At 66.5% G+C, this 56,284-nt stretch carries 52 protein-coding genes (2 of these 52 only partly in view); 11 read left to right on the plus strand and 41 right to left on the minus strand.

Going from position 1 to position 56,284, the window contains the following annotated elements; genetic code table 11:
• The 11 genes from BM031_RS07345 to BM031_RS07395 all read right to left on the minus strand — a co-directional run.
• On the minus strand, window positions 1-433 hold the 5' portion of the coding sequence (locus BM031_RS07345) for a cytochrome P450 (protein WP_091873125.1). It extends 842 nt beyond the left edge of the window; the window shows 433 of its 1,275 coding nt (coding positions 1-433); it begins with the start codon at window positions 431-433; its stop codon lies off the left edge, out of view.
• 111 nt (window positions 434-544) lie between these two features.
• Window positions 545-1,315 (minus strand): SDR family NAD(P)-dependent oxidoreductase, encoded by a 771-nt coding sequence (locus tag BM031_RS07350; protein WP_091873128.1) that lies wholly within the window; start codon window positions 1,313-1,315, stop codon window positions 545-547.
• A gap of 32 nt (window positions 1,316-1,347) precedes the next feature.
• Entirely contained in the window at window positions 1,348-2,526 is a 1,179-nt protein-coding gene (locus BM031_RS07355) for an MFS transporter (RefSeq protein WP_091873130.1), read from the minus strand.
• Entirely contained in the window at window positions 2,519-3,580 is a 1,062-nt protein-coding gene (locus BM031_RS07360) for a phosphotransferase family protein (protein WP_091873132.1), read from the minus strand. The genes BM031_RS07355 and BM031_RS07360 overlap by 8 nt, the downstream gene beginning before the upstream one ends.
• Window positions 3,577-4,851, minus strand: coding sequence for an acyl-CoA dehydrogenase family protein (locus BM031_RS07365; RefSeq protein WP_091873135.1), 1,275 nt, complete (start codon window positions 4,849-4,851; stop codon window positions 3,577-3,579). Before BM031_RS07365 ends, BM031_RS07360 begins: the two co-directional genes overlap by 4 nt.
• 21 nt (window positions 4,852-4,872) lie before the next feature.
• Window positions 4,873-5,610 carry an SDR family NAD(P)-dependent oxidoreductase gene (locus tag BM031_RS07370; protein WP_091873138.1) on the minus strand — a complete coding sequence of 246 codons (738 nt, stop codon included), beginning with the start codon at window positions 5,608-5,610 and terminating at the stop codon, window positions 4,873-4,875.
• Window positions 5,607-7,877, minus strand: coding sequence for a CoA transferase (locus tag BM031_RS07375; RefSeq protein WP_229408691.1), 2,271 nt, complete (start codon window positions 7,875-7,877; stop codon window positions 5,607-5,609). Before BM031_RS07375 ends, BM031_RS07370 begins: the two co-directional genes overlap by 4 nt.
• Window positions 7,874-8,389, minus strand: coding sequence for a carboxymuconolactone decarboxylase family protein (locus BM031_RS07380; protein ID WP_091873140.1), 516 nt, complete (start codon window positions 8,387-8,389; stop codon window positions 7,874-7,876). Before BM031_RS07380 ends, BM031_RS07375 begins: the two co-directional genes overlap by 4 nt.
• A gap of 122 nt (window positions 8,390-8,511) precedes the next feature.
• A complete protein-coding gene (locus BM031_RS07385; protein ID WP_091873143.1) occupies window positions 8,512-8,868 on the minus strand; it encodes a nuclear transport factor 2 family protein in 357 nt (118 codons plus the stop codon).
• Entirely contained in the window at window positions 8,865-9,905 is a 1,041-nt protein-coding gene (locus BM031_RS07390; protein ID WP_091873146.1) for a hypothetical protein, read from the minus strand. The genes BM031_RS07385 and BM031_RS07390 overlap by 4 nt, the downstream gene beginning before the upstream one ends.
• Window positions 9,906-9,909: 4 nt before the next feature.
• A complete protein-coding gene (locus tag BM031_RS07395) occupies window positions 9,910-11,184 on the minus strand; it encodes a cytochrome P450 (protein ID WP_091873149.1) in 1,275 nt (424 codons plus the stop codon).
• A 184-nt stretch (window positions 11,185-11,368) separates the two neighbouring features.
• On the opposite strand from BM031_RS07395, the gene BM031_RS07400 reads away from it, so the two are divergent.
• Entirely contained in the window at window positions 11,369-12,079 is a 711-nt protein-coding gene (locus BM031_RS07400) for a TetR/AcrR family transcriptional regulator (RefSeq protein ID WP_091873152.1), read from the plus strand.
• Here the strand turns inward: BM031_RS07400 and BM031_RS07405 are convergent.
• Window positions 12,057-13,637, minus strand: coding sequence for a phytoene desaturase family protein (locus tag BM031_RS07405; protein ID WP_091873155.1), 1,581 nt, complete (start codon window positions 13,635-13,637; stop codon window positions 12,057-12,059). The two genes, BM031_RS07400 and BM031_RS07405, sit on opposite strands and share 23 nt — an antisense overlap.
• A 107-nt stretch (window positions 13,638-13,744) precedes the next feature.
• Entirely contained in the window at window positions 13,745-14,536 is a 792-nt protein-coding gene (locus tag BM031_RS07410; RefSeq protein ID WP_091873157.1) for a TetR/AcrR family transcriptional regulator, read from the minus strand.
• Window positions 14,537-14,734: 198 nt separating this feature from the next.
• Between BM031_RS07410 and BM031_RS07415 the strand changes: the two genes are divergently transcribed.
• Both BM031_RS07415 and BM031_RS07420 read left to right on the plus strand, forming a co-directional pair.
• Complete coding sequence (locus tag BM031_RS07415; RefSeq protein WP_229408693.1) at window positions 14,735-16,357, plus strand: ATP-dependent acyl-CoA ligase; 1,623 nt, start codon at window positions 14,735-14,737, stop codon at window positions 16,355-16,357.
• A 40-nt stretch (window positions 16,358-16,397) separates the two neighbouring features.
• The gene (locus BM031_RS07420; protein ID WP_091873163.1) at window positions 16,398-16,781 is read left to right on the plus strand and encodes a VOC family protein; all 384 of its coding nucleotides are present in this window, start codon (window positions 16,398-16,400) and stop codon (window positions 16,779-16,781) included.
• A 79-nt stretch (window positions 16,782-16,860) separates the two neighbouring features.
• On the opposite strand, the gene guaA is transcribed toward BM031_RS07420, so the two are convergent.
• Window positions 16,861-18,471: a glutamine-hydrolyzing GMP synthase gene (guaA, locus tag BM031_RS07425; RefSeq protein ID WP_091873166.1), complete on the minus strand. Its 1,611-nt coding sequence runs from the start codon at window positions 18,469-18,471 to the stop codon at window positions 16,861-16,863.
• A 149-nt stretch (window positions 18,472-18,620) separates the two neighbouring features.
• Window positions 18,621-20,081, minus strand: coding sequence for an IMP dehydrogenase (guaB, locus tag BM031_RS07430; RefSeq protein ID WP_091873168.1), 1,461 nt, complete (start codon window positions 20,079-20,081; stop codon window positions 18,621-18,623).
• A 147-nt stretch (window positions 20,082-20,228) separates the two neighbouring features.
• Between guaB and BM031_RS07435 the strand changes: the two genes are divergently transcribed.
• Window positions 20,229-20,792 (plus strand): DUF4124 domain-containing protein, encoded by a 564-nt coding sequence (locus BM031_RS07435; RefSeq protein WP_229408695.1) that lies wholly within the window; start codon window positions 20,229-20,231, stop codon window positions 20,790-20,792.
• A 131-nt stretch (window positions 20,793-20,923) separates the two neighbouring features.
• Here the strand turns inward: BM031_RS07435 and BM031_RS07440 are convergent, their stop codons facing one another.
• From BM031_RS07440 to BM031_RS07450, 3 genes are all read right to left on the minus strand, one after another.
• The gene (locus BM031_RS07440; RefSeq protein ID WP_177207679.1) at window positions 20,924-22,060 is read right to left on the minus strand and encodes a GGDEF domain-containing protein; all 1,137 of its coding nucleotides are present in this window, start codon (window positions 22,058-22,060) and stop codon (window positions 20,924-20,926) included.
• A gap of 141 nt (window positions 22,061-22,201) precedes the next feature.
• Window positions 22,202-22,501, minus strand: a complete 300-nt coding sequence (locus tag BM031_RS07445; protein ID WP_091873175.1) for an RnfH family protein — start codon at window positions 22,499-22,501, stop codon at window positions 22,202-22,204.
• Window positions 22,494-22,925, minus strand: coding sequence for a type II toxin-antitoxin system RatA family toxin (locus tag BM031_RS07450; RefSeq protein ID WP_091873177.1), 432 nt, complete (start codon window positions 22,923-22,925; stop codon window positions 22,494-22,496). The genes BM031_RS07445 and BM031_RS07450 overlap by 8 nt, the downstream gene beginning before the upstream one ends.
• Before the next feature lie 120 nt (window positions 22,926-23,045).
• Between BM031_RS07450 and smpB the strand changes: the two genes are divergently transcribed.
• Window positions 23,046-23,495, plus strand: coding sequence for an SsrA-binding protein SmpB (smpB, locus tag BM031_RS07455; RefSeq protein WP_091873180.1), 450 nt, complete (start codon window positions 23,046-23,048; stop codon window positions 23,493-23,495).
• Here the strand turns inward: smpB and BM031_RS07460 are convergent, their stop codons facing one another.
• From BM031_RS07460 to lepB, 4 genes are all read right to left on the minus strand, one after another.
• Entirely contained in the window at window positions 23,496-24,137 is a 642-nt protein-coding gene (locus BM031_RS07460; RefSeq protein ID WP_091873183.1) for an ATP-binding cassette domain-containing protein, read from the minus strand.
• A gap of 10 nt (window positions 24,138-24,147) precedes the next feature.
• On the minus strand, window positions 24,148-25,350 hold the full coding sequence (locus BM031_RS07465; RefSeq protein ID WP_091873185.1) for a hypothetical protein: 1,203 nt from the start codon (window positions 25,348-25,350) through the stop codon (window positions 24,148-24,150).
• A gap of 4 nt (window positions 25,351-25,354) precedes the next feature.
• Entirely contained in the window at window positions 25,355-26,533 is a 1,179-nt protein-coding gene (locus BM031_RS07470; RefSeq protein WP_091873188.1) for a multidrug effflux MFS transporter, read from the minus strand.
• Window positions 26,534-26,723: 190 nt separating this feature from the next.
• Window positions 26,724-27,389: a signal peptidase I gene (lepB, locus tag BM031_RS07475; RefSeq protein ID WP_091873191.1), complete on the minus strand. Its 666-nt coding sequence runs from the start codon at window positions 27,387-27,389 to the stop codon at window positions 26,724-26,726.
• A gap of 148 nt (window positions 27,390-27,537) precedes the next feature.
• On the opposite strand from lepB, the gene ppk1 reads away from it, so the two are divergent.
• The gene (gene ppk1, locus BM031_RS07480; RefSeq protein WP_091873193.1) at window positions 27,538-29,694 is read left to right on the plus strand and encodes a polyphosphate kinase 1; all 2,157 of its coding nucleotides are present in this window, start codon (window positions 27,538-27,540) and stop codon (window positions 29,692-29,694) included.
• Window positions 29,660-30,127, plus strand: coding sequence for a SixA phosphatase family protein (locus tag BM031_RS07485; RefSeq protein ID WP_091873455.1), 468 nt, complete (start codon window positions 29,660-29,662; stop codon window positions 30,125-30,127). The genes ppk1 and BM031_RS07485 overlap by 35 nt, the downstream gene beginning before the upstream one ends.
• 134 nt (window positions 30,128-30,261) lie before the next feature.
• Here the strand turns inward: BM031_RS07485 and BM031_RS07490 are convergent, their stop codons facing one another.
• From BM031_RS07490 to BM031_RS07500, 3 genes are all read right to left on the minus strand, one after another.
• Window positions 30,262-31,731, minus strand: coding sequence for a Ppx/GppA phosphatase family protein (locus BM031_RS07490; RefSeq protein WP_091873196.1), 1,470 nt, complete (start codon window positions 31,729-31,731; stop codon window positions 30,262-30,264).
• 82 nt (window positions 31,732-31,813) lie between these two features.
• Window positions 31,814-31,996, minus strand: a complete 183-nt coding sequence (locus tag BM031_RS07495; RefSeq protein WP_091873198.1) for a hypothetical protein — start codon at window positions 31,994-31,996, stop codon at window positions 31,814-31,816.
• Window positions 31,993-33,168, minus strand: a complete 1,176-nt coding sequence (locus BM031_RS07500; protein ID WP_091873201.1) for a PepSY-associated TM helix domain-containing protein — start codon at window positions 33,166-33,168, stop codon at window positions 31,993-31,995. The genes BM031_RS07495 and BM031_RS07500 overlap by 4 nt, the downstream gene beginning before the upstream one ends.
• Window positions 33,169-33,277: 109 nt before the next feature.
• Here BM031_RS07500 and BM031_RS07505 point away from each other — a divergent pair, with 109 nt between their 5' ends.
• A complete protein-coding gene (locus tag BM031_RS07505) occupies window positions 33,278-35,443 on the plus strand; it encodes a TonB-dependent receptor (protein ID WP_091873204.1) in 2,166 nt (721 codons plus the stop codon).
• Between the two features lie 113 nt (window positions 35,444-35,556).
• On the opposite strand, the gene BM031_RS07510 is transcribed toward BM031_RS07505, so the two are convergent.
• From BM031_RS07510 to ppsA, 4 genes are all read right to left on the minus strand, one after another.
• Window positions 35,557-36,366, minus strand: coding sequence for an SDR family oxidoreductase (locus BM031_RS07510; RefSeq protein WP_091873206.1), 810 nt, complete (start codon window positions 36,364-36,366; stop codon window positions 35,557-35,559).
• Window positions 36,363-37,283, minus strand: a complete 921-nt coding sequence (locus BM031_RS07515) for an SPFH domain-containing protein (RefSeq protein ID WP_091873209.1) — start codon at window positions 37,281-37,283, stop codon at window positions 36,363-36,365. The genes BM031_RS07510 and BM031_RS07515 overlap by 4 nt, the downstream gene beginning before the upstream one ends.
• Before the next feature lie 39 nt (window positions 37,284-37,322).
• Entirely contained in the window at window positions 37,323-37,745 is a 423-nt protein-coding gene (locus BM031_RS07520) for an NfeD family protein (protein WP_091873211.1), read from the minus strand.
• Between the two features lie 192 nt (window positions 37,746-37,937).
• On the minus strand, window positions 37,938-40,370 hold the full coding sequence (gene ppsA / locus BM031_RS07525; RefSeq protein ID WP_091873214.1) for a phosphoenolpyruvate synthase: 2,433 nt from the start codon (window positions 40,368-40,370) through the stop codon (window positions 37,938-37,940).
• A 171-nt stretch (window positions 40,371-40,541) separates the two neighbouring features.
• Here ppsA and ppsR point away from each other — a divergent pair, with 171 nt between their 5' ends.
• The 3 genes from ppsR to BM031_RS07540 all read left to right on the plus strand — a co-directional run bounded on the left by ppsR (window position 40,542) and on the right by BM031_RS07540 (window position 44,065).
• Window positions 40,542-41,390 (plus strand): posphoenolpyruvate synthetase regulatory kinase/phosphorylase PpsR, encoded by an 849-nt coding sequence (gene ppsR / locus BM031_RS07530; RefSeq protein ID WP_177207680.1) that lies wholly within the window; start codon window positions 40,542-40,544, stop codon window positions 41,388-41,390.
• Window positions 41,391-41,513: 123 nt separating this feature from the next.
• Entirely contained in the window at window positions 41,514-42,053 is a 540-nt protein-coding gene (locus BM031_RS07535; protein WP_091873219.1) for a heme NO-binding domain-containing protein, read from the plus strand.
• The gene (locus BM031_RS07540) at window positions 42,023-44,065 is read left to right on the plus strand and encodes a putative bifunctional diguanylate cyclase/phosphodiesterase (RefSeq protein WP_143084526.1); all 2,043 of its coding nucleotides are present in this window, start codon (window positions 42,023-42,025) and stop codon (window positions 44,063-44,065) included. The genes BM031_RS07535 and BM031_RS07540 overlap by 31 nt, the downstream gene beginning before the upstream one ends.
• A gap of 111 nt (window positions 44,066-44,176) precedes the next feature.
• On the opposite strand, the gene BM031_RS07545 is transcribed toward BM031_RS07540, so the two are convergent.
• The 12 genes from BM031_RS07545 to BM031_RS07600 form a co-directional block, all read right to left on the minus strand.
• Window positions 44,177-45,373: an EAL domain-containing response regulator gene (locus BM031_RS07545; protein WP_091873224.1), complete on the minus strand. Its 1,197-nt coding sequence runs from the start codon at window positions 45,371-45,373 to the stop codon at window positions 44,177-44,179.
• Between the two features lie 63 nt (window positions 45,374-45,436).
• On the minus strand, window positions 45,437-46,222 hold the full coding sequence (locus BM031_RS07550) for a TrmH family RNA methyltransferase (RefSeq protein ID WP_091873226.1): 786 nt from the start codon (window positions 46,220-46,222) through the stop codon (window positions 45,437-45,439).
• The gene (gene rnhB / locus BM031_RS07555; RefSeq protein ID WP_091873228.1) at window positions 46,219-46,863 is read right to left on the minus strand and encodes a ribonuclease HII; all 645 of its coding nucleotides are present in this window, start codon (window positions 46,861-46,863) and stop codon (window positions 46,219-46,221) included. Before rnhB ends, BM031_RS07550 begins: the two co-directional genes overlap by 4 nt.
• On the minus strand, window positions 46,860-48,011 hold the full coding sequence (lpxB, locus tag BM031_RS07560; RefSeq protein ID WP_229408697.1) for a lipid-A-disaccharide synthase: 1,152 nt from the start codon (window positions 48,009-48,011) through the stop codon (window positions 46,860-46,862). The genes rnhB and lpxB overlap by 4 nt, the downstream gene beginning before the upstream one ends.
• 7 nt (window positions 48,012-48,018) lie before the next feature.
• On the minus strand, window positions 48,019-48,807 hold the full coding sequence (gene lpxA, locus BM031_RS07565) for an acyl-ACP--UDP-N-acetylglucosamine O-acyltransferase (protein WP_091873458.1): 789 nt from the start codon (window positions 48,805-48,807) through the stop codon (window positions 48,019-48,021).
• Window positions 48,808-48,817: 10 nt separating this feature from the next.
• The gene (gene fabZ / locus BM031_RS07570) at window positions 48,818-49,324 is read right to left on the minus strand and encodes a 3-hydroxyacyl-ACP dehydratase FabZ (RefSeq protein WP_091873233.1); all 507 of its coding nucleotides are present in this window, start codon (window positions 49,322-49,324) and stop codon (window positions 48,818-48,820) included.
• On the minus strand, window positions 49,321-50,394 hold the full coding sequence (gene lpxD, locus BM031_RS07575) for a UDP-3-O-(3-hydroxymyristoyl)glucosamine N-acyltransferase (RefSeq protein WP_267873308.1): 1,074 nt from the start codon (window positions 50,392-50,394) through the stop codon (window positions 49,321-49,323). The genes fabZ and lpxD overlap by 4 nt, the downstream gene beginning before the upstream one ends.
• Window positions 50,395-50,416: 22 nt before the next feature.
• Window positions 50,417-50,947: an OmpH/Skp family outer membrane protein gene (locus BM031_RS07580; RefSeq protein WP_370660042.1), complete on the minus strand. Its 531-nt coding sequence runs from the start codon at window positions 50,945-50,947 to the stop codon at window positions 50,417-50,419.
• 50 nt (window positions 50,948-50,997) lie between these two features.
• Window positions 50,998-53,334, minus strand: a complete 2,337-nt coding sequence (gene bamA / locus BM031_RS07585; protein WP_091873239.1) for an outer membrane protein assembly factor BamA — start codon at window positions 53,332-53,334, stop codon at window positions 50,998-51,000.
• Window positions 53,335-53,408: 74 nt separating this feature from the next.
• Window positions 53,409-54,749, minus strand: a complete 1,341-nt coding sequence (gene rseP / locus BM031_RS07590) for an RIP metalloprotease RseP (protein ID WP_091873242.1) — start codon at window positions 54,747-54,749, stop codon at window positions 53,409-53,411.
• A 3-nt stretch (window positions 54,750-54,752) separates the two neighbouring features.
• Window positions 54,753-55,928 (minus strand): 1-deoxy-D-xylulose-5-phosphate reductoisomerase, encoded by a 1,176-nt coding sequence (gene ispC, locus BM031_RS07595; protein ID WP_091873244.1) that lies wholly within the window; start codon window positions 55,926-55,928, stop codon window positions 54,753-54,755.
• 14 nt (window positions 55,929-55,942) lie between these two features.
• Window positions 55,943-56,284, minus strand: partial view of a phosphatidate cytidylyltransferase gene (locus BM031_RS07600; RefSeq protein ID WP_091873247.1) — the 3' portion only. Its footprint extends 489 nt past the window's final position; 342 of the gene's 831 nt are visible here — the last part of the coding sequence; the start codon falls outside the window, past its right edge; the stop codon is at window positions 55,943-55,945.

Genomic DNA, 56,284 nt, shown 5'->3' on the forward strand with positions numbered 1-56,284 from the left:
CCAGGCCAAGCAGGAACTCGTTGCGCACGATCGGATCCATTTTCGAATCGCGCCAGCTGTTGACGACTTCGGGCATGAAGATCGGCTGCAGCAGCGCCCTCGCCTTCTTGTGCGCCTCGCCGTCCATGCCGGTCAGGATCAGGCCGTCGAAGAACGCACCCAGGCCCTCGGCAATGAAGCCGCTGGTGTAATTGGTGGCGTCGCGCAGTACCGCCATCGTTTCCTTGTACTTGAACACCGTAAAAGTCGGCCGGTTTGCGTCGAGCCCGGCGATATTCGGCACGCCGAGCCTGCCCATGAAATTCTCGGCGATGATCGGCGAGTCCCTGCGCATGGCGCGGTAGATCGCATGCAGGTCGACATTCTCGCCCCGGTAATTGTCGGCTACGCCCGTGTAGGCGCTCTCGAGACTTACTTCCTTGCTGCTACTCATGCTGTCATCCTCCAGTTGTCGCCGGCGCAAAGCCGGGCGTTTATTGAACACTTTTGCAGATAGTGCTCTATTTATGGAGAATTGCCAAGCGATTCACGCCATGCGCCAGGCTTACGGAATCATCAGGCCGCCATCGACGGCGAGCGTCTGCCCGGTGATGAAGCGCGCGCCCTCGCTCATCATGTACACCACGAAGGGCGTCATGTCGCGGTCCGGGTCGCCCAGCCTGCCGCCGAGCGGAATCAGGCCGGCCATCATCCGGTCGTGCGCAGCCAATGCCTGCTCGTCCATGCGCGCCCGGTGCGCTTCGTACATCGGCGTCCACATGCCGGGGGCCGCCGCGTTCACGCTGATGCCATGCCTGCCCCACTCCTTGGCCACGGTGCGGGTCCAGCCCAGCACTGCCGCTTTGGCCGCGGAATAGTGGGCGCAGCCGGGCAGGCCCATCACGCCGGCGGCCGAGCCGAAGTTCAGGATCCGCCCACCCTGCTCCTTCAGGTAGGCAAACGCCGCCTGGTTGGTGTGGAAGGTGCCGCGCGTATTGACGTCGAACATCAGGTCCCAGTCTGCGTCGCCGATCGACTCGGCGGGGGCCGCGCGTTCGATCCCGGCGATATTGACGAGGCCATCGAGCCCGCCGAGCCAGGCAACGGCGTCCGCAAACGCGGCATCGACCTCGGCGCGCTTGCGCACGTCGCAGCGGAAATAGCGGGCCGCGCCCGGGCCGGTTCGGTCGGCGCGTGCCGCCTCCTCGCTGCCCAGGGGATCATTGACATCCATTGCGGCCACCCGTGCACCCGCGCCGACCAGGCCGCGCAGGACGCTGGCGCCGATGCCGCCGGCCGCGCCGGTAACGATCAGCCGTTTGCGATTCAGATCCATTTTCTGTCCTTCAGGTTGTTTGATCGAGAAGCTCAAGCCGCGCGCGGGCGCAGGCGCCGCGCCTGGATGCTGCCTGCGCCGAGCGCGGCCGACATCATCCAGAACAGAGCAGCGGCCCCGGCCGCCGCCCCGAGCGCGCCGAACAGCAGCGGCATTGCCGCCATCGAGCTGTGGATCGCCATCGAGCGCAAGGCCAGCGCTTCGCCGTGGCGTCCGGGCGGAGCGACATCGTGCAGCGAGGCCAGGATGGCGGGCTGCACCACGCCCAGCGCGACCCCGAGCATGGCGGCGCAGGCGGCCATGGCCCAGGCGTTGTGCAACAGCGGATATGCGCCGAACACCGCGCAGGCCAGCAGGAGCGCGCCTGCCAGCAAGGTATTGCCGGAGATGCGCCCGGCCACCAAGGGAATTGCCAGGCGCACCAGCATCGAGGCCACCGCATAGGCGGCCAGTACCGCTCCCAGCGCCGAGGCGCTCATTGCGCGCTCGACGCCCAGCAGCGGCAGCGCAAAGCCATGGACGTCCCAGCTGACCGAGACCAGCCAGCTAAGCAGCAGCAGGCGGCGAAATGGCGCCAGGCGCAGCAGGTCCCAGGACGACGCCCGGCCTTGGTTCGGGCTGGCGGCGGCGCGCGGCGTTTCGGCGGGGACGGCTTGCGCCGCCAGCAGGGTCGCTGCCGGCAGCAAGGCCAGCGCAAGGAAGGCGCTTGAAAAACCGGCGTGGTCGATCAGCACGCCGGCCAGCATGGGCCCGAACAGTCCTGCGACGGCAGGCGCCAGGGCAATCCAGCTGAATACGCGCAGCCGCCCGGCCTCGCTGGTGGCGAGCCGGCTGGCGCTGCGCTGGATCGCAATCATCCCGCAACCGGAGCCGGCCCCGCTGAGCGCCGCGGCCGCGCACAGTGCCCACAGGCTGTGCGACGCTGCCGCCAGCAGGGTGCCCGCTAGTGCGCAGCATGCCGCGATCCGGACCGGCAAGTGGTAGCCGCGCCGGTCGGCCAGGCGTCCCGCGGGCAAGGCCAGCAAGGCGGGAAAGACGGCGAACATCGTCATGACCAGCCCCACCGACCAGGCCGACCGGCCCAGCGCCAGCACGCCCAGCGGCGCGGCCAGCCGCACGCCCTGCGCGCAGGCGTGCAGGCCGATCTGGCATGCGACCATCGCCGCCAGCGCGCCGCGGCCGTCGAGGACAGGAATCGCTGCGCTACGCATGGCTAGCCTCGATCGATGACAAGGCCTGCGCGAGCAGGCGCACCGCGGACGCGTGGTGGCGCGCGCCGAGGCCACGGTCGGCCTGGGCCGCGCAGGAGCGGGCATGGCTGGCTTCGAGCAGGATGCCGAGCTTGAAGCGCGCCAGCGCCACGTACCAGTCGGTGGCCGACAGATCGCGACTGCTGCCCTGGCGGTAGCGCTCCACCAGCTCCGCAGTCGATGCCAGGCCCTGGGCCGGCGAGACGCGTATGGTTCCGGCGCCGCATCCATCGGCGTCGGGCCAGGTGGCTACCAGCCAGCCCAGGTCCAGCAAGGGATCCCCCACCGTCGCCAGCTCCCAGTCGATGATCGCCGCCAGCACCGGCCGGTCGTACTTGAACATTACATTGCCCAGATGAAAATCGCCATGCAGCAGACCGGCGGTAAATGCCTTGGGCACCCGCTCGCCCAGCCACTGCGCCACCTCCGCCACCCCCGGCAACGATTGCGGGCCCGGCCAGCCCGCATACTGCCGGCAGGCGTCCAGGTGGCGCAGCCAGCGTGGGACCTGGCGCTCCAGGAAGCCGTCCGGCTTGCCGAAATCGTCCAACCCGAGCTTGGCCACGTCGATCTCGCCGAGCCGCAGCAAGCCGTCCACCATCGACCATCCCATCTCGCGGCGCCAGGCGGGATTGGCCGCGTAGCGACCGCGCAGCGGCTTCGGCGTTGCGGTGAACCCGTCCACCGGCGCCATCAGGTAGAACGGCACGCCAAGGATGGTCGGATCGGTGCAGGAAGCCCGCAAGGCCGGATGGGGCACCGCGCTGCCCGCCAGCGCCTGCAGCAGGCGCGCCTCGCGCAGGAAGCCACGTTGGACGTCCGCATGCGCGCCCGCGCGCGGGCAGCGCAGCACATAGGCCTGGCCAGTGCCACGCTCGAAGCGCAGCAGGACGTTCTGGGTGCCGCCGGTCAGCGCCGTGACGCGGCGCAGCTCTCCCGCGCCGAGGCCTTGCGCGTCCATCCAGCGCGCCAGCGCGCCCAGGTCGGGCCCGGTGCCGGCACCCGGGGCGCTCATCCGAGCACCGGCCGGAATTTTTCGGCCGCGGCGGCCGCTGCCGTGGGGCGGTGATAGTCCGGAAACAGGTCTTCGCATGGCGCGTAATCGCGCAGCAGCTGGCGCGCCACGGTGATCTTGTGCACCTCCGTCGGGCCATCGGCAAGCCCCATCTGGTAGGCGCGCACGATCAGGCCGACGAAAGGCATCTCGGTCGAGACGCCGATCGAGCCATGGACCTGCAGCGCACTCGAGGCGATGTCGTGCAGGACCCTGGGCATGGTCGCCTTGACGGCGGCGATGTCCTTGCGCACCTTCTGGTAGTCGTGATATTTATCGATGCGCCAGGCGGTACGCATGACCAGCAGCCGGAACTGCTCGAGCTGGATCCAGGCGTCCGCGATCTTTTCCTGCACCATCTGCTTGTCCGACAGGAGCGAGCCCTGCGTCGTGCGCGACAGGGCGCGCTCGCACAGGGCGTCGAGCGCGCCCTGTGCCTGGCCAATCACGCGCATCGCGTGGTGCACCCGCCCGCCTCCCAGCCGCACCTGCGCAATGGCGAACGCCGCGCCGGGCTCGCCCAGCATGCACTCGGCGCCGACCCGCACCGCGTCGAAATCCAGGTAGGCATGGGTGGCCTCCGGATCGTCCGCCACCCCGACATTGCGGATGATCTCGATGCCGGGCGTATCGGCCGGCACCACGAACATGCTCATGCCCTGGTAGGCCGGGGCGTCCGGATCGGTGAGCGCCATGACGATGAAGAATGCCGCGTAGCGCGCATTCGACGCAAACCATTTCTGGCCGGTGATCACCCAGCCGTCCCCATCCCGAGTTGCACGCGAGGTGAACACCTTGGGGTCGGCGCCGCCTTGCGGCTCGGTCATGGCGAAGCAGGAAACCACCTCGTTGGCCAATAGCGGAGCGAGAAAACGCGCTTTCTGTTCAGGCGTGCCATAGGCTGCGAGGATCTCGCAATTGCCCGAGTCGGGCGCGTGGGCGCCGAACACGATGGGCGCGAACAGCGCGCGCCCCAGGATCTCGTTCATCAGGCCAAGCTTGACCTGGCCGTACCCGGCGCCGCCCAGTTCCGGTCCCAGGTGGCAGGCCCACAGCCGGCGCTCGCGCACCTGCCGCTGGAGCGGGCGAACCAGCAGCGCGAAGCGCGGGTCGTGGATGTTCCACGGGCTGCCCAGCACGTGCTCGAGTGGCGCGACCTCGTCGCGAACGAACTGCGCCATCCAGTCCAGCTCTGCCTGGAACGCCGGGTCGGTTTCAAAATCCCATGCCATGTCGGTCTCCTAGGTTCGGTCTCATGCAAGCAGCAGGCCGCCATCGACCAGCAGGGTCTGGCCCAGCACATAGGCGGCCAGGGGCGAGGCCAGGAACAGCGCCGCCCCGGCCATATCGGCGGGCGTGCCCAGGCGTCCCAGCGGTATCTTCCTCAGTGAGGCTTCCAGCCGCTCGGGGTGGTCGGTGGTGACCCTGGTCAGCTTGGTGGCGACCAGCCCGGGCGCGATGCCGTTGACGCGGATGCCGTCGCGGGCCCAGGCTTCGGCGAGCGTGCGGGTCAGGCCGAAGGCCCCGGTCTTGGATGCGTTGTAGGCCGGCGTGCCGACCGTCGAGTGGAAGGCCGCGGCGGAGCTGACGATGATCATCGATCCGCGGGCGTGTGCGAGCATGCCGTGGAAGCGCTCGCCGCAGGCCATCAGGCTGACCAGGTTGACGTTGACGACTTCCCGGAACGCGGTCAGCTTGAATTCCTCGCGCCGGTAGCGCACGATGCCCTGGGCGCAGACCAGTACGTCGAGGCGGTCGAACGGCAGCGCCGTGGTGGCGACGGCATCAAAGTCGGCGACGTCGACGCGGGCGTAGTGCAGGCCGTCCAGGTCCGAACCCTGCCCGGCATCGTAATCGCCGGCCTGTGCCCGGGTGCCCCATACGTGCACCTCGGCGCCGCGCGCGCGGAAGGCCTGGGCGATGCCGTTGCCGATGCCGCTTGAGCCGCCGACGACCAGCACGGTCTTTCCGGAGTAATCGAGTTCGTTCATGGGTTGCCCGTGCTTGCCTGCATCAGGACGGTCAAGCCCTCGCGCTCGAGTGCGGCGACCTGCGCCGGACCGAGCCCCAACTGCGCCCACACCTGCGCGCTGTGTTCGCCCAGCGCCGGCGGCGCACGGTCCAGCCTCAAGGGCAGGTCGCCGAAATCCCAGTAGCCGCCAACCTGTTCGAGTTCGCCGTAAACTGCATGGCGGTAGCTGGCATGCAGGCCTGCTGCGGCGCAGTCCGGATCGTCGAGGAAGGCTTCGCCCTGCGACTCCAGCACCGGCTCGGCCGGCACGCCGGCGCCACGCAGCGCGGCCAGAGCGCGTTCGCGCGGCTGCGCGCCGAACCAGGCCTCGCGCTCATCGGCCAGTTCCCCTGCCAGCCGCGACATGGCCGTCCGTTCCTGCGCGTCGAACGCTGCCACCGCAAGCCAGCCGTCCGCGCACAGGTACAGCCGGTGGTCCGGCGACAGCCCGGTCTGGGCCGCGTCGAGGCGCTCGACCGGCGTGATGCCCCCGTCGGGCAGCATCACTGCCTCGGCGACCGTCAGGAGGGTGGCGCCGAGCAGCGACGAGGCCACCATCTGCCCGGCCCCGGTGTCGAGCCGGCGGTAATGCGCCAGCAGCACCGCGAACACCGACGACAGCGCGGCCAGGTAGTCGCCCACGCCGAAACGCAGCCACATCGGTGGATTGCCCTGCCCGCCGCACTCGATCTCCCACCCGCAGGCGGCCTGCATCAGCTGGTCGAAGCCAGGCCAGTCCTTCTGCTCGCCCTTCGGTCCGTAGGAACTGATGTGACAGAACACCAGCGCCGGATTGATCCGGGACAGCGCCGCATGGTCGACGCCGAGCTTGCGCGCGGCGGGCAGGCGGATGTTGTGGTGTACCACGTCGGCCCAGCGCACCAGGGCCTCGAGCGCTTCCTGCGCCCCGGCTTCGCCGAGCTTGAGCGCCACCCCGAGCTTGCCGCGCTGGGTGCCGGCGAACACCCGCTCGAGCCGGCGCATGGCGTCGCCCGCCGGCGGCTCGACCTTGATGACCTCGGCGCCGAGGTCGGCCAGCAGCATCGTGGCGAAGGGGCCGGCCAGGTAGGCGCCGAGGTCGAGCACCTTCATGCCGGCCAGCGGCGGCAGCGCCTTGCGGGCGCCCGGCTGCGCCGAAACGGCCGGCGGCGCGCTCCGCGTGCCGGGCGGTGACGCGGGTTCGAGGCTACGCAACGGGCCGCGCACACAGGGTGGCGGTTGGGTAAGGTAGGCCGGCCCCGGCTGCCAGACACGGCCGCGCCCGGGGTCCTCGACCGCGACCACATAGTCGTTGGCGCGCGCCTGGGCGCTGGCGTAGACGGCGCCGAAGGGCGCGGCGACCTGGGCCGCGACATCATGCTCCCAGAAATGGCGGACCCAGTCGCCGGCAGGCCGGAAGGCCATGATGGCCTTGTTGGCGCCAAAGTTGGGGGCAACGTGACTCGGCGGATACTTGGCGTTTTCCGCCGCTACCGCGTCCGGCCCCATGCCGGCCAGCGCCTGCGCCATCCAGGGCGCCTGATCGGGCGAGTAATGCACGTGCACCCAGGCGCCGTCGGCACACCGGTGCAAGGGGATGGGCGTGCCCTTGGACAGCCCCTTGGCGAATGCCGGCGTCGGGTGCTGCGCCCGCGACCAGTGCATGCTCATTGGCGCCAGCGCCGCCTGCGCCAGGCTGGTGTGGGCCGCGCCCCCGCGGCCGTCGCGCCGGCGCGCGATCAGGCGGGCCAGCACGCCGGTTGCGCAGAACCAGGCGGCCAGCCAGCCAGCGAAGGGCATGCGCACGAACACCGGGCCCGGACGGTGGCCGGGCTGCTCGTCCAGCAGGCCGAGCCGTGCCAGCACCAGGGTCTCACGCGGCGGCGCCGCGGCCAGCGGATGCCTGCGTGGCCAGCTTCCGACCGCCGATACGACCAAGCGTGGATTCGCGGTGGCCAGCGCGGCGTCGTCCAGGCCGAGCGCCGCTGCCTGGCCAGGAGCGAGGTCGTGCAGTAATACGTCGGCGCCTTCGATCAGCCCCGCCAGTGCAGCCCGGCCAGCCGGGGTGTCCAGGTCGAGCGCCAGCCGCTGCTTGCCGCGGTTAAGCACCGAAAACAGGACCGACCCGGCGTCCCATGCCATGGCGGGCGTTTCGACGCGGATGACTTCGGCGCCGGCCTCGGACAGCTGCAGGCCCGCCGCTGGTCCGGCGATCCCGCTGGCCAGTTCGATCACGCGGATCCCGTGGAGAATGGGCTCGTCCATCATGCACCCGCTTCATAGGCCTGCTGCACGTAGGTCATGCGCCCGCCCGCCAGCATCAGCGCGCAAAACATGTGCAGCTCGACGATTTCGGGAGTGCTGAAGTGCAGCTTGAGCGTATCGAACAACGCGTCGCCGATCGCCATGTAGTCGGCGGCGAACAACTCCGCATAATGCAGTGCGGCCTGCTCGGCAGGGCTGAAGCGCGCATCGCTTGATGACAGGCAGGCGATGTCCTCGTCGCTCACCGAATCGTCCTTGCGGGCGAGCTGGCAGGCCTTGCAGGTCGTGATCGCGGCGATTTTCAGGCGCACCAGCTCCCTGAGCCGCCCCGGCAGCAGGCCGCGCGAGTGGATCGCCTCGAGGGTGGCGAGCCAGGCCTGGGCGGCTTCCGGACGATGTGCCCAGACCTGTACCGGCACCGTCGAGCTGAGCATCCGGGTCGCGCGTCCGCGCTCGAGCGCGGCGGCCAGCGGCGGAGCAAGGTCCTCCAGCGGCACGGTCGGAAGTCGGGTCATCCATGTCTCCTGTGCCGCTGTCGCTCGGGCGATTCTGGCGCGGCCTGGTTTATATGAACAGAATTTCTAGTTATGTTCAATATATACAGGATTTTGGAAATTGTCGACTACCAGTCCGGCCGTCAAGGCTTGCCGATGAAATAGCGCACGCTCAGCCGTCCTTCCCCGTCGAAGCGGTACAGCTCGATGGTCTCGATCGCGCGTTCCGTTCCCCTGACCAGGTTGCGGTTGTGGCAGGCCGCTTCGCTCCCATTGACGATGAGGGCATGTTCCTCGATGGCGATCGCGGCATTCTGCTTCTCCCACATCGACTCCAGCACCGGCCAGCCATCGCCGGCGGACTGCCCCACATATTCGATCGTCAAGCCGCCCGGGGCGGCCTCCCGGTACGCCGCCAGGAAGCCGGCCTTGTCCCCCGCGTTCCAGCAAGCCACCTGGGTGTGGAGGAAGCGGCGGATGGCGTCTGCGTCCATGCTCATGTCGATTCTCCCGGGCCCGGCACATTGCGGGCACTGCCATTGCGCCGGTCGGTTTCGCCCCAGCCCAGCGAGCGGTCCGGCTCACGCGTGTCGCCGACCCGTCGCCAGCGTCCTTCCTGCTGGGCGGTGATCGGGAACCCGCCCACGAAATCGATCATCTCGCCCTTTGGGTCGGGCACGAATTCCCAGCGCTCGGCGCCGTCGAGGACGATCTGGGCGCTCTCGACAAAATACGAGTCCGGCTTGTGCACGACCTGTCCCTCGATGTCGGTGGTGCAGCGGACTTCGCCCCGGTCGTTCTGGAAGATCGCATAGCCCAGGTTGCCGTGGCCGACCATGAACGAGCCGCTGTCCCAGCTGCCGTCGGTGTACACGGTGGCGAAAGTCCACCAGATCACATGCATCCGGTTGTTGACCACCAGGTCCTTCTGGAAGTGGATCGCCCCGCCCTCCGCCATCCAGGCCTGGTCGAGGGTGATGATGCCCTTCACGGGCCTGCCTTCGCAGCTTCCGGTCACATCGTACAGTTGCGAGACGTAGAAGGTGCCCCAGTCGCGCCCGGGCAGGTACCACTGCATTCCCTGGCCGAGCAGCGTGCCGGCAAGCTCGAACAGCCCCTCTTCCTTCCAGCTGAACTGCGTACCTGACGCGCTCAGCTGCCATGGGTTTCCAGGCTCACCGATCAGGCTCGACCAGCCGGCCGTGCCATTGTCCAGCCAGCGGTGCGGGAACATGGTGAGGGCTTGAGCACCGCTCTTCTCGCGGTCGATGCGGATATGGCGCCCGTCGCCAATGCGCGTCGACTGGTAGATGAATTTCGTCGGATTCGGGCTGCTGCCGGGCGCATTCAGGGCGCGCACGAAGGCGTAGATCTCCCCTTCGCGGTCGCGCACACAGCCGAACGGCATATGCTTGGTCAGCTTCAGGCCGAAATGGTCGCGCAGGTCGGCCAGGCCCTCGCCCGTCACCTGCTGGGGCCCCACCAGGCACTGGTAGTCGAAATCGGCGCGCTGCGGAATCGTCTTGAAGGTCTTCATCGGCTTAATCCCAGAGCACGTGGATATGCGACGCACCGCGCAGCTGGGCGCCCTCGATTACCGGTACCGGATACGCCGGATCCAGGCGCAGGTTGGGAAGCAGGTCGAGCAAGGCATTCACTGCACAGTTGAGTTCGATCTTGGCGACAAACTGTCCGATGCACATGTGCGGCCCAAAACCAAATCCGAAAGAAGGCTTGACGCGGCGGTCGATATCGAACACGTCGGGATGTTCGAATACCTCCTCGTCCCGATTGGCCGACACCACCATGCACTGGATGAACGAGCCTTTAGGGATCGTCACCCCGTGGAACTGCACCTCGTTGGCCGTCTCGCGCATCTTGAAGGTAGCGACCGGCTCGTAACGTACCGTCTCGTCGATCAGCTTGGGCACCAGGGAACGGTCGGCCCGCACACGGTCGATCAAGCCAGGCGTTGTCAGCAGGAGCGTCATCACGGAACTGAAGGTGCGGGTGGTGGTTTCGCCGGACGCTGGCAGCAAGGAGCGGACAAATGTCGTCACTTCGTGATCGTCGAGCATTCGTCCTTCGTGCTCGGCGCGCAACAGGTTACCAATGACGTCCTCCCCCGGGCTACCCTGCGCACGCCGCTCGACCACCACTTCGTGGATCACCTCATACAAGCGCGCGACAGCGACGCCGGCGCTGCGCCGCGCTTCCTCGAAGCGCTGAGGGTCGACCTGGTTGCCGCCGACCATCGCCAATGCCCAGGCCGCATATTGGCGGTACTGCTCCTTGTTATCCGTCGGGAAGCCCAATAGCGCGTACATGACCCGGATCGGAACGCCGAGGCCGAACTCCATCAGGTCAGCCTTCTTCAAGGGGATCATCTCCTTGAGGAAGTCATTGCGGATCACCGCATCGATCGGCTCCCGCCATTTGTTGACTGTATGGGGCATGAAAGCGGGCTGCAGGAGTGCGCGAACGCTACGATGCTGCTCGCCATCCATCGCCAGCACGATGAGTCCGTCGAAAAAGGCGCCCAGACCCTCGGCAATAAAGCCGCTGGTGTAGTTGTTCGCGTCACGCAGCACCGTCATGACGTCCTGGTGGCGGAACAGGGCGAAGGTAGGACGGGTCCCCTGCTGCAGGCCTGCGTTGGTCGGTATACCGAACTGCCGGATGAAGTCTCCCACGAAGATCGGGGATTTCGCCCGTGCCTCGCGGCAGGCGGCATGCAGGTCGCCGGTTCCCTTGTACGTCTCGGAGACGGAGGAATAGGCGCGTTCGAGGGCTTGGTCGTCAACAGCTGTAGTCACGATGGTCTCCTTGGTCCAGCGGCCTTCCGGCGAACTGCCGGAATTCCTGAACACTTTTTCTAATGGTGTTCACATAGTAGCCGTTGTCAATGCTCTCGGAAGCGCCGGGATCACCAAATTTGTTTGACCGCGAGTAAAGCCCCCTGGGTTAAGATCGCTGAACCCCCGTCACCTTTTCAACACCATGAGCGAGCAGCCGACCAGTTCCACGCCGACCAAGGCATCACCGAACAAGCGTGACACGCTTCGGCGCATCGCTGAGGCAGCCCGGGGCGAGTTCGTCAGCAAAGGGCTGGCCGATGCCCGGGTCGAAGACATCGCCCAGGCAGCAGGCGTGACCAAGCAGCTGGTCTACCATTATTTCCGTAGCAAGGAAGAGTTGTTCGCATGCGTGCTGGACCAGACTTCCGCGGAGGCGATGAGCGAACTGGTGAGCCTTGAGCTGGCCGGCCTGCCCCCCCGGGAGGCGCTCAGGGCGCTGCTGCTGCAGATGGTCCAGCCCTACCATGACGGTTTGCTCGGCAGCCTGGCACAGGAAGGCGTGCGCTTTCATGAAAGCCGTGCCACCCCGCGCAACAGTTTCATGGAGCTCGCGCCGCGCCTGCGGGACAAGATGAAGGAAACGATCGTGCGCGGTATCGCCAGCGGCGACTTCCGCGCAGACGTGGATCCCGACATGGCGCTTGCACTGGCTGCGCTGGCAACGACCGGAGCCTGGGTCAACCGCTATACGGTGTCGACACTATGCGACGTCGACGTGGCCAGGGCGGCCGATGCCGATGCATGGCGCAGTTTTTCGGTGGAGTTCGTGTTGTCGGCGCTCGAGTACGAACGGAGCAGCCAGCACTCGCTGGTCCGCAGCGCGGCCCCGCTCAGCGCGCCAGGTAGCGCTTGACCCGGCCCGCGGCGATCCGGCCCGGCAGCCCGTTGATGCCGCCGCCCGGATGGGTGCCGGCGCCGCCGAGGAACAGGCCGGCTACCGGAAGCCGGTCGCCTCCGAGCCCTGCAGCCGGGCGCATCAGGGCGCTGCGCGCGGGGCTGGTGTCGATGTGCACCACGCAACCGCGGTGCACATTCAGGCGCTCGGCCAGGTCCGGCGCCGCTTCGATGCGGCGCCCGATCTCGTATTCCTTGAGCCCGTCCATGTACTGGCTCGCCTGGTCGACCACCTGCTGGCCGACCCGGGCGCGGATCGCGTCCCACCCTTCGCGCGGTTCGACCGGCATCGCCACCGGGTACAGATAGGCCACGTCCTGCCCCGGCGGCGCCTGGCCTGGGTCGACCGCGCTCGGCGCCGTGATCCACATATAGGGCAGCGGCGACACCTCGCCGCGCGCGGCGGCGCGGAAGTTGTCCAGCACGGCGTCGGCGGTGCCGATCAGCAGTACGCTCTTGCGCAGGCTCAGCCCATCCGCGCGCAGCGCTTCATGGCGGCTGTAGCCGACCTGTCCCGAGAGCGCGACATCGACTTTCAGCGGGGAAGCGCCGTGGCCGTTGGCCGGTGCCAGCGCAACGCGAGTCAGGGTGCGGCGGTCGAGCGCGCCGGGCGTGACCATTTCCAGGGCCATTTTCGGGTGGATCGAGGCGATCACGGCGCGCGCCTTGACGACCGTACCGCTCTTCAGGCGCACTCCCCTTGCGACGCCGTCCTGTGCCAGGATCTCGGCGACCGGGGCGTCGAGCACGATCTCTCCGCCCAGCTCGCGCAGGCGGCCGGCCAGTGCATTCGACAGCGTCTGCATGCCGCCGGCCGCGCGGCCCAGGCCAAACCGGTGGATGAAACCAAGCAGGGCAAAATAGATGCCGGTGGCCTCGCCGGCAATCGGGCCTGCCGCGCCGAGCAGGCAGCACAGGGCGGACTGCGTCACAGGATGCTCGAAGCGTTCCATGATCGAGGTGTAGGCCGGGCTGCCGATCAGCGCCATCAGCTCGGGCTTGAGCGCGCGGTTCCTGAACATCGCGCGAAACGCCTGCCACTTGGCCTTGATGTTGCGCTGGGCCGGATCGACCCGCATCATCGGGATCGCCACGTCGATGAAGGCATCCACCAGCGTCATCAGCGCCATGAACTCGTCGGCGTCGCGCGGCGAAAAGCGCCGGATCTCGGCCGCCGTCTCCGCTGCGCTGCGGCCAAACACCAGCGAACTGCCGTCGGGGTGCAGGTAGACGTAGCCGGGGCTCATCTCGAGCTGGCGAAAACCATGGCGTTCGAGCTGCAGCTCTTGCGGCATCATCGGGTGCACGCGTAGCGACATCAGGTCGAGCGCGCAGGGATGAATGAGGTGCTGGGGCGCTTCGGGAATCAGGTAGCCGCTCGACGCCATGCCCCCCACCTTCTCGCGCGCTTCGATCACGACCACCTTCTTGCCCGCCTCGGCCAGGTAGCACGCGGCGGCCAGCCCGTTGTGCCCGCCGCCGACGATCGCCACGTCGTATTCGTTTGCCGCTGTCATGCTGTCTCCTTGGATATCGTTTTGATGTCCGCAGGATTGAAGCACGGCGCCGGCTGCCCGGCCCGAAGAACGGTTTTACCTGAGGTAAAAGCCGGGGCCGCGCCCGGCTAGCGGCGTGCCACGCGTCCCGACAGCAGCATGATGACGAAACGCTCGACGCGCCGCATCAGGTTGCGGCGGTCGGGGCCGGACGGCACCAGCACGTCGCTGAGGATGAAGCGCACCAGCAGCTCGCAGATCAGCTCGCGGTCAATGGTAATACCGCGCCGCTCTTCCCAGGCATCGAACACCACCGACAGGACATCCTGGAAGCGGTGGACCGAGTCGTGGAAGATGCGCTGGAACCAGCGGGCCGCATATTCCGGTGCGACCACCAGCAGGCGCCGCGCACGGCTGCGCTCCAGGTAATCGTCGATGAAGTTCAGCACGGCCTGGAAACGCTCGTCCGGATCCGGATAGGCCCCGACCGCCTCGATCAGGCGGGTATGGAACTGGTCGCGCTTGTGGCGGGAAAACGCGTCGAGCAGGTCGTCCTGGGACGAGAAGTAGCGGTAGAACGTGCCGCGCGAAATACCGCTTTCCTGGCAGACGTCGAGGATCGAGATCCGGTCGGCGCCGGACTGCAGGATGATCTCTTCGGTCGTGGCCAGGATCTTGGCGATGGTGTCGCCCGAGCGCTTGTTCAGCTTGGCAGGCATCGCGCCGCTGCGCACCGCAGCCGGCTTCCTGGGCTTGTCAGCCGGCGCCGGGGCTGGGGCCGGAGCTGGAGCTGGAGCTGGTGCCACGGCCAGCTTCGCACGCACGCGCTTGGGCGCTGCGGCAGGCGCCGGCACGGCTTCTGCGCTTGGCGCGCCCCTGGCGACGGTCGTCGACTTCTTTGGTTTGACGGCTGACGTCATCGATTCACTCCGGTGCCCACAATTTTCGAATCTGGATTGTAACGCAAGGAGCAGGTCGGCAACGGTTGATCCTCAGCGCAAAAACAGCAATTCTTTGACACTTTTCGCGTTTCTGTTTATATTCACCAGACAATCACACGCAAGGGATCCTGCCGGGCCATTCGCCGGGATCCTCACAAAGGAGGCAAAATGGCTGGAATGGGCAATCCCGGAACCTGGTCGCTGGGACAGCAGGACACCGTCATCGCCGCGCTCGACCGGGCTGTTGCGGCACATCCGGAGCGGGTCTTGTTCGACTTCGGCGGTGAACTGACCACCTATGGCGAGTTTGATCAACTGGCGACGCGCCTGGCGCATTCGCTGGCGGCGATGGGACTCGAGTCCGGCGCGACGATCCTGACCATGCTCGACAATAATATCGATGCCGTCACCGGCTGGATCGCCGCCAACAAGCTGTGCGCGGTCAGTGTACCGGTCAACACCGCCCTGCGCGGGGAGTTCCTGCGCCACCAGATCGCCGATTCGCGCGCCCACATCGTCATCTGCGAGGCGGACTATGTCGAGCGCATTGCCCAGGTCGCCGAAGGCCTGCCGGACGTCACCCTGATCCTGCATCGCGGCACGCTGGCCAGCCGCCCTGCCTGTCCGGTGCCCATCGCCGCGCTCGACGAATACCGCGGGCAATGCGAGGACCCGATCGCTGTCAAGCCGGCGCCTTCGGACCTAGCCTGCATCGTCTATACCTCCGGTACCACGGGACCGTCCAAGGGTTGCATGCTCAGTTATAACTACATGTGCAACCTGGCGCGGCTCCAGCTGCGCGCGGGCCCCGCGACCGACAAGGACGTCACGATCACGCCCCTGCCCTTGTTCCACATGAATGCGATGTGCGTCGGCGTGCTGGCGAACATCATGGTCGGCGCCCGCGTCGCCATCGTGCCGCGCTTCTCGGTATCGAACTTCTGGCCTGAAGTCGAGCGCAGCGGGGCCACCATCGCCTCGATCCTCGGCGGGATGGGAGGCTTGCTGGCGCAGGCTCCGGACAGCGACGCGATGCGGCGCTGCGTCGGCCAGATCCATACTGTTCGCGGGAATCCCTTTACGGAGGAAACCAAGCGGACCTGGCGCGAGCGCTTCGGTGCGCGCCAGGTGGGCGGCAACGGATACGGATTGACCGAAGCGAGCGTCATCACCTCGCTCGCAGCAGGCGAGCATGCGGCGCCAGGCTCTTCCGGCAAGCGGATTCCCGACTTCGATGTGCGTATCGTCGACGACCTGGACTGCGAACTGCCGGCCAATACGCCCGGTGAGATCGTGGTACGGCCGCTGCGCCCCGACATCATGTTCATGGGCTACTGGGGCCGTCCGGCCGACACCATGAAAGTCATGCGCAACATGTGGTTCCACAGCGGCGACATCGGCAAGTTCGACGACGAGGGCTTTTTCTATTTCGTCGACCGCAAGAAGGATTACCTGCGCCGGCGCGGCGAGAACATTTCGAGTTTCGAGATGGAGTCGGCGTTTGCCGTGCACCCCGAGATCGAGGAAGTCGCGGTGCATGCGGTGCCTTCCAGCAGAGGTGAGGATGACGTCAAGGTCACCGCCATCCTGAAACCGGGCAGCGTGCTGCGGCCGGAAGCCCTGTTCCATTGGGCGGTCGACGCGGTGCCGTACTTCGCCCTGCCGCGCTATATCGAGTTCCGCGAGTCCATGCCGAAAAATCCACAAGGCCGGGTCCTGAAATACCAGCTGCGCGATGAAGGCTGCACCGAGACCACCTGGGACCTGGAACTGACCGATATCAAGGTCAGCAAGCGCTGAGCGCATACCAAACCCTTCATTTCAGACAACAGGAAAGCACATGAGCATCCTTACCCATTCGACGCTGGGAACCAGCGACCTTGCGCGCGCCTCCGCCTTCTATGACCAGGTGCTGGCGCCGCTCGGATATATGCGCCTGCTCGACATCGACGGGCGCATCGCCGGCTGGGGCGTCGCCGCCGCCCAGTTCATGGTGGGCTATCCGCGCAACGGCGAATCGGCGACTGCGAGCAACGGGCTGACCATCGGCCTCGCAGCGCCCAGCCGCGCCGCGATCGACGAATTCCACCGGCGCGCACTGGCGCTCGGAGCGACCGATGAAGGGGCGCCCGGCGAACGTCCCTTCGCGCCGAACGCCTATGCGGCGTATATCCGGGACCTCGATGGGCACAAGATCGCTGCGTCATGCCGCCAGCCCGGATGACATGGCATCGTGCAAAATATAGAAAAGCCCGCCGAAGCGAGCTCTTTTAAGAATGGGTTGCCATTTCCAATAGGAAATGTCACTCCCACTCAATCGTCGCCGGCGGCTTCCCCGAAATGTCATACACGACCCGGTTCAGCCCGCGCACTTCATTGATGATCCGGTTCGACACCTTCCCCAGCAACGCATGCGGCAAATGCGCCCACTGCGCCGTCATGAAGTCCAGCGTCTGCACCGCGCGCAGGGCCACCACGTACTCATAGGTGCGCCCATCCCCCATCACCCCCACCGACTTCACCGGCAGGAACACGGCAAACGCCTGGCTGGTCGCCTCATACCAGTTGGTCGGCGCCTTGCCCGGATCGATCCCGGCAACGGCCGGCAGTTCGAACGGCGTATTGCGCAGTTCTTCGATGAAGATCGCATCCGCCTCGCGCAGCAGGTCCGCATACTCTTTCTTCACCTCACCCAGGATCCGCACACCCAGCCCAGGACCCGGGAACGGATGGCGATACACCATGTCATGCGGCAGCCCCAGCGCGACGCCCAGCTTACGCACTTCGTCCTTGAACAGTTCGCGCAGCGGCTCGAGCAGTTTCAGGTTCAGGGTTTCCGGCAGCCCGCCCACATTGTGGTGGCTCTTGATGGTCTGGCCCTTCTTACCCTTGCCGGCCGACTCGATCACGTCCGGATAAATCGTGCCCTGGGCCAGCCAGCGCGCGTTGGACAGCTTGCCCGCTTCCACCTGGAACACTTCGACGAACTCGCGGCCGATGATCTTGCGCTTTTGCTCCGGATCGGTCACGCCAGCCAGGTGGCCCATGAACTGCGCTTCCGCATCGATGCGGATCACCTTCACGCCGAGGTTTTTCGAGAACATGTCCATCACCATCTTGCCCTCGTCCTTGCGCAGCAGGCCATGGTCGACGAAGACGCAGGTCAGCTGGTCGCCGATGGCGCGGTGGATCAGGGCTGCGGCCACGCTCGAATCGACGCCGCCGGACAAGCCGAGGATGACTTCATCCGTGCCTACCTGCTCGCGGATCTTCTGCACCGCTTCGCCGATGTAGTCCGGCATGTTCCAGTCCGACTTGCAGCCGCAGATCTCGTGCACGAAGCGGCCGATGATGGCCTCACCTTGCGAGGTATGGGTCACTTCCGGGTGGAACTGCAGCGCGTAGAAGCGGCGCTCTTCGTCGGCCATGGCGGCGATCGGGCAGCTGTCGGTCGAACCCATCAGCTTGAAGCCGGGCGGCATGTCCAGCACCTTGTCGCCGTGGCTCATCCAGACGCGCAGCATGCCGTGGCCTTCATCGGTGACGAAGTCGTTGATGCCATTGAACAGGGCCGTATGGCCGCGGGCGCGCACTTCGGCGTAGCCGAATTCCCGCACCTTGCCGTTCTCGACCTTGCCGCCGAGCTGGGCCGCCATGGTCTGCATGCCGTAGCAGATGCCCAGCACCGGCACGCCGGCTTCGAATGCCGCCTGCGGGGCGCGCGGGGCGTCGCCTTCGAGCGTGGAGCTGTGGCTGCCCGACAGGATGATGCCGGAGGCGCCGTAGTTGCGGACGAATTCGTCGCTGACGTCGTAGGGGAAGACTTCGGAGAACACGCCGGCATCGCGCACGCGGCGGGCGATCAGCTGGGTAACCTGGGAACCGAAATCGAGGATGAGGATTTTTGAGTGCATGGAATGGCGACAGTAATCGTAATCGGGGCGTAGGGTGGCCGGGTCCCCCGGCCGCGCGTCCAGCAGTGCGAGCATGGATTGAACGCGCGGCCAGCAAAGCCGGCCACCCTACGAATACAAAAAACGGCGCAACTGCGCCGTTTGTCTGGTTATTCGGAGCGGTAGTTCGGCGCTTCCTTGGTGATCTGCACGTCGTGCACGTGCGATTCGCGCATGCCGGCCGAGGTGATCTCCACGAACTCGGCTTTCTCGCGCAGCTCTTCGATGGTGCCGCAACCGCAGTAACCCATCGACTGGCGCACGCCGCCGACCAGCTGGAAGATGATCGCCAGCACGCTGCCCTTGTAGGCGACGCGGCCTTCGATACCTTCCGGCACGAACTTGTCGGCCTTGCTCGACGCTTCCTGGAAATAGCGGTCGGCCGAGCCTTCGGCCATTGCGCCCAGGCTACCCATGCCGCGGTAGGATTTATAGCTGCGGCCCTGGTACAGGATCACTTCGCCCGGCGCTTCTTCGGTGCCGGCGAACATGCTGCCCATCATGACGGTGTGCGCGCCTGCCGCCAGTGCCTTGGAGATGTCGCCCGAGAAGCGGATGCCGCCATCGGCGATGCAGGGCACGCCCGTGCCTTCCAGTTCCTTGGCCACGTTCGAGATCGCGGTGATCTGCGGCACGCCGACGCCGGCCACGATACGGGTGGTGCAGATCGAGCCCGGGCCGATGCCGACTTTCACCGCGTCCGCCCCGTGTTCCACCAGCGCGCGTGCTGCAGCGGCGGTAGCGATATTGCCGCCGATGACTTCCACATGCGGGTAGCGCTGCTTGATCCATTTGACGCGATCGAGGATGCCCTGCGAGTGGCCGTGGGCGGTGTCGACCACCAGCACGTCCACGCCGGCCGCGACCAGCAGCTCGATGCGCTCTTCGTCGCGCTGGCCCACGCCAACCGCGGCGCCGACCAGCAGCTTGCCCTGGGAGTCCTTCGATGCCAGCGGGTGCTCGTGCGACTTCTGGATATCCTTGACGGTGATCAGGCCGCGCAGTTCGAATTCGTCGTTGACGACCAGCACGCGCTCGAGACGGTGCTTGTTCATCAGACGCTTGGCTTCGACGGTGTCGGCGTCGTCCTTGACGTACACCAGTTTCTCGCGCGGGGTCATCTTGGCGCGGGCTTCCGCTTCCAGGTCTTCCTCGAAGCGCAAGTCGCGGTTGGTGATGATGCCGACCACCTGCTTGCCCTCGACCACCGGGAAACCGCTGATGCCATGCTGGTGCGACAATGCGATCACTTCGCGGATCTTCATGGTCGGCGGGATCGTGATCGGGTCGCGCAGGACGCCTGCCTCGAAACGCTTGACGCGCGCTACTTCACGGGCCTGGTCGGCCGGACGGAGGTTCTTGTGGATGATGCCGATGCCGCCTTCTTGCGCCATGGCGATTGCCAGCCGTGCTTCGGTGACCGTGTCCATCGCAGCCGACAACAGCGGGATGTTCAGCGTGATGTTACGCGTCAGCTTGGTGCGAAGGGAAGTTTCAGCCGGAAGAACGTTGGAGTAGGCCGGGACGAGCAGCACATCATCGAAGGTGAGTGCTTTTTGAAGTAGACGCATAGCATTTTCCTATAGGCGCAAAAGCGAATTATACAGAAACCAGCAATTCCTGTCGCAGGCATGCCTAAAAATCGGCCCTGATGGGTCTTTCCAATTGACACTGTTCGTAAAGCATGAGGAAATCGGATAGTTACCCGAGGAAACTTTATGCTGCGTTTGATGAACCTCCAGCGTGCGGCCCTTGCCGGCGCCCTGCTCCTGTCCGCCGCGCTCGCCCACGCCCAGTATTCGTGGATCGACGAGAAAGGCACCCGCCATTTTTCGGATCGCCCGCCACCGCCATCCACGCCGGCGGCCAAGATCCTCAAGCAGCCGCGCACCCCAGTGCCGGCGCCCGCCCCGGCGGCCACGGCGAAACGCGAATGGCAGCCGGCCTTCTCGATCGCGACCGAATCCGGCTCGATCGATATCCCGCCCGGACCCGACGAGGCGGAGCGCAAGCAGTTGTCGAAACTGGCGCAGCAGGAAGCCGCTTATCGCGAGCGCGTCAAGCAGCGTGCGGAGCAGGAAAAGAAGGAAGCGGAAGATGCCCAGCGCCAGAACGGCATCAGCGAGCGCTGCCGCGACGCCGCGGAAGTCCTGCGCCAGAACACCTCGGGCATCCGCGTGGCCAAGGTCGACGTCAATGGCGAGCGCAGCTATATGACGGACGAAGAGAAGGCCGCGCAAAACGAGCGGGTGCGCAAGATGCTGGCGGAGTGCCGGGGCTGACGGTCTTGCGTAGGGTGTTCGGCTACGCCGAACGCGCCTCCGGCCAGTGCCTGCGGTACTCCTGAGCGACAGATGTTTGAACGCGCGGTCGGCGGAGCCGACCACCCTAGCTCATGCAGCGAAGCCGCCCTTCAGGCGTGGCCGCTGGCTTCCCCCTGCTGCTCCGTCCCGCCTTCCGCGCACACCACCCTGTTGCGCCCGCCCGCCTTGGCGGCGTACAGCGCCTGGTCGGCGCGCGCCATCAGGCTGGCGAAACTTTCGCCGTCTTCCAGCATCGCCATCCCGATACTGACCGTATAGGCCACGCCGGCCTGCGACGTCGTGCCATGCGAGCGGCTGTCGAGTGCCATGCGCAGGCGTTCGGCCGCGGCGACGGCCGCCTCGCGGCCGGTATCGGGCAGCAGCACGCCGAACTCCTCGCCGCCGAGGCGGGCGAAATAATCGTTCTTGCGGATCACGGCGCCGGTGCGCTCGACCAGGTTGCGCAGCACCTGGTCGCCGACTCCATGCCCGTAGGTATCGTTGATGCGCTTGAAATGGTCGGCGTCGACCAGCAGCAGGCCCAGGCTGCCCTTGCTTCGCTCGGCGCGCGCCAGTTCGCGCGCGGCCACGTCGAAGAAGGCGCGGCGGGTCGGGGCGCCGGTCAGGTGATCGTGCTCGGCGGCCCAGGCGGTGTCGGCCAGCACGCGTGCATTGGCCATCATCACCGCGCCCAGCGTCAGGGCGGGCAGCGCCAGGGTGCCGATTGCAAAGAAGACCAGGTTCCAGGTGGCGGCGTCGAGCAGGGTCACCGGCATGAAGGCGTCGACCAGGTAGAAGGCGCCGCGCCACGCATGGCCCAGGCCCAGGGCGAAAGCAGCGTTGCGGGTGAAGCTGTAGGGGTAGCGCAGGCGCGGGTCCACGCTGCGCGGCAGCGTCGCCCAGATCGCGAAGCAGACGCCCGAATGATAGACCGACACCGAGGTGACGCGCAGTCCCTGCGACGGCAACGCGTAGTGAAAGAACAGCACCCCGGCGAAGGCGCCGACGCTCCCCAGCAGCAATGGCAGCCGCGGCAGGCCCAAACCCAGGTGGCGGCGAAAGCCCGCGTAGATCAGGGTGATGGTGCCCAGGAAGATGGCATTGGCCAGCTCGATGCTCAGCAGGTCGGGCAACACGCCGCGGCCGGCGAACAGGAGCAGTGCGACGATGGCCAACACATTGGCGCGGCGCCATTCGCTCACACCATCAACCTTGTCGGCGTCCAGCGAGGACAGCACGAGCAACATGACCCCGGAAAGCGCGGTAGTCACCAACAACAGGGTCGAGGCGTTAAGCATGGCTGAAGACAGACGAAAGCAACCGCCATCATACCAACAATTGGGCAATATTACCTAATCGCAACAATTTAAGCACATTAAACACGTCGTTCAGGACGCGGCCGCATCAGCCTTCCTGGCGGCACGGCGGCGGCGCGAATCCTTGGGGTCGGCCACCAGCGGCCGGTAGATCTCGATGCGGTCGCGCTCGCGCAGCACCGTGTCGAGCGTCTTCTTCCTGGCGTAGATGCCCACTGGCTGGGTGCTCAGGTTAATCTCCGGATAGGCTTCCAGCACGCCGCTCATCTCGACGGCCTGGCCGATCGTGGTGCCGGGCGCGACGTGCAAGGCGCGCAGGAATTGCTCGCGCGCGGTGCCGTAGCAGACCGTCACCTGCAACATCTCAGCCATAAATCGCCTCGGCGCGCTTGCAGAAGGAATCGACCATGCTGTTGGCGATCATGCCGAATACCGGGCCGATGATCTGTTCCAGGATGACGCTCGAGAACTCGTAGTGCAATTCGAAGTCGATCTTGCAGGCGTCGGCGCGCAGCGCCTTGAAATTCCAGGTCCCTTCCAGCACCTTGAACGGGCCGTCCACCAGGTGCATCTTCATCTGGGTGGGGCGGGTGTTATGGTTAGACGTGGTGAAGCTCTGCTTCACGCCATGAAAATTGATTTGCAGGCTGGCGACCAGCTTGTCGTCGCTGCGCTCGACGATCTTCACGCCGCCGCACCACGGCAGGAATTTCGGATAATCCTCGACCTTGGCGACCAGGTCGAACATCTGCTCGGTGCTATAGCCGAGAAAAACTGATTTGTGCACTACTGCCATTGGTCAACCGTTTGTTATGATGTTGGACGAGTTGTTTTTTGCGCCACGCAGTATTCACCGAGTGCGTACCCCCTGGCGCCACAGCAGTAGTTTAACCGAGACGCGGATTTTCGCTATTTCATGAGCATCGTTGACAATAAAAAAGCTTTTTTCGATTACTTCATCGAAGACCGGTATGAGGCCGGCATCGTGCTGGAGGGCTGGGAAGTCAAGGCCATCCGCGACGGCAAGGTCCAGATCAAGGAAGCCTACGTGGTCGTGCGCGGCGACGAGCTGTTCCTGTTCGGCGCCCACATCAGCGCCTTGAGCACCGCTTCCGCCTTCAGCCACCCGGAAGCGCTGCGCACCCGCAAGCTGCTCCTGCACCGCACCGAGCTGGACAAGCTGGTCGGCAAGGTGGAGCGCTCCGGCTACACCCTGGTGCCGCTCAATCTGCACTTCAAGGGCGGGCGGGTCAAGTGCGAGATCGGCCTGGCCAAGGGCAAGAAGCAGCACGACAAGCGCTCCACCGAGAAGGACCGCGACGCCAAGCGCGAAGTCGCGTCGGCGATGAAGCAGAACAAGCGCTAATTACGCGTCGCGCATCCCACCCAACGGGTCCGGCAGCGCCAGCACCTCGGCGCTTGCGTCCACGACCGCCTGCTGGTCGTGGGTCGAGAAGAAGAACAGCCGCTGCCCGCACTCGCGCCTGAACAGCGCCACCAGGTAGGCCTTGGCCTGCGCGTCGATGCCGTTGGTCGGCTCGTCCATCAGCACCACCTGGGCATCGCTTGCCAAGGCGCTCACCAGCATGAATTTCTTGCGCGTGCCGAGCGACATCGCCTCGAAGCGCTTATGAAGCTGCGGCTGCAGGCCAAAGCCCTCCACCAGCGCGGGCAAGCTGGGTGCTTCAAGCTGGCCGCGCAGCGCCAGCACCATGCGCAGGAATTCCTCGCCAGTCATGAAATCGTAGGCCACCGATTCGTCCGGCGCGTAGGCGAGCTGGCGGCGCGCGCGCTGCCGCGCGGTCGCCAGGTCATGCCCGCCCACGCACACCCTCCCCGCCTGCAGCGGATGCACGCCGGACAGGAGCGACAGCAGGGTCGACTTGCCGGCGCCGTTCTCTCCCATCAGCGCCACCACGCCTGGGCCGAACGCGAACGACAGGTCGCGCAACACGGCCTGACCGGAAAACTGCATGCCAAGGCCGGACACTTCCAGCAGGGTCGTCATAGGGTGCGTCTCACAATAAAAGGAAGCTCGCCACCAGGATTACCACCTTGAGCAGGGGGCCGTTCTGGTGACGCTGGATGACCGGTGCGCCGAACAGCGCCAGCGGCAGCAGGCTCGCTGCACCATGGCGCAGCAGCTGCGCCGCGACCGCCTCGCCCTGCCCCGGCTGCAGCAGGCAAGCCGCATACGCGGCGCAGAATATCAGCGCGGTCGCGCCCAGCACCAGCAGCAGCTCCGACGCCGCCAAGCGCAGCAGCCCGTAGGGAAGGCTGCGCACGAACGGCTCGATCGGCTGGCGCGCGGTCCAGAACACGAAGAAAAAACCGGACATGATGGCAGCCACCAGCCAGCAGCCGACCTTCACGAAGGCCGCCGCTTCGGCCAGCTTGCCGGCGCCAAAAATCATCCAGATGCACGCGGCCTGCAAGGCGGCGGCCAGCGCGAAGCGCGGCAGCGCGGCGTGCAGCTGGCCGCGCACGAGAAGCGTGAGCTGCAGCGCCACCAGGCAAGCCAAGCCGGGCAGGCGCAGCGCCGGGCCGGTGGATGAGGCGATGACCACCGGGGCAGGCGGCCGGGCCATGTCGCGCGCCAGGGCAGCGGCCAGCAGCACGCTAGCCAGCGCCAGCGGCACCGGCTCGATGGCGCCGTAGTGGCCGACGCCGGCCAGCACCAGGAACCCGGCCAGCACGGCCGGCGCGTTCCAGCGCGGGTTTCCCGCGCAGGCCCAGCGCGCCACGCCCACGGTGAGCACCGCCAGCAAGGCCGCGCGCAGGGGGAACCAGCCCCCTGCCCCGCCGGCGTCGCCCGCGACGGTCCATGCCGCCAGCCCGGCCGGCACCAGGAATACCTCCAGGCCGAACAGCAGCATGGCCGCATCCACCAGCGGCGCGGCGCGCACCGCCTGCGGCAGCGAGCGCGAAAACGCGGCCAGCGCGCCGCCTGCGATGAAGCCCCGGTGGATGCGCGCCCAGGTCGCGGCCAGCGCCAGCCAGAGGCCCGCCCAGCCGGCATTGGCCGCCAGGCTGCCGGGTTCGCGCCAGAAGTGCAGGATGGGTTCGGCCAGCAGCGCCGGGCGCTCGACCAGCAGCACGCCGAACAGCCCCAGTACAATCACCAGCACGTGGACGTAGCGCTGGTACAGCAGGTAGGACTGCCGGCGGAAATAAGCCCGCCGGCTGCGCCACATCAGGAAGAAGGGATGCGCCGGCGGCACGGATTCAGGCCGCGGGCTTGGCGAAGCGCAGGCTCAGGCGCCACAGCAGGAAGCTCAGCACCACGCCGATACCTGCGCCCGCAGCGAGCTTGAGTGCGCTGCCGAACAGCTGCGGCGCCACCAGGCCCGACACCAGCGCGAAGGACATCATCTGGATGAAGCCGACCATCGAGGCGGCCAGCCCGCGGTTGTGCGGGAACAGGCCCATGGCGGTGACCTGGATGCCCGGCATGGCCACCGCCAGGCCAAAGGTGAAGACCGCCAGCGGCAGCACCGCCCACGGCACCGTGGCCGGGAACAGCGCGTTGTAGCCGATATTCAGGACCGAGCCGGCCGCCATCACCGCGTAGCCGATCCACAGCAGGCGGCGCGGCGACTTGGCCGCGCGCTTGCCGCCCCAGGCCGAGCCGATCACCATGCCGCCGATCAGCGGGATGAACATCCAGGCGAAGGCGGTCTCCGGCAGGCCGAGGATGTCCATCACGAAATTGGCGGCCGAGCCGATGTACAGCGCCAGCCCGCCGAAGGCCAGGCCGACGGCCAGCGACAGCATCACGAACTGCGGGTGGCGCAGCACCATCAGGTAGTTGCGGCCGATGGTGGCCGGGTGGAAGGGCTGGCGCTTTTCAGGCGGCAGGCTTTCCGGCAGCAGGCGCAGCACCAGCGCGATCATCACGATGCCGAACAGCGCCAGCAGGTAGAAGGTCGCGCGCCAGCCGAAGTGCACGTGCACCCAGCCGCCGATGATCGGCGCGATGGCCGGCGCCAGGCCGAACACCATCATGATGTGCGACATGATCTTCTGCGCCTGCGGGCCGGCGAAGCGGTCCTGCACGATGGCTTGCCCGATCACCGACCCGGCGCCGGCCGACAGGCCCTGCAGCGCGCGGAACACCAGCAGCCAGCCGAAGCTCGGCGCGAAAGCGGCGCCGATCGAGGACAGGGTGTACAGCGCCAGCGCGCCCAGGATCACCGGACGCCGGCCGAAGGAATCGGACAAGGTGCCATAGAACAGCATCATCAGCGCGAAGGTGAACAGGAACACGCTCAGCGTCTGCTGGACGGCCACCGGCCCCACCCCGAATTCCACGCCGATGGCCGGCATCGACGGCAGGTAGGCGTCGATCGCCAGGGCCCCGGTCATGCCGAGGAAAGCCAAAAGAACAGTCAACAATCTTTGCATGCAGCGGTGCCTTAGAACTTGGATACGCAGGCTGCACGATGCACGCCCCGGGGCCGGGATTTTACCGGCTTTCGCGCAAGTTCACCGGAGGCGGCGCTTCCCAAAATATTTCTGTTCGCATGAGGAGGATGCAGAATGCGGCCGGGAATGTGCTAAGCCGCCGACAGGTGCTAGCGCTAGCGGCTTGCGTTCAGCGCAGCGACATCCCAAACCGCTCCGGCCGCGGCAGCCAGTTGCCCTGGTAATCGGCCGACACCAGTATCCGCTCCGCACGCCCGATCAACAGGTGTCTCGGAACGAACCCGATATAACGCGAATCCGCGCTGTTATCCCGGTTATCGCCCAACATCAGGAAGGCATCCTGCGGCACCACCACCGGCCCGAAGTCGCGCGTCACCAGGCGTTGCGGCAGCACCTGGATGCGGTGGCGGCGGCCGTCCACCGCCTCGGTCATGCGCAGCGCATCCATGGTCCCCTCAGGGCCCGGCTCCTGCACGTGTTCCTCGACCGAATACTGCGACTCGACGCCGTTGATCACCAGGCGCTCGTTGCGCATCTCGATGCGGTCGCCCGGCAGCGCCAGCACGCGCTTGATCAGGCGCGTGCCGTCCTGGGGCGAGGCGAAGGTGACGACGTCGCCGCGCTGCGGTTCGCCCGTGCGGGTCAGCACGATGTCGGTCAGCGGGACCTTGACGTTGTAGGCCAGGCGGTTGACAAAGACCACGTCGCCCTCCAGCAGGTTGGGCCGCATGGAGCTCGAGGGGATCGGGTTCCAGTCGGCCACGGCGGTGCGGAAGACACCGAACAGGAGCATGAACAACAGGAAACCCTTATTGGCGCGCACGAAGCCTTTCATCAGACGACCCTCCTGTTGTTATGATGAGATGGTTATACGCCTGCCCCCTTTAGCCATGCTTAAAACCGGCCGCCCTGCTGCGCCGGTGTCACACCATTGTCATGTTCACCAACTAGACTGGCTGCGCCGACACTACGACGCAGACCCCATGGATATGAAACAGAAGGCTTTGGAAGTCGAGGCCAAGGGCACCCCGGAAGGCGGCGCTTTCCTCAACCGGGAGCTGTCGCTGCTGGAATTCAACCGGCGCGTGCTGGCCCAGGCCGAAGACCCGTCGGTGCCGCTGCTGGAGCGCCTGCGCTTCCTCACGATCGTCTCGGGCAACCTGGACGAATTGTTCGAGGTGCGGGTGGCCAGCCTGCTGGCCCAGCACCAGATGGAATCGGGCCACAACGGCATTCCCCATGCGCTGGCCGTGTCGCTGGAACGCGCCAGCCAGGAGTGCCGCAACCTGATCGAGCGCCAGTACAAACTGTTCAACCACGAGATCCTGCCGCGCCTGTCCGAGAACGGCATCCACATGCTGCGCCGGGGCGAACGCAACGCCGCCCAGCGCGCGTGGGTCAAGCAATTCTTCGACAAGGAAGTGCGGCCGCTGCTCACGCCGATCGGCCTGGACCCGGCCCACCCCTTCCCGCGTGTGATCAACAAGAGCCTGAACTTCATCGTCGAACTGGCCGGCAAGGACGCTTTCGGGCGCGGCACCGGCATCGCCATCATGAAGGCGCCGCGCGTGCTGCCACGCGTGATCCGGCTGCCCGACGAACTGTCGGATAAAAAGGGCGCATGCTACTGCCTGCTGTCCTCGGTGATCCAGGCCCACATGGCCGACTTGTTCACCGGGCGCGAAGTGGTGTCCTACTCGCAGTTCCGCGTCACCCGCAACAGCGACCTGTGGGTGGACGAGGACGAAGTGAAGAACCTGCGCCAGGCGCTGCAGAGCGAGCTGCATGCCCGTAATTACGGCTTCGCGGTGCGCCTCGAGGTGGGCCGCGCCTGCCCGCCGCACCTGTCCGACTTCCTGCTCAACCAGTTCCAGATCGACCGCAGCCGCCTGTTCGCGGTGGACGGCCCGGTCAACCTGGGGCGCATGCTCGAAGTGGCCAACACCCACGACAAGCCGGAGCTGAAATTCCCGCCCTTCGTGCCCAGCTTCCCCGGCAAGCTTAACGGGCCGGATATCTTCGCCGTCCTGCGCAAGCAGGACGTGCTGCTCCACCATCCGTTCGAATCGTTCCAGCCGGTGATCGATTTCATCCAGTGCGCCTCGGTCGACCCGGCGGTGGTGGCGATCAAGCAGACCATCTACCGGGCCGGGATGAATTCGGACCTGATGGAAGCCCTCATCGGCGCCGCGCTGCGCGGCAAGGAAGTGACGGTGATCGTGGAACTGATGGCGCGCTTCGACGAGGAAGCCAACATCAACTGGGCCGAGCGCCTCGAGCAGGCCGGCGCCCAGGTGGTGTACGGGGTGGTGGGCCTGAAGACCCACGCCAAGATGGCGCTGGTGCTGCGGCGCGAGCCCAATGGCCTGCGCCGTTACGCCCACCTCGGCACCGGCAACTACAATTCCACCACCGCCAAGTTCTATACCGACTTCGGCCTGCTCACCTGCGACGAAGAACTCACCGCCGACGTCAACGAAGTCTTCATCCACATGACCAGCCTGACGCGGCCCAAGCAGCTTACCAGCCTGTGGCTGGCGCCGTTCTCGCTGCAAAAGGAAATCGTCCGCGCCATCAAGGAAGAAGCGGCCATCGCGCGCAACGGCAAGCCGGCGCGCATCATCGCCAAGATGAATTCCCTCACCGACGAATCGGTGATCAAGGCCCTGTACGAAGCATCGGAAGCAGGCGTGCGCATCGACCTGATCGTGCGCGGCGCCTGCGCGCTGCGCCCGGGCGTGGCCGGCATGAGCAGCAACATCAAGGTGCGCTCGATCGTCGGGCGCTTCCTGGAGCACACCCGGATCTTCTACTTCCGCAACAACCTGCAGCACGACGTCTACCTGTCGAGCGCCGACTGGATGAACCGCAACCTGTTCCGACGGGTGGAAGTGGCCTTCCCGGTGCGCTCGGCGACCCTCAAGCGCCGCGTACTGCGCGAAGGCCTGCACCCCTACCTGAAGGACAACGTCAATGCCTGGGAGCTGGGCAGCGACGGGCATTACCGGCGACGCAAGACGCGCAACGGCCAGAAAGCCACCAGCGCCCAACAACACCTCATGGAGATGCTCGGTGCGGGCAATCATCCGAACAGGGAGAACGAACATGGACCTGATCCTGTGGCGCCACGCCGAGGCTGAACCGGCGGGGCCGGACGAACCCGACGCCAAACGCGCCCTCACCGCGAAGGGCAAGCGCCACGCCGCCCGCGTCGGCGCCTGGCTGTACCGCCAGCTGCCCGACGACGTGCGCGTGCTGAGCAGCCCTGCGAAGCGCTGCGTCCAGACCGTCGAGGCGCTGGGGCGCAACTACAAGCTGCTCGAGGCGCTGGGGACGGAGTCGAGCGCGGAAGCGATTTTAGGGGCCTGCGGCTGGCCGGATCATCGCCAGCCGGCGCTGGTGGTGGGCCACCAGCCGCTGCTGGGGGAAGTGGCCTCGCTGGTGCTGTGCGGGGCGAAGCAGGACTGGCGGATCCGCAAGGCGGGTGTGCTGTGGATTACGCACAAGGGTAGTGATGGGGTGCCGTATATCAAGCTGGTGGTGGGGCCGGATTTTATTGGGCAGTTGCGTTAATCCGTAGCCGTGAGACCGTCGCACCGGCGAAGGCCGGTGCCCAATTTCGTTGCGCAGCCGTGATGCATGCACAAATTAGGCACCGGCCTGCGCCGGTGCGACGGTGCGAGCGGTAGCAATATAGACAGGCGGCGCTAGCCCGCCACCCGTGCCAGGAACCCCATCCCGATCTCATTCCACGCCCCCTCCTCCTTCTCCAGCCACGGCCCCAGGGTCGGGTGCTTCTCCAGCAGCGCTCCCGGCAGGTCGACCTCGATGCGCGCGTTATCCACCCTCGCCTTCATGCGCGGCTTCAATCCACCCAGGTCGTCGTCCGCGCGCGCATGCATGAACACCACCGCCATGCGCAGCGCCAGCACCGCCTTGGCGACGTCGGCGTCGAGCAGGGCTTCGCGGATCTTGCGCAGGTTGCCCTTCTGCCCCAGGATCAGCGCGCCCATCAGGCGCTGTTCGCGGGTGGTGAAGCCCGGCAGGTCGGCGTGTTCGACGATGTAGGCGCCGTGCTTGTGGGCGCCGGTCATCGACACCGCCAGCCCGACCTCGTGCAGCATCGCGCTCCAGCACAGGTAGTGGGAACGCGCGTCAAGCGGCTCCAGCTTTTCATAGAGTCTTGAGGCGATGCCGGCCGTGCGCAGCGCGCGCTGGGTGTCGACGCCGAAGCGGCGCATGCAGGCGCGGATGGCGGCGTCGCGGCGGTCGCGCCGGTTGGCGCGCAGCTCCAGGTCGGACAGCACGCCCAGGCGCAGGCCGGCGTTGATGGCGATGAGCCGGTCGATGCCCAGTTCCTGCATCACCGCGATCATCACCGTGAGTCCACCCACCATCACCGGCACCCGGTCCTTCTTGATGCCGGCCATGCCGACCGCGTCGATGTGGCCCAGTTCGAGCAGGATGCCGCGCAGCGCGTGCAGGCTGGCCTGGGTCACCGAGCCGTCGCCGATGGCGTTCTTGCCGACCACTTCGGAGATAGCGCGCATGGTGCCCGACGAGGCGTAGGCCGCGTCCCAGCCCTGCGCCTTGTACAGGTCGGCGGCGTCCTCGAAGCGGGCGCGCGCCTCGGTGACGGCGGCGTCGAAACGGGCGGCCGTGATGCGGCCGTCGGCGAAGAAGGCGGCGGTTTGCGGATGGGTGCCGATGCCGAAGGATTCGACCAGGTTGATGTCCGGGCCGATGGCGGCGATGACTTCGGTGGAGCCGCCGCCGATGTCGACCACCAGGCGCCGCTCGTCCGGGCGGTCGATGGCGCGCGCCACGCCCATGTAGACCAGGCGCCCTTCTTCTTCGCCCGAGATGACTTCGACCGGATAGCCGATGGCTTCCTCCAGCCGCGGCAGAAGCAGCTCGGCGTTGCGCGCCACGCGCAGGGTGTTGGTGGCCACCACGCGCACGGCGTCGAGCGCGTATTCGTCGAGGATGGCGCGGAAGTCGCGCAGGCAGCGCACCGCGCTGTCCATGGCGGCCTCGGTGAGCATCGAGTCCTGGTCCAGGCCCGCGGCCAGCCGGATCGGGTCGCGCGCGGTGCGCACGATGTGCATGCGCCCGCCCGCCGGCTCGCCGATGTGAAGGCGGAAGCTGTTGGACCCCAGGTCCACTGCTGCAAACATGTGCGCTCTCTTCCTGATGACGTCAGACCGCGGGATCCCGCGTGGCCGAAGTATACAGGCTCGGCGCGGTTTTGGTCGCCGGTCAGCGCCTGGAGGGTAGCCGGCGCAGGCTGCACCAGGCGCCCACGGCGACCGGCGCACCCAGCGTGATGGCCGAGACCAGGTCCCACACGCCGTCGCCCAGCAATGCCGACACCAGGCCGATGGTGGTCAGCACGGCCAACACGATGGGCGCGCCCCAGATCTGGCTGCGGGTTCGCATCATGATGCCTCCGTCGAGCGGGCCATGGCGGGGGTCTCCTGCATGGCGGATTGTTTTTGCTTGGCGGTCCTGGCGGCGCGGCCGCGCTTGAGCCACAGGTAGAGGCCACTGCCGAGCAAAATGATGGTGGCGATGTCGAGCAGCGCCCACAGCAGCTTCATGGCCTGGCCGCCGTAGTCGCCGAAGTGCAGCGGCTGCGACAGCAGCAGCGCGGTCAGGTACCAGGGCAGCTCGCGCCGGTCGGTGATGGCGCCGGTGGCGGCGTCGATCAGCACCGGCTTGTACAGGCGCGAGCTGAAGGCTTCGTCGCCGCGCATGAAGATCCCGTAGTGGTGCGGGCTGGAGAACGGCGTGCCCGGAAAGGCGACGAAGCCCACCTTCATGCCCGGCTCGGCGGCTTGCGCGCGCAGGATGGCGTCGTGGATCGAGGCCATCTTGAGCACCTTCGGCTGGCCCTCATAGGGCTTGAGCATCTCGGCCACTTCGGTGTGCTGCCAGTATTTCAGCAGCAGGTCGGCCCAGGTATTGACCATGCCGGTGGCGCCCACCACGAACACCCAGACCAGGGTGACGATCCCGAGCAGGTTGTGCAGGTCGAGCCATTTGATGACCTTGCTGCGCTCGTGGCGCACCGCGCCGAAATCGAGTTTGCGCATGAAGGGCGCGTACAGCACCACCCCGCTGACGACGGCGACGATCAGGAGCAAGCCCATGAACCCCAGGAACAGCTTGCCGTACAGGCCCGCGAACAGGTCCACGTGCAGGCGGAACATGGTGGACATGAAGACGCCGCCTTCGAAGGCCGGTTCGGTGATCACTTTGGTGGTGCGGGCGTCGACCGCGATCGGCTTGTAGTGCTCGTCGTTCGGGTGGTCGCCCAGCGTGACGTTCCAGATCGCCGGCTCGTCCGCTTCCTGCGACATGTACATCGCAATCTTGTTGGGATAGAGCTCGCGGGCCGAGGCCAGCACGGCGTCGATATTTCCGCGCGGGGGATTGTCGCCCATGGCGGCCGGCAAGGCGGGCGCCTCGACGTCGGTGCCGAGCAGGTGGCCGATTTCGTGGTGGTAGATCAGCGGCAGGCCGGTGAGGCACAGCAGCAGCATGAAGACGGTGCAAACCAGGCTGCTCCACTTGTGGATCCAGCTCCAGCGACGCAGGGATAAGGGGGACATGGGTGTTGAGATGGCTTTGACAAGCAAATAATAATCGTTCTCATTTACAGAGACAAGCCAAAACGGATAGAATGATAACTATTCTCATTAAGTAAAAAGAAATTCACCGATGAAGCTGCTCCGCCTGACCCCTACCGCCCTTGCCGCCGCCCTCCTCGTCACCCATGCCCAGGCCCAGGAAACCCCACCGGTCGAGCCCATCGCCACCGTCGTCGTCAGCGCCTCGGCCGATGCATCCGCCCAGGGCCTGCCCTCGGCCTACGCCGGCGGCCAGGTCGCGCGCGGCGGCCGCCTTGGCCTCCTGGGCAATATCGACATCATGGACACGCCCTTCAACACCATGAACTACACCCAGGCCCTGATCCAGGACCAGCAGGCGCGCAGCGTGGCCGACGTGGTGCAGAACGACCCGGCGGTGCGCGTGGCGCGCGGCTTCGGCAACTACCAGGAGCTGTACGTCATCCGCGGCTTCGCCGTCAACTCCGACGACCTGGCCTATAACGGCTTGTACGGCATGCTGCCGCGCCAGTTCGTGGCCTCGGAACTGCTGGAACGGGTCGAGGTGCTGCGCGGTGCGAACAGCTTCGTCAACGGCGCCGCGCCCGGCGGCGGCGGCATTGGCGGCGCCATCAACCTGCTGCCCAAGCGCGCGCCGAACGCGCCGCTCACGCAGGTGACAATGGGCGTGGAAACCGGCGGCCAGGCGTATGTGGCAACGGACATCGCGCGCCGCTTCGGACCCGAAAGCCGGCTGGGCGTGCGCGTGAACGCGGTGCGCCGCGACGGCGATACGGCGGTGGAGCGCGAAGGCCGTGAACTGAGCCTGTACTCGGTGGGCGTGGACTACCGCGGCCGCGGCTACCGCCTGTCGGCCGACGTCGGCCACCAGGACCACCAGCTCACCGGCGCGCGCCCCAGCGTGACGGTGGCGGCCGGCGTGCCGATCATCGCGGCGCCCGACAGCGACAGCAACTACGCCCAGCCCTGGACCTTCTCGGGCGAGCGCGACACCTTCGGCACCCTGCGCGGCGAAGTCGACCTGCCCGGCGGCGCTGTCGCGTGGGCGGCGCTGGGCCTGCGCTCGGGCGATGAGATGAACATCCTGTCGTCGGCCACCGTGACTGCGGCCAACGGCAACGCCACCATGAGCCGCTTCGACAACACCCGCGAAGACAAGGTGCGCACCGGCGAAATCGGCGCCCGCACCGAGCTCAAGACCGGGTCGGTCAGCCACAAGCTGAGCGCAACGGCGTCGAGCTTCCATTCGGAGTCGAAGAACGCCTACGGCATGAGCGACTTCGCCGGCTTCGCGTCCAACATCTATCGCCCCGTGAACGTGGCGGCGCCGTCGGCCGGCTTCTTCACCGGCGGCGTGCTGGCCAACCCGCTGCTGACGCAAAAATCCATCCTGTCGAGCGTCGCGCTGGCCGATACCCTCGGCTTCATGGACGAGCGCCTGCTGCTCACCGTGGGCGCGCGCCACCAGACCATCAAGTCCTTCGGCTACGACTACACGACCGGCGCGCCGAACGCGCAGTACGAGGAAAGCGACGTCACGCCGGTGGCGGGCATCGTGTTCAAGCCGCTCAAGGGCGTGTCGGTGTATGCCAACTACAGCGAAGCGCTGCAGCAGGGACCGGTCGCCTCGGGCACCGACATCGTCAACGTGGGCGAAGTGTTCGCACCCTACGTCTCGCGCCAGAAGGAAATCGGCGTCAAATACGACGGCGGCAAGCTGGGAATGACTGCAGCGGTGTTCAGCACCGCGCAGCCCAGCGGCTACGTGCAGGACCGCCGCTTCGGCCTGTTCGGCGAACAGCGCAACCGTGGCCTGGAACTGACCGTGTTCGGCACCCCGGTGCGCGGCCTGCGCCTGCTGGGCGGCCTCACGCTGCTGGACGCCGAACTGCGCAAGACTGCGGGCGGGCTCAATGAGGGCAAGGATGCGATCGGCGTACCGGATACCCAGGTCAATCTCGGCGCCGAGTGGGACGTGCCGGGCGTGCAGGGGCTGTCGCTCAACGCGCGCGGGTTATATACCTCGACGCAGTATGCGGATGCGGGCAATACCCAGAAGCTGCCATCGTGGTCGCGGCTGGATATCGGGGCGAATTACGCCACGCGCTTCATGGACCGTAATGTGACGCTGCGGGCGCGGGTGGATAACGTGACGGACAAGAACTACTGGGCGTCGGCGGGTGGGTATCCGGGGTTTGGGTATCTGGTGCAGGGGGGGCCGCGTAGTGTGGTGGTGTCGGCGACGGTGGATTTCTGATCGTAGTCCTGAGGTAAATGGCCCTGGCAGGCGATCGTAGCCCGCACCCGCAAAACCGTCGTCCCGGCGCAGGCCGGGACCCAAGTTTCCACGCACGGCCCTACCGCGCGCCTTCACCCCTTCGGCCGCACACCCTGCTTCAACGCCGCCAACGCCATCTTCTCCACCAGTCCCGGCGCAAGCAGCTTGATGAAGCGCCCGAGCTTCCCCTTGGCCGTCATCACCACCTCGCGCCTGCGCCCATTCATCCCTTCGATGATCAGCCGCGCACACTCCTCGACGCTCATCGCCCCCTCTTCTTTCAAAGAGCTCGACCCCATCGGCTCGCCCTGCGCATTGAACCCGCGATACCGGATCTGCGTCGCAACAACCCCAGGATAGGCCGTCGTCACACTCACCCCCGCGCCCTTGACTTCCGCCCGCAGCGCCTCGAAAAACCCGGTCATCGCAAACTTGCTGGCGCTGTAGGCCGTGCGCCCGGGCACACCCACCAGCCCCGCCAGCGACGACACGGCGACGATGCTGCCGCGCGACGCCTTCAATGCGGGCAGCGCCGCCTGCGTGCACCAGACGCTGCCCCACAGGTTCACCCGCATCAGCTCCTCGTACCAGTCCAGGTCTTCGACGTCCTCGAACAGCGCATGCGCCGAGCGGCCGGCGTTGTTGACCAGGACATCGATGTGCCCGAAGCGCTCCACCGCGCTGACAATCAGCCGGCGGCACTGGATCCGCACCGACACGTCGGTCGGCACAGTCAAGGTCTGCGCGCCGAGCGCGGCGCATTCGCCGGCCACCGCCTCGAGCTGCGCGGCACTGCGCGCCGCCAGCACCAGCGCGATGCCGGCGCCCTCCTTCGCCGCCAGCTGGCGGGCGATCTCGGCGCCGATGCCGTCCGAGGCGCCGGTGATCACGACCACCCTCATTTCTGCGACTTGACGATCTGCAGGGCGCTGGCGATGACGCTGCTCATGTCGCCCATATTGGCCGGCACGATCAGCGAATTATTCGTCTTGGCCAGGTTGCGGAAGGCGTCCACGTATTCCTCGGCCACGCGCAGGTTGACCGCGTCCTGTCCGCCCGGCTCCTGGATCGCGGCGCCCACCTGGCGCAGCGCGGTGGCGCTGGCCTCGGCCAGGGCGACGATGGCGCTGGCTTCGCCCTGGGCGCGGTTGATCGAAGCCTGGCGTTCGCCTTCCGAGCGGGCGATCGAGGCTTCGCGCTCGCCGGAGGCGATGTTGATCTGCTCCTGGCGGCGGCCTTCGGAGGCCGCGATCAGGGCGCGCTTCTCGCGTTCGGCCGTGATCTGGCGCTGCATCGCGTGCAGGATCTCGGCCGGCGGGGTCAGGTCCTTGATCTCGTAGCGCAGCACCTTCACGCCCCAGTTGGCGGCCGACTCGTCGATCGCGTTGACGATGGTGGTGTTGATGTGGTCGCGCTCTTCGAAGGTCTTGTCGAGCTCCATCTTGCCGATGACCGAACGCAGCGTCGTCTGCGCCAGCTGGGTGATGGCCTGGATGTAGTTGGACGAACCGTAGGAAGCGCGCATGGCGTCGGTCACCTGGAAGTACAGAATGCCGTCGACCTGCAGCTGGGTGTTGTCGCGTGTGATGCAGACCTGCGGCGGGACGTCGAGCGGAATCTCCTTCAGGCTGTGCTTGTAGGCGATGCGGTCGATGAAGGGCACCACGATGTTCAGGCCGGGGCCCAGGGTGGCGTGGTACTTGCCGAGGCGTTCGACCACCAGCGCGTGCTGCTGCGGCACCACGTTGATCGTCTTGAAGATGAAGACCAGGGCGATGATGAAGAACACCAGTGCGACCATGCCGGAGGAAATTTCCATTAGTTATCCTTATGAATGAAGCTGATTTATTGGTTGATCTTATGAATTAGCCACGATCAGGCGGCTGCCGAGCACTTCGACGATGCGGTAGTCGCCCGCTTCCGGCAAGGCGCCGGCGCCGAGCTCGACATCCCACAGGGCGCCGCGGTACATCACCCGGGCATGGCCGTTCTGCCAGCGGTCGACCGCGACGCGCTGGCCGATGTCGAGGTTGACGTTGCTATCGCGGGTAGCAATGCGCCGCGCCGGCCGGCCGAAGCGGCTGCGGTGCAGCACAGCGGTGGCCACCAGGCCGACCACGGCGGCAATCAGGGTCTGCACCGGTCCGCTGGAGCCGGCTTGCGCGGCGGCCGCGCCGGCGCCCAGGCCGATGGCGATCATCAAGAGGTAGAAGGTGCCGGTGAACAGCTCGGCGATCACGAGAACGCCGGCGGCTACCAGCCAGATCATCCAGTCATGCATGGTGTGTCTCCTCGTAGTGGATTAAAAAAGTAAAAAACCCCCGCGGCCTGCTTAGGCTGCGAGGGTTCGGCGATGTCGATGCGTTGGTTATTGTGTGCCTTCTGGCATGGAAGTAATCAATGCCAGTGTAGCAGGTCTAGACAGGATTAAAAGCTCCCCGCTGGTCGATTATCGCCTGCGCATAATGCACGCTTATTTCCCCGCCAGCTTCTGCCAGGTCTCGATCACCGAGTCCGGGTTGAGCGACATCGACTCGATGCCCTCGCCCACCAGCCACTGCGCAAAGTCCGGATGGTCCGACGGGCCCTGGCCGCAGATGCCGATGTACTTGCCCTGCGCGCGGCAGGCCTTGATCGCCATCGACAGCAGCGCCTTGACGGCCGGGTCGCGCTCGTCGAAGTCCTTGGCCAGCAGTTCCATGCCGGAGTCGCGGTCCAGGCCCAGGGTGAGCTGGGTCAGGTCGTTGGAACCGATCGAGAAACCGTCGAAGAATTCCAGGAAGCGGTCGGCCAGGATCGCATTGGACGGCACTTCGCACATCATGATCAGGCGCAGGCCGTTCTCGCCGCGGCGCAAGCCATTCTTGGCCAGCAGCTCGACCACCTGCTCGGCCTGGCCCAGGGTGCGCACGAACGGGATCATGATCTCGACGTTGGTCAAGCCCATTTCGTTACGCACGCGCTTCATGGCGGCGCATTCCATCTCGAAGGCTTCGGCGAAGTCCTCGGCCAGGTAGCGCGCGGCGCCGCGGAAGCCCAGCATCGGATTTTCCTCGTCCGGCTCGTAGCGCGAACCGCCGATGAGCTTCTTGTACTCGTTCGATTTGAAATCGGACATCCGCACGATGACGGGCTTGGGCCAGAAGGCCGAGGCGATGGTGGCGATGCCTTCGGCCAGCTTGTCGACGTAGAAGGCGCGTGGCGAGGCGTGCCCGCGCGCCACCGACTCCACCGCTTTCTTGAGGTCCGCATCGATGTTCGGGTACTCGAGGATAGCCTTCGGATGCACGCCGATGTTGTTGTTGATGATGAACTCGAGGCGCGCCAGGCCAACGCCATTGTTCGGCACCGACTGGAAGTCGAAGGCCAGCTGCGGGTTGCCCACGTTGAGCATGATCTTCGTTGGGATCGGCGGCAGTTCGCCACGCGAGACTTCGGTGATCTCGGTTTCCAGCAGGCCGTCGTAGATCTTGCCTTCGTCGCCTTCGGCGCACGAGACGGTGACAAAGGTGCCGTCCTTGAGCACTTCGGTCGCGTCGCCGCAGCCGACCACCGCCGGCACGCCCAGTTCACGCGCGATGATCGCCGCGTGGCAGGTGCGCCCGCCGCGGTTGGTGACGATCGCCGAGGCGCGCTTCATGACCGGTTCCCAGTTCGGGTCGGTCATGTCCGCCACCAGCACGTCGCCCGGCTGCACGCGCTCCATCTCGGACGGGTCGGTGATGACGCGCACGGGACCGGCGCCGATCTTCTGGCCGATGGCGCGGCCGTGGGTCAGCACGGTGCCCGAGCCCTTCAGGCTGAAACGCTGCTGCGAATCGCTGGCTTTCTGCTGCGACTTCACGGTTTCCGGGCGCGCCTGCAGGATGTAGAGCTTGCCGTCGCGGCCGTCCTTGCCCCACTCGATGTCCATCGGGCGGCCGTAGTGGTTCTCGATGATGACGGCGTACTTGGCCAGTTCCACCACTTCGGAATCCGTGAGCGAGTAGCGGTTGCGCATCTCGATCGGCACGTCGACGGTCTTCACCGAGCGGCCGGCCTTGGCCTCGGCGGTGAATTCCATCTTGATGAGCTTGGAGCCGATGTTGCGGCGGATGACCGGCGACTTGCCCTGCGCGAGCATCGGCTTGTGCACGTAGAACTCGTCCGGATTCACCGCGCCCTGCACCACGGTCTCGCCCAGGCCATAGCTGGAGGTGACGAACACCACGTCCTTGAAGCCCGATTCGGTGTCGATGGTGAACATCACGCCGGCCGCGCCGGTGTCGGAGCGGACCATGCGCTGCACGCCGGCCGACAGCGCGACTTCGGCGTGGGTGAAGCCCTTGTGAACGCGGTAGGAAATGGCGCGGTCGTTGTAGAGCGAAGCGAAGACGTGCTTCATCGCTTCCAGCACGTTGTCGATCCCGACCACGTTGAGGAAGGATTCCTGCTGGCCCGCGAACGAGGCGTCGGGCAGGTCTTCCGCGGTGGCCGACGAGCGCACGGCGAACGAGACTTCGGTTTCCGAACCGGCGACCAGGCGCTCGTAGAATTCGCGGATTTCCTGCTCCAGGCGTGGCTGGAACGGGGTGGCGACGATCCACTGGCGGATCTCGGCGCCCGCGACGGCCAGCGAGCGCACGTCGTCGATGTCGAGGTTTTCCAGGCGGGTGGCGATACGCTCGCCCAGCGATGGGCCGCCTTCGCTATGGTCGAGGAAGTCGCGGAAGGCGTCGGCGGTGGTGGCGAAGCCGCCCGGCACGCGCACGCCGGCGCCGGCCAGCTGGCTGATCATTTCGCCCAGCGAGGCGTTCTTGCCGCCGACCGATTCGACATCGGTCATGCGCAGGGTTTCGAACGACGCGACATAGGTGCGCGCCGTTTGATCCGGCTCCTTCAATGCTGCTACAGACAGGTTAGTCATGGTAAAACACCCTTGCTTGATGATAGAAACCTTGAGGCTGCGCTGCGTACGGAGGTGTTCTTGTTATTCTGGCCGTCGTACAGCACAATGCAAATCCGTTGCCAAACATTTTACCCCGTGACAGCAGGAATCCGCTGCAAGTTTGTCACGATGACTCAGCACCCTGACACCATGACCCTAGAAGCCAGCGTCCCGCCCGCCCCCTCCTCCCGCACCGTGTTCTTCGTCTCGGACGGTACCGGCATCACCGCGGAGACCTTCGGCCACGCGGTGCTGAGCCAGTTCGAAATGCGCTTTCGCCAGATCCGCCTGCCCTTCATCGACTCGATCGACAAGGCCCACGACGCGGCGCGCCGGATCAACGACAGTTTCGTGCGCGACGGCCAGCGCCCGATCGTGTTCTCGACCCTGGTCAAGCACGACCTGTCGAGCATCATCCGGGCCGCCAAGGGCATGCACATGGACCTGTTCCAGACCTTCGTCTCGCCGCTCGAGCAGGAACTGGGCGTGAAGTCCACCCACACCATCGGGCGCATCCATAATGCAGTGGACACCGAGGAGTACAAGAACAGGATCGAAGCGATCAACTTTTCGCTTGCGCATGACGATGGTCAGTCGCACAAGAACCTGGCCGAGGCCGACGTGATCCTGGTGGGCGTGTCGCGTTCCGGCAAGACCCCGACCAGCCTGTACCTGGCCATGCAGTATGGCCTGAAGGCGGCCAACTACCCCTTGATCCCGGACGACTTCGAGCGCGGCAGGCTGCCTTCCTCGCTGCCGCCCTTCAAGGCCAAGCTGTTCGGCCTGACCATCACGCCCGAGCGCCTGTCGCAGATCCGGAACGAGCGCCGCGCCGGCAGCAAGTACGCCGCCCTCGAAAATTGCCGCTACGAAGTCAACGAGGCCGAAGCGATGATGCGGCGCGAAGGCATCCGCTGGCTGTCCTCGACCACCAAGTCGATCGAGGAAATCTCCACCACCATCCTGCAGGAGATCCGGCCCGACCGGCGCGAGTATTGAAGCGCGCCTTGCCTGCAACGTTGTTGCCGCGCCGCGACTGACCCGGCAATGTTTGTTTCCCAAAAGACATATTTCTGATCTCAGTGTAAAATTTCCTTCGCATAAATTTATACGAGAGGTAGCATGAAAGGCATCGTTTTCAACCTGCTCGAAGAAGCGGTCAGCAAGGACTTCGGCGAAGCGACCTGGGACCGCCTGCTCGACGACGCCAACCTGGACGGCGCCTACACCTCGCTGGGCAGCTACGACGATGCCGAAGTATTCCGGCTGGTCGAGGTGGCGTCGGCAGCGCTCAAGATCCCGCCGCAGGACGTGCTGCGCTGGTTCGGGCGGCGCGCGATGCCGCTGCTGGTGGCGCGCTATCCCGCGTTCTTCTCCAGCCACACGGGCGCGCGCAGCTTCCTCCTCACCCTCAACAGCCTGATCCACCCGGAAGTGCGCAAGCTGTATCCGGGCGCGACCCCGCCGGTGTTCGATTTCGACACGACCGACAGCGAGACCCTCGTCATCGGCTACAACTCGGCGCGCAAGCTGTGCGCGCTGGCCGAAGGCTTCATGCAGGGCGCGGCCGAACACTACGGCCAGCAGCCGTCGATCCGGGAGTCCGAGTGCATGCACGAAGGCGCCGGGAAGTGCACCTTCCACGTCCGGTTCCAGGCGTGAGCATGGCCGACGCGGCGGCGGCGCCCGACGCGGACATCGCCCAGCAAGCCGAGATCGCGCGACTGCAGCGGCGCCTGCGGCGCGAGGTCGCGGCGCGCCAGGAAGCCGAAGCCATCGCCGAACGCGGGCTGCGCGACCTGTTCCAGCGCCAGCAGGAAATCGCCCTCCTCGAAAGCATCGCGGTCGCCGCGAACGAAGCGTCGAACGTCGAAGACGCCATGCGCCGCGCGCTGGCGGCCGTGTGCCGCTACGCCGGCTGGCCGCTCGGCCACCTGGTGCTGGTGCGCGCCGGCGAAGAACCGGCCTTCGATTCCACCACGGTCTGGCACGACGACAGCGGCGGCAGCGCCGCAGCGCTGCGCACGATGACCGAGGCGATGAGCTTTGCCGGTGGCGTCGGCCTGCCCGCCATGGTGCACGCCACCGCGGCGCCGGCCTGGGCCAACGTCGGCGCGGCCGATACCGGCCTGTTCCCACGCCTGCCGCTCATGACCGAGCTGGGCATGTCCTCGCTGTTCGCCTTCCCGGTCGTGATCGGAGACGAAGTGGTGGCGGTGCTGGAGTTCTTCAGCCGCGAAGTGCACACCCCGGACGAATCGCTGCAGCGCCTGATGGGACAGGTCGGGACCCAGCTTGGCCGCGTGATCGAACGGCGCCGCGCCCAGGAGCGCCTGGTGCACGACGCGCTGCACGATCCGCTCACGGCGCTGGGCAACCGCAAGCTGTTCCTGGACCGCCTGGATCACTTCCTGCTGCGCTCGCAGCGCATCCCGGACTACCAGTTCGCAGTGCTGTTCGTCGACCTGGACCGCTTCAAGGCGATCAACGACGGCCTCGGCCACCAGGCCGGCGACCAGGTCATCGTGGCGACCGCGAACCGCCTCACGGCCTGCCTGCGCCAGACCGACCTGGTCTCGCGGGGGGACGTCGGCGGCGGCCAGGATTACGTGGTGTCGCGCCTGGGCGGCGACGAATTCACCATCCTGCTCGATAACATCAAGGGCGCCGCCACCCCGATCCGGGTGGCCGAACGCCTGCTGCAGACGCTCGCCACGCCGCTGCTGGTCGGCCAGCAGCAGGTGTATGTCACCGCCAGCATCGGCATTGCGCTGAGCACCAGCGGCTACAGCGACGTGCAGGACATGCTGCGCGACGCCGACATCGCCATGTACCACGCCAAGCAGAACGGACGGGCGCGCTGGATGCTGTTCGACCAGACCATGCAGGAAGGCGCGCTGCGCCGCCTGACGCTCGAAGCGGAACTGCGCCTGGCCATGTCGGGCCAGCAGCTGTTCCTGCAATACCAGCCAATCGTCTCGCCGCGCGATGGCCTGATCCGCGGCTTCGAAGCGCTGCTGCGCTGGCGCCATCCGGTGCTGGGCATGATCTCGCCGGTCGAGTTCATCCCGGTGGCCGAGGAAGTGGGCCTGATCGGCGACATCGGCGGCTGGGTGCTGGGCGAGGCCTGCCGCCAGCTGCGCCTGTGGCAGGCGGACAGCGGACTGCCGCTGAGCATGAGCGTCAACGTCTCCGCGGTGCAGCTCAATGACGGCAAGCTGGTCGACCTGGTGACGCGCGTGCTGGCGGACACCGGCATCGAAGGCAGCAGCCTGAAACTGGAGCTGACCGAGAGCGCCGTCATGGCCGATCCCGAACACGCGCTGGCGATCTTCCGGCAACTCAAGACCCTGGGCGTGCGCCTGAGCCTGGACGACTTCGGCACCGGCTATTCATCGCTGAGCCACCTGCGGCGCCTGCCGATCGACACCCTGAAGATCGACCGCTCGTTCGTGAGCAGCATGGACGCCCACGGCGACAAGCGCCAGATCGCCGAAGTGGTGGTGATGCTGGCGCGCGCGCTCGGCCTGGACGTGGTGGCCGAAGGGGTCGAAACCAAGGCCGAACTCGACATCCTGCGCGAGATGGGCAGCGACTTCGTGCAGGGTTACTTCTATTTTCGGCCGCTCGACCGCGAGGCGGTCACAGAGGCGCTTGCCGCGCAAGCTTCGTAGGGTGGTCGGCTCCGCCGACCGCGCGTTCAAACAAATCGTGCGGCGCTACATTGCGAAGCGGAGTCGAACGCGCGGTCGGGAAAACCCGACCACCCTACCCGTCGGATACGCCTAAAAGAAGTGGCGCCAGTCTTCCAGCCAGCCCGGGAAGGCGGCCGCTTCCATCGGGTTGGCGATGTGGTAGCCCTGGGCGTAGGTGCAGCCGAGGTTTTGCAGGAAGTCCCAGTCCTGGCGGGTCTCGACGCCGACCGCCACCGACATCCGGTCGAGGCTGTGCGCCAGGCCAAGGCAGGAGCGCAGCACGGTTCCCAGCGGGCGGCGCTTGGAGGCGCCGTCGACGAAGCTGCGGTCGATCTTCAGTTCGCTGAAAGGAATGCGGGCCAATAGCTGCAGGTTGGAGCGCCCGGTGCCGTAGTCGTCGATGGCCAGGCCGAAGCCCATCATGCGCAGGCGCACCAGGCGTTCGATGAATTCGGGGTCGGTGTTCAGGACCGACGATTCGGGCATCTCGAAAGTAAGGTATTCGGGCAGGATGCGGTGGCGCTGGACGCAGGCGGTGATCTGGCGCACGAAGGCCGGATGCGCCAGCGTCTCGGGCGCCAGGTTGATCGAGATCGAGATCGGCAAGCCCTGGTCCTGGAACCAGCGGCAGCGCTCGCTTGATAACTCGATCATGCTCCAGTCGAGGAAGTCGACGCGGTTGTTCTGCTCCAGCGCGTCCATGAACGCGCCCGGGCCCAGCACGCCGTGCTCGGGGTGGCGCCAGCGCGCAAACGCTTCCAGGCCCTTCACCTGGCCGGTGGCCAGTTCGATCTTGGGCTGGAAGAAGGGCTCGAACTGGCGCTTCTGCAGGCCGATGCCGATTTCCTGGAAACCGAAGCGGGGGCCGGCCGGACGGTCTTCGAGGCGCACGGGGGGCGTGTAGTTCTCGAGCAGGGGCTTGAGCTTGACGGCCGTCACCGGCTTGGCGATGGAGCCCAGCAGGTCGACGCCATAGGCCTGGGCCAGGGTCTCGACCGAAAACAGCAGCCCGGCCGGCTGCGCGCCCGTCACGACCAGGCGCACGCCGCCGCCCAGCAGCCCCAGGTTGCGGATCAGCTCCAGGCCGTCCATGCCCGGCAGCGCCAGGTCGACGATGGCGACGTCCACCCTGGGGGTGAAGCCGGCGTCGAGCCGCTGCAGGGCCAGGTGGCCGTCGGGCACGTCGGTGACCCGGCTCGCGCCCAATTGGCCGAGCAGCTCCACCAGCGTCCTGCGCTGGGCTGCGTCGGCTTCCGCCACCAGGAAATGCAAATGCGCGATGTCCATCTCTACTCCGTTCTGTCACACGCAGATTAACCCGAAGGCCGATCCCGCGTCTATGCCCGCGTGTCAGGCCTGCAGCTGGCGCAGCTGCTCGAAAAAGCACACGGCGGCGCAGGCGGCCACGTTCAGCGATTCGACCTTGCCGGCGTGCGGCACCGCGACCCGGTGGGTAGCCAGGTCCAGCAGCTCGCTGGACACGCCCTGCCCTTCGTGCCCCAGTACCCAGGCCACCGGGCGGCGCAGGTCGAGCGCGTACAGGCGCTCGCTGGCGTAGCCGCTGGTGGCCAGTACCGGGATGTCTGCCGCGCGCACCAGCGGCGCCAGGTCGATGTTTTCAAAGATGTCGAGCACGAAGTGGGCGCCCATCGCAGCGCGCAGCACCTTGGGCGACCAGCAGAAGGCCGTGCCGGGGCTGCAATAGACCTGCTTGATGCCGCTGGCCGCTGCGCTGCGCAGTATCGAGCCGACATTGCCGGGGTCCTGCACGCCGTCCAGCAGCACGCTCGCCTCGACCAGCGCGGGGGCCTTGGAGGGCGTGGGCGACGCCACCACGAACACGATGTGCACGCCGTTCTCGACCTGGCTGATGGCGCCGAACAGGGCGTCCGGCAGCGCGGTCACGGGGGCGTGCAGCGCGCCTACGCGTGCGATGATGGCGGCCACTTCCGGATTGCCCAGGGCGCCGTCCGACACCACGCAGTGGCTCGGCGCACCGCGCAGGTCGAGCCAGCTCTGGCACAGGTGGACGCCGTCCAGCAGGCTTTGCCCGGCCTTGCGGCGCGCCTGCGAGCTGGTGGCGAGCTGTTTCAGCTCTTTATAGAACGCGTTGTCGCGCGAGGTGATGCTCTTCATGCCGCGAACAGGTCGGCCTGCAGCAGCTCGCGCACCGGCGCGAACGAGCGGCGGTGCACCGGCGAGGGGCCATGCAGGCGCAGGCGCTCCATGTGCAGCGCCGTCGAGTAGCCCTTGTGCTGGTCGAAGCAGTATTGCGGGTATTGCTGGTGCAGCTGCACCAGCAGCGCGTCGCGCGCGGTCTTGGCCAGGATCGATGCGGCCGAGATGGCGTGGCACTTGTCGTCGCCTTCCACCACAGCGTGCGCGCGGATATCCATCGGCGGGCAGCGGTTGCCGTCGATCAGGGCGATGGTCGGGATGGTTTGCAGTGCTTCCACCGCGCGCCGCATCGCCAGCATGGTCGCGTGCAGGATATTGAGGGTGTCGATCTCTTCGCAGGAGCACTCGGCGATGGCCCAGGCCAGCGCATGCTGCTTGATCAGCGGCGCCAGCTCGTCGCGCCGCGCCTCGGTCAGTTTCTTCGAATCGCGCAGGCCGTCGATCGGGCGGCGCGGGTCGAGGATGACGGCGGCGGCGAACACCGGGCCGGCCAGCGGGCCGCGGCCGGCTTCGTCCACGCCGCAGACGATGTCGGCCTCGGTAAACGGGCGCAGCCTCGGCGGCAGGCCGGGATAAAAATTCACTTTCTTCTTGCTCATCGCTTTCGTCCTATCACACGGAGGACGGCCTCCGCGCTCGCCTCGGCGCTGTTGCGCAGCAGGCTGTGGTGCATGTCGGTGAAACGCCGCGCCAGTGCCTCGTTCCCTGCCGGGTCGTCCAGCTGGCGCCACAAGGCGTCGGCCAGCGCTTGCGGGCTGGCCGCATGCTGAAGATACTCCGGAACGACGAATTCGCGCGCCAGGATGTTCGGCAGGCCGATCCAGGGCTGGTAGCCCATGTGGCGCATGATTTCCCAGGACGCGCGCATGACCTTGTAGGCGATCACCATCGGCTTCTTGAACAGCGCCACTTCCAGGGTCGCCGTGCCGGAAGCCACCAGCACCGCGTCGGCGGCGGCGATCGCCGCATGCGAGTCGCCATCGACCAGCCGCACCGGCACATCGGCCAGCCCGGCCTTGGCCACGATCTCGGTATAGTAGGCGCGCTGGCGCTCGCCCGCCATCGGCGCGATGAAGACCAGGTTCGGGTCGCGGGCGGCGAGCAGCTTGGCGGCCGCGACAAACGGCTCGGCCAGGTATTTCAGTTCGCCAATGCGGCTGCCCGGCATGATGGTGACCACCCGCGCGCCCGGCGCAATGCCCAGCAGCGCGCGCGCGGCCGCCACGTCGGGCACCAAGGGGATCATCTCGGCCAGCGGGTGGCCGATATACGTCACCGGCACGCCGGCCGCGCGGTAGATCGCTTCCTCGAAGGGAAAGATCACCAGCATGTGCGACACCGCGCGCTTGATCTTCTTGATCCGCCCGCCGCGCCAGGCCCAGATCTGCGGGCTGACGAAGTGCACGGTGGGGATGCCCTGCGCGCGCAGCTGCTCTTCCAAGCCGAGGTTAAAGCCGGGATAGTCGGCGCCGATGAAGGCGGCCGGCTGCTCCGCCAGCAGGCGGTCGCGCAGGCGGTTCTGGATGCCCTTGATCTCGCGGTAGCGCGGGATGATCTCGAACAGGCCACGCACCGTGAGCGTCTCGATGGCGACATCGGACACCAGGCCCTGCTCGATCATGCGCGGGCCGCCGATGCCGGTGAAGCGGGCGTTGGGGAGGTGAGGATGGAGCCCGGCCATCAGGCGGGCGGCGAGCATGTCGCCGGACACCTCGCCCGCGACCATCGCCAGCGAGATGTCGTTCATGCGCATCTCAGCGGACGATGCCACGGGTAGCCAGGCCGAGGAATTCGCGCAGCGCGCGGATGTCGGCGGCGGCGGCCGGCGAACGGCCCTCCTCTTCCTGCAGCGCTGTCTTGGCTTCTTCCAGCGTCAGGCCCGAGCGGTACAGCAGCTTGTAGGCGGCACGGATGCCGTCGATCTGCTCGCGCGTAAACCCGCGGCGCTTGAGGCCTTCGATGTTCACGCCGCGCTGGCCGGCCGGGTTGCCAGACACCAGCACGAAGGGCGGCACGTCCTGGGTCAGGCTGGTGTACATGCCGATGAAGGCATGCGCGCCGATCTTGCAGAACTGGTGCACGCCGGCGTAGCCGGACAGGATCGCATGGTCGCCCACGTGCACGTGGCCGGCCAGCTGCGCATTGTTCGAGAAGATGGTGTGGCTGCCCACCTGGCAGTCGTGCGCCAGGTGCACGTAGGCCGAGATCCAGTTGTCGTCGCCCAGGCGGGTCACGCCCTCGTCCTGGGCGGTGCCCAGGTTGAAGGTGACGAATTCGCGGATGGTATTGCCGTTGCCGATTTCCAGGCGGGTCGGCTCGCCTTGCCATTTCTTGTCCTGCGGGGCGGCGCCGATCGAGCCGAACTGGAAGAACTTGTTGTTCTTGCCGATCGTCGTGTGGCCTTCGATGACCACGTGCGGGCCCACCACCGTGCCGGCGCCGATGCGCACGTTGGGGCCGATGATCGAGTACGGCCCGACTTCGACCGAGCTGTCCAGCTCCGCCTGCGGGTCGACGATCGCCGTGGGGTGGATGCGGTGAATCGTGCTCATGTTACTGTCCCGCTGCTTCCGGTCCCTTCATGGTGGCCTCGGCGGCCCCGCGGATGGTGCACATCAGCTCACCCTCGACCGCGACCTTGCCGTCGACGGTGGCCACGGCCTTGTACTTCCAGATGCCGCGCGAGACGCGCAGGATCTCGACTTCCATTTTCAGCTGGTCGCCCGGCTCGACCGGACGCTTGAAGCGCGCATTGTCGATGCCCACGAAATACACCACCGAGTTCTCGTCCGGCTTCACGTCCATGGTCATGAAGGACAGGATCGCGGCGGTCTGCGCCATCGCTTCGATCATCAAGACGCCCGGCATCACCGGCTTGTGCGGGAAGTGGCCATTGAAGAATTCTTCGTTGGCGGTGACGTTCTTGATCGCGGTGATGCGCTTGCCCAGTTCCACGTCCAGCACGCGGTCCACCAGCAGCAGCGGATAGCGGTGCGGCAGGTATTCCTTGATGCCGTTGATATCGAGGGTGATCGGGGTCTTGGATTCTGGAGTGCTCATTGTTGTTCTGTCAGTGTTTTGATTGTTTTTTCGAGGGCGCGGATTTTTTCCCGCATCGAGCCCAGGTTGCGCACGATGGCCGCGCTGCGTTCCCACTCGGCGTTCTTGGCCAGCGGGTAGAAACCGGTGTACTGGCCGGGCTCGAGCACCGAGCGCGAGACCATGCTGCCCGACGAGATGTGGACGTTGTCCGCGATTTCGAGGTGGCCCAGCACCATGGCGGCGCCGCCGAAGGTGCAGTGCTTGCCGATCTTCGCGCTGCCGGCCACGCCGACGCAGCCGGCCATGGCCGTGTGCGCGCCGATGTGGCAGTTGTGGCCGATCTGGATCTGGTTGTCGAGCTTGACGCCGTCTTCGATGACGGTGTCGGCCAAGGCGCCCCGGTCGATGGTGGTATTGGCGCCGATGTCGACGTCGTCGCCGATGACAACGCGCCCGGTCTGCGGGATCTTGATGTACTTGCCGCCTTCGACAGCGAAGCCGAAGCCGTCGGTGCCGATCACGGCGCCCGAATGGACGATGCCGCGCGCGCCGATGCTGCAGCGCGCGTGGAAGGTAACGTTGGCGAACAGGTGCGTGCCTTCGCCGATGCGCGCGTCGAGGCCGACGAAGCAGCCGGCGTCGATCACGGCATGCGCGCCGATAACGGCGCCGGCTTCGATGGTCGCATGTGGGCCCACGTGGGCGCTCGGGTCGACCACGGCGCCGGGCGCCACCACCGCGCTCGGATGGATGCCGGGCGCCGGCACGACCTCGGTCAGCGCGGCGAAGTACTGGGCCACGCGGGCGAAGTAGGCGTAGGGGTTGGTGGTGACGATGCGCGCGCCTTCATAGGTCGCGGCCACCGTCGGGTCGTCCAGCGGCGACAGGATCAGGGCCGCGGCCCCGCTCTGGGCGGCCAGGGCGCGCAGCTTGCTGTTGCTGAGGAAGCTGAGGTGGGTGGCGCCGGCGCTGTCGAGCGGCGCGATGGCCGTCACGGCCAGTTCCGGGTCGCCCACCAGCTGCCCGCCGAAGCGTTCGACCAGCTCTGCCAGTCGAACGCCGGGGTTGGTGTGTCGGGTGTCAGTCAAAATAGAAGTACTTCTTTATCTGTTACTTGTCCAGCAGCTTCAGGATCTTGTCGGTGATGTCGATACGCGGGCTCGACCACGCCGCCTCGGCCAGCACGGCGTCGAGCTTTTCCTGCTCGGCGACCTGCTCGATGATCTTGTAGGCGCGCGTCGCGATGGCGGCGCGCTCCTCGTTCTTGCGCTGCATGAGGTCTTCGGTGAACTCGCGCTGCATGCGCTGGACGTCCTTGTCCATGTTGAGCAGCTCGCGCGCGCGGCGGGTGCGCTCGACGTCGTTCAGGCCGGCCGCCTCGCTGTCGAACTTCTCCGACATCTGTTTGAGCTTGGTGACGGTTTCCTCGACCATCTTCTGGCGCTTGGAGAACTCGGCCTGGATGCGGGCATCGGCCGTTTTCGCCATTTTGGACTCGGTCATGAGCCGTTCGGTAGCGACGAAGCCGATCCGGCCCATGCCCGCCTGGGCGTGGGCCACCCCGGCGGCGAGCGGCGCTGCGCACAGCGCGGCCAGCAGCAGGGTACGGGGCATTGATGCGATCAGCGTTTTCAAGTTCATTCTCCGCAATACGAATTCAAGCACGCGCACACCGGGCCGACCTGGCCCGGTCAGAAACCGGTGCCCATCTGGAACTGGAAGCGCTCGAGCTTATCGCCCGGCAGCGAGTTCAAGGGCTTAGCATAACTCAACTTGAGCGGGCCGACCGGGGAAATCCACGACAGGCCGATACCGGCCGAGTAGCGCATCTGGTCGAGGCGGATCTTGGCCTTCTCCTGGTACACCTGGCCGCCGTCCACGAAGGTGAACCAGCGCAGGCTGCGGTCGGTGCCGCTGCCCGGGAACGGGAACTGCAGTTCGGCGTTGGCGATGATGCGCTTGGAGCCGCCCACCGCGTCGTAGTAGAACGGGTCGACCACGCCCAGCGACGAGCTTTCGTAGCCGCGCACCGAACCGATGCCGCCGGCGTAGAAGTTCTTGAAGACCGGGTAGGAGCTGCCGCCGATGCCCTTGCCGTAGTCGAACTCGCCGCGCAGCGCGAGGGTCATCCAGCGGGTGACCGGTTTCCACCACTGGTGCTCGTACACCATGCGGTAGTACTTCGAATCGCCCAGGGCGTCGATTTCCAGGTTGGCGCGCTGGTAGCGCCCGCGGGTCGGCGTCACCGCGCTGTCGCGGGTGTCGCGGCCCCATGCCGCGGTCAGCGGGATCGAGAAGGTATTGGCCTGGCCGATACCGCTGGCCGGGCCGCCGTTCTGCGCCACGAAGGTCTGGTACAGCTGCGGCGAGGTGGCGTCGGTTTCGATCTGGGTGCGTTCCACGCCGGCGCCGAAGAACACGGTATCCGATTCCGAGAACGGCACGCCGAAGGTCATGGTGCCGCCGGTCTGGCGCACCGTGTACAGGCCCAGGTTGACCGCGGGCGGACGCATGGTGCGCAGGTAGAGCTGGAACGAGCGCGAGATGCCGTCGTCCGTGAAGTACGGATTGGTCTGCGAGAACGCGATCGTCTTGTTGTACTTGGAGGTATTGAGCTCCATGCCGACGGTGTTGCCGCTGCCGGCGAAGTTGGCCTGCGAGATCGAGGCGGTGAAGGTGAACTTCTCCGACTGCGAGAACGCGCCGCCGACCATGAAGTTACCGGTCGGTTTTTCCTCGACCACGAAGTTGACGTCGACCTGGTCCGAGGTGCCCGGCGACTCCGGGGTCTCGACCTTGACTTCCTTGAAGTAGCCGAGGCGGTCGACGCGGTCGCGCGAGAGCTTGACGCGGTTGGCGTCGTACCACGAGCTCTCGAACTGGCGGAATTCGCGGCGGATCACTTCGTCGCGGGTGACGGTATTGCCGGCGATGTTCATGTGGCGCACGTAGGCGCGCTTGCCCGGATCGACGAAGAAGGTGAACGAGGCTTCGCGCTTGTCGCGGTTGATCTGCGGGTCGGCCGTCACGTTGGCGAAGGCATAGCCGAAGGTGCCGAGGCGGTCGGAGATCAGCTTGTTGGTCGCCTCCATCAGTTCGCCCGAGTAGATCTTGCCCGGCTGGAGCAGGATCAGCGACTTGAGTTCCTCGTCGCGGCCGAACATCTCGCCTTCGAGCTTCACGCCCGAGACGGTGTACTGCTCGCCTTCGGTGATGTTGATGGTCAGGTAGATGTCGCGCTTGTCCGGGGTGATCGAGACCTGGGTCGATTCGACGTTGGCCTCGAGGTAGCCGTTGTTCAGGTACAGGGACTTGATCGCTTCCAGGTCGCCGGTCAGCTTCTGCTTGGAGTACTGGTCGGCCTTCGAGTACCAGGTCAGCCAGCCCGATTTCGACAGCTGCAGCCTTTCGGTCAGCTGTTTGTCGGTGAAGTGCTTGTTGCCGACGAAGTTGATCGCGCGGATCTTGGCGACATCGCCTTCGTCGACGTTGAACATGATCGTGACGCGGTTGCGCTCGATCGGGGTGACGGTGGTGGTGATCTTCACGCCATACAGGCCGTGCGACAGGTACTGGCGCTTGAGCTCCTGCTCGGCGCGGTCGACCGCGGCCTTGTCGAAGATCTTGGTCTCGCCCACGCCGATTTCGCGCAGGGCCTTGACCAGCATGTCCTTTTCAAATTCCTTGGTGCCGGTGAAGTCGACCGACGAGATCGCCGGACGCTCTTCAACCAGCACGACCAGCACGCCGTTTTCTTCTTCCAGGCGGATGTCCTTGAAGAAGCCGGTCGCGAACAGGGCCTTGATGGCGGTGGTGGCCTTGTCGTCGTCGAAGGTCTCGCCCACACGCACCGGCAGGTAGCTGAACACGGTGCCCGCTTCCGTACGCTGGATGCCTTCGACCCGGATGTCCTTGACGACGAACGGGTTGACGGCAAGTGCATTGCCGGCGCAAAGAGCCAGTACGGCTGCGCCAATCATGCTGCGGCGGATGAACGGCAGGGCAAAACGATCAGGTTGTGAATTCATTGGCTGGATCTGTGGGTCAGTCATTAAACACTACTTATATATGCTATGCCGGTGCACGCGCTGCAGGGCAGGCGCTAAAGCAACCGCACCAGGTCATTGAAGACGGCGAGCGCCATCAGCACGAACAGAAGGCCGACCCCGAGTCGCTGCGCATACTCTCCTATGCGCGCAGGCAGGGGGCGCCCGGTCAAAACTTCCAGCGAATAATACAGTAAATGCCCACCATCCAGAACCGGAATTGGTAACAAATTCATTACGCCTAAGCTAATACTAATAAACGCGATGAACTGCAGATAGGTCGCCAGGCCAATGCGCGCGGTCTGTCCCGCATAATCGGCAATCGTGATCGGGCCGGTGACATTCTTCCACGAGGCTTCGCCGGTCACCATCTTGCCGATCATCTTGAGCGTCATCACGCTGGTCTCCCAGGTGCGCTCGGCGCCCTTCGCGACCGCGTCGACCGGGCCCGAAGTCACGGTGATCATCTCCACCGGCTGCGACAGCATCACCTTCGCCACGCCGCGGCCGCTGGCCGCGTCGAGCTCGGGCGTGACGGCGAGCGCCACGATGCGCCCTGCCCGCTCCACTTCCAGCTGCACGGTGCGCTTGGCGGCGCCGCGCATCAGCTCGGTGAAGGCCATGCCGTCGGCGACCGCCTTGCCGTCCGCGCTTACTACCAGGTCGCCCGGCTGCAGGCCGGCGCGCTCCCCTGCCCCGCCCGGCATCACTTTTTCGATGCGGGCGCGGGCGCGCCACAGGTCCAGGCCGAGCTCCTTGGCGACGTCGCCTTCGACGTCGAGTTTGGCGATGCTGCTGGCCGGGATGGTGGCGTGGTAGCTGCCGCCGCCTTGCGAGCGCAGTTCGAGGCGGGCGTCGCCCTTGTCGACGGTGGCGTGCACGATCTGCCAGCGCAGCTCGGACCAGGACTGGACCGGGTTGCCGTTGACCGCGATGACGGTGTCGCCGCCGCGCACGCCGGCGACCTGGGCGGCGGTGCCTTGCGGCGCGCTGCGCAGGCGCGCCGAGGGTTCTTCGACGCCGTGCATGAACAGCGCGGCCATCAGCCCGATCGCCACCAGGAAGTTGGCGATCGGGCCGGCGGCCACGATGGCGATGCGGCGCCACACGCTCTGGCGCGTGAATTCGCGGTGCAGCTCGGATTCATCCTTCGGCGCGGTTTCCGGGTCGCGGCTGTCGAGCATCTTGACGTAGCCGCCCAGCGGCAGCATCGAGACCGCCCACTCGGTCTGGTCGGGACCGAAACGGCGCGACCAGACCACGCGGCCCATGCCCACCGAGAAGCGCAGCACCTTCACGTTGCACAGGCGCGCGACGACATAATGACCGAGTTCGTGCAGCACGATCAGCGGGCCCAGGGCCAGCACGAAGGCCAGCACGGTATAGATGACGCTCATGGCTTATCCCCGCAGTTGGGTGATGGCCGCGCGCGCGGCCTCGCGCGCGCGCGCGTCCTGGCCGAGCACCGCTTCGATCGACGGCGCCGGGCCGTGCGGTACGGCGTCGATCACGTCCGCGATCACGCGGTCGATGTCGCGGAAACCGATCTCGCGGTTCAGAAAAGCCTCCACTGCCACTTCGTTGGCGGCGTTGAGCAAGGCGGGCGCGGTGCCGCCCGCGCGCAGCGCATCGAAGGCCAGCGCCAGGCACGGGAAGCGCGAAAAGTCGGGCTTGTAGAACTGCAGAGCGGCCATGTCGGTCAGGTCGAGCTGGGGCACGCCCGAGGCGATCCGCTCCGGGAAGGCCAGCGCATGCGCGATCGGGGTGCGCATGTCGGGGTTGCCCAGCTGGGCCAGCACCGAGCCGTCGTGGTAGGAGACCATCGAGTGGATCACGCTTTGCGGGTGGATCACGACCTCGATCAGCTCCGCCGGGGCGCCGAACAGCCAGTGGGCTTCGATCACTTCCAGGCCCTTGTTCATCATGGTGGCGGAATCGACCGAGATCTTGCGGCCCATGACCCAGTTCGGGTGCTTGCAGGCTTCGTCGGGCGTGACGTCGCCGAGCGTCTCGACGGCGCGGTTCAGGAACGGCCCGCCCGAGGCGGTGAGCAGGATTTTCGCCACGCCGGCCGCCTGCGGGTCGCGCGCGTAGTGCTGGGGCAGCGACTGGAAGATCGCATTGTGCTCGCTGTCGATCGGCAGCAGGGTCGCCTTGTGCTCGCGCACCGCGTCCATGAACAGCTGGCCGGACATCACCAGCGCTTCCTTGTTGGCCAGCAGGACCTTCTTGCCGGCGCGCGCGGCGGCCAGGGTCGGGGCCAGGCCGGCCGCGCCCACGATGGCGGCCATCACGGCGTCGACTTCGGCGCAGGAGGCGACGTCGCACAGCGCTTGCTCGCCGTATTCGACCGAAATCGGCAGGCCGGCCAGCAGCTGCTCAAGGCGCTGGGCGCCGTCGGCGGTGCCGACCACGGCGCGCGCAGGCTGGAAGCGGCGGCAGGCGTCGGCCAGTTCCTCGACCCGGCCATGGGCCGTGAGCGCGTACACGCTGTACTTGTCGGGATGGCGCGCGAGCACGTCGAGGGTCGAGGCGCCGATCGAGCCGGTGGCGCCCAGGATGGTAATGCGTTGCATGGTGTGCTTCCTTACTAGAGCCAGGCGCCGATCAGGGCTGCCAGTGGCAGGACCGGGACGAGTGCGTCGACGCGGTCCAGCACCCCGCCGTGGCCAGGCAGCAGGTTGCTGCTGTCCTTCATGCCGGCGCGGCGCTTGAGCTGGGATTCAAACAGGTCGCCGACCACGCTGGCCGCGACGATGAGGACCAGGACCGCGTACAGCGCAGCCCAGCCAAGGCTGGCCTGCACGCGCCCGGCGAAGGTGCCGGCCATGAGGTCGCCGCCAGCCGCGATGCTCAGCGTGGCCAGCAGCAGCACGGCGATGCCGCCGCCGATCGCGCCTTCCCAGGATTTACCGGGCGAGATCGAGGGCGC

This window comes from Massilia yuzhufengensis, from assembly GCF_900112225.1.
Taxonomy (GTDB): domain Bacteria; phylum Pseudomonadota; class Gammaproteobacteria; order Burkholderiales; family Burkholderiaceae_D; genus Telluria; species Telluria yuzhufengensis.

What these genes read in the sequence shown, in the direction of transcription:
- BM031_RS07350 (WP_091873128.1), bottom strand. Translation starts at nt 1,315, where the DNA reads ATGGATCTGAATCGCAAACGGCTGATCGTTACCGGCGCGGCCGGCGGC.
- BM031_RS07355 (WP_091873130.1), bottom strand. Translation starts at nt 2,526, where the DNA reads ATGCGTAGCGCAGCGATTCCTGTCCTCGACGGCCGCGGCGCGCTGGCG.
- BM031_RS07360 (WP_091873132.1), bottom strand. Translation starts at nt 3,580, where the DNA reads ATGAGCGCCCCGGGTGCCGGCACCGGGCCCGACCTGGGCGCGCTGGCG.
- BM031_RS07365 (WP_091873135.1), bottom strand. Translation starts at nt 4,851, where the DNA reads ATGGCATGGGATTTTGAAACCGACCCGGCGTTCCAGGCAGAGCTGGAC.
- BM031_RS07370 (WP_091873138.1), bottom strand. Translation starts at nt 5,610, where the DNA reads ATGAACGAACTCGATTACTCCGGAAAGACCGTGCTGGTCGTCGGCGGC.
- BM031_RS07375 (WP_229408691.1), bottom strand. Translation starts at nt 7,877, where the DNA reads ATGATGGACGAGCCCATTCTCCACGGGATCCGCGTGATCGAACTGGCC.
- BM031_RS07380 (WP_091873140.1), bottom strand. Translation starts at nt 8,389, where the DNA reads ATGACCCGACTTCCGACCGTGCCGCTGGAGGACCTTGCTCCGCCGCTG.
- BM031_RS07385 (WP_091873143.1), bottom strand. Translation starts at nt 8,868, where the DNA reads ATGAGCATGGACGCAGACGCCATCCGCCGCTTCCTCCACACCCAGGTG.
- BM031_RS07390 (WP_091873146.1), bottom strand. Translation starts at nt 9,905, where the DNA reads ATGAAGACCTTCAAGACGATTCCGCAGCGCGCCGATTTCGACTACCAG.
- BM031_RS07400 (WP_091873152.1), top strand. Translation starts at nt 11,369, where the DNA reads ATGAGCGAGCAGCCGACCAGTTCCACGCCGACCAAGGCATCACCGAAC.
- BM031_RS07405 (WP_091873155.1), bottom strand. Translation starts at nt 13,637, where the DNA reads ATGACAGCGGCAAACGAATACGACGTGGCGATCGTCGGCGGCGGGCAC.
- BM031_RS07410 (WP_091873157.1), bottom strand. Translation starts at nt 14,536, where the DNA reads ATGACGTCAGCCGTCAAACCAAAGAAGTCGACGACCGTCGCCAGGGGC.
- BM031_RS07415 (WP_229408693.1), top strand. Translation starts at nt 14,735, where the DNA reads ATGGGCAATCCCGGAACCTGGTCGCTGGGACAGCAGGACACCGTCATC.
- BM031_RS07420 (WP_091873163.1), top strand. Translation starts at nt 16,398, where the DNA reads ATGAGCATCCTTACCCATTCGACGCTGGGAACCAGCGACCTTGCGCGC.
- guaA (WP_091873166.1), bottom strand. Translation starts at nt 18,471, where the DNA reads ATGCACTCAAAAATCCTCATCCTCGATTTCGGTTCCCAGGTTACCCAG.
- guaB (WP_091873168.1), bottom strand. Translation starts at nt 20,081, where the DNA reads ATGCGTCTACTTCAAAAAGCACTCACCTTCGATGATGTGCTGCTCGTC.
- BM031_RS07435 (WP_229408695.1), top strand. Translation starts at nt 20,229, where the DNA reads ATGCTGCGTTTGATGAACCTCCAGCGTGCGGCCCTTGCCGGCGCCCTG.
- BM031_RS07440 (WP_177207679.1), bottom strand. Translation starts at nt 22,060, where the DNA reads ATGTTGCTCGTGCTGTCCTCGCTGGACGCCGACAAGGTTGATGGTGTG.
- BM031_RS07445 (WP_091873175.1), bottom strand. Translation starts at nt 22,501, where the DNA reads ATGGCTGAGATGTTGCAGGTGACGGTCTGCTACGGCACCGCGCGCGAG.
- BM031_RS07450 (WP_091873177.1), bottom strand. Translation starts at nt 22,925, where the DNA reads ATGGCAGTAGTGCACAAATCAGTTTTTCTCGGCTATAGCACCGAGCAG.
- smpB (WP_091873180.1), top strand. Translation starts at nt 23,046, where the DNA reads ATGAGCATCGTTGACAATAAAAAAGCTTTTTTCGATTACTTCATCGAA.
- BM031_RS07460 (WP_091873183.1), bottom strand. Translation starts at nt 24,137, where the DNA reads ATGACGACCCTGCTGGAAGTGTCCGGCCTTGGCATGCAGTTTTCCGGT.
- BM031_RS07470 (WP_091873188.1), bottom strand. Translation starts at nt 26,533, where the DNA reads ATGCAAAGATTGTTGACTGTTCTTTTGGCTTTCCTCGGCATGACCGGG.
- lepB (WP_091873191.1), bottom strand. Translation starts at nt 27,389, where the DNA reads ATGAAAGGCTTCGTGCGCGCCAATAAGGGTTTCCTGTTGTTCATGCTC.
- ppk1 (WP_091873193.1), top strand. Translation starts at nt 27,538, where the DNA reads ATGGATATGAAACAGAAGGCTTTGGAAGTCGAGGCCAAGGGCACCCCG.
- BM031_RS07485 (WP_091873455.1), top strand. Translation starts at nt 29,660, where the DNA reads ATGGACCTGATCCTGTGGCGCCACGCCGAGGCTGAACCGGCGGGGCCG.
- BM031_RS07490 (WP_091873196.1), bottom strand. Translation starts at nt 31,731, where the DNA reads ATGTTTGCAGCAGTGGACCTGGGGTCCAACAGCTTCCGCCTTCACATC.
- BM031_RS07495 (WP_091873198.1), bottom strand. Translation starts at nt 31,996, where the DNA reads ATGATGCGAACCCGCAGCCAGATCTGGGGCGCGCCCATCGTGTTGGCC.
- BM031_RS07500 (WP_091873201.1), bottom strand. Translation starts at nt 33,168, where the DNA reads ATGTCCCCCTTATCCCTGCGTCGCTGGAGCTGGATCCACAAGTGGAGC.
- BM031_RS07505 (WP_091873204.1), top strand. Translation starts at nt 33,278, where the DNA reads ATGAAGCTGCTCCGCCTGACCCCTACCGCCCTTGCCGCCGCCCTCCTC.
- BM031_RS07510 (WP_091873206.1), bottom strand. Translation starts at nt 36,366, where the DNA reads ATGAGGGTGGTCGTGATCACCGGCGCCTCGGACGGCATCGGCGCCGAG.
- BM031_RS07515 (WP_091873209.1), bottom strand. Translation starts at nt 37,283, where the DNA reads ATGGAAATTTCCTCCGGCATGGTCGCACTGGTGTTCTTCATCATCGCC.
- BM031_RS07520 (WP_091873211.1), bottom strand. Translation starts at nt 37,745, where the DNA reads ATGCATGACTGGATGATCTGGCTGGTAGCCGCCGGCGTTCTCGTGATC.
- ppsA (WP_091873214.1), bottom strand. Translation starts at nt 40,370, where the DNA reads ATGACTAACCTGTCTGTAGCAGCATTGAAGGAGCCGGATCAAACGGCG.
- ppsR (WP_177207680.1), top strand. Translation starts at nt 40,542, where the DNA reads ATGACCCTAGAAGCCAGCGTCCCGCCCGCCCCCTCCTCCCGCACCGTG.
- BM031_RS07535 (WP_091873219.1), top strand. Translation starts at nt 41,514, where the DNA reads ATGAAAGGCATCGTTTTCAACCTGCTCGAAGAAGCGGTCAGCAAGGAC.
- BM031_RS07545 (WP_091873224.1), bottom strand. Translation starts at nt 45,373, where the DNA reads ATGGACATCGCGCATTTGCATTTCCTGGTGGCGGAAGCCGACGCAGCC.
- BM031_RS07550 (WP_091873226.1), bottom strand. Translation starts at nt 46,222, where the DNA reads ATGAAGAGCATCACCTCGCGCGACAACGCGTTCTATAAAGAGCTGAAA.
- rnhB (WP_091873228.1), bottom strand. Translation starts at nt 46,863, where the DNA reads ATGAGCAAGAAGAAAGTGAATTTTTATCCCGGCCTGCCGCCGAGGCTG.
- lpxB (WP_229408697.1), bottom strand. Translation starts at nt 48,011, where the DNA reads ATGAACGACATCTCGCTGGCGATGGTCGCGGGCGAGGTGTCCGGCGAC.
- fabZ (WP_091873233.1), bottom strand. Translation starts at nt 49,324, where the DNA reads ATGAGCACTCCAGAATCCAAGACCCCGATCACCCTCGATATCAACGGC.
- BM031_RS07580 (WP_370660042.1), bottom strand. Translation starts at nt 50,947, where the DNA reads ATGAACTTGAAAACGCTGATCGCATCAATGCCCCGTACCCTGCTGCTG.
- bamA (WP_091873239.1), bottom strand. Translation starts at nt 53,334, where the DNA reads ATGAATTCACAACCTGATCGTTTTGCCCTGCCGTTCATCCGCCGCAGC.
- rseP (WP_091873242.1), bottom strand. Translation starts at nt 54,749, where the DNA reads ATGAGCGTCATCTATACCGTGCTGGCCTTCGTGCTGGCCCTGGGCCCG.
- ispC (WP_091873244.1), bottom strand. Translation starts at nt 55,928, where the DNA reads ATGCAACGCATTACCATCCTGGGCGCCACCGGCTCGATCGGCGCCTCG.